Annotated in this window: 49 protein-coding genes (2 of these 49 running past the window's edge); 24 read left to right on the top strand and 25 right to left on the bottom strand. The window is 58.2% G+C overall.

What is annotated here, in order from left to right:
• Window positions 1–969: the 5' portion of an S-methylmethionine permease gene (mmuP, locus tag AFK62_RS04740; RefSeq protein WP_053531740.1), read on the bottom strand. Its footprint begins 432 nt before the window's first position; the window shows 969 of its 1,401 coding nt (coding positions 1–969); it begins with the start codon at window positions 967–969; its stop codon lies beyond the left edge, outside the window.
• 292 nt (window positions 970–1,261) lie between these two features.
• Between mmuP and fdhF the strand changes: the two genes are divergently transcribed.
• The 4 genes from fdhF to AFK62_RS04720 are packed head-to-tail and all read left to right on the top strand — an operon-like array spanning window position 1,262 to window position 7,140.
• The gene (fdhF, locus tag AFK62_RS04735) at window positions 1,262–4,234 is read left to right on the top strand and encodes a formate dehydrogenase subunit alpha (RefSeq protein ID WP_007680055.1); all 2,973 of its coding nucleotides are present in this window, start codon (window positions 1,262–1,264) and stop codon (window positions 4,232–4,234) included.
• Window positions 4,234–4,722, top strand: a complete 489-nt coding sequence (locus tag AFK62_RS04730; protein ID WP_007680058.1) for a DUF1641 domain-containing protein — start codon at window positions 4,234–4,236, stop codon at window positions 4,720–4,722. Before fdhF ends, AFK62_RS04730 begins: the two co-directional genes overlap by 1 nt.
• Window positions 4,723–4,724: 2 nt before the next feature.
• Window positions 4,725–6,140, top strand: a complete 1,416-nt coding sequence (locus AFK62_RS04725; RefSeq protein WP_007680061.1) for a cytochrome ubiquinol oxidase subunit I — start codon at window positions 4,725–4,727, stop codon at window positions 6,138–6,140.
• Window positions 6,133–7,140: a cytochrome d ubiquinol oxidase subunit II gene (locus AFK62_RS04720; protein ID WP_007680062.1), complete on the top strand. Its 1,008-nt coding sequence runs from the start codon at window positions 6,133–6,135 to the stop codon at window positions 7,138–7,140. The genes AFK62_RS04725 and AFK62_RS04720 overlap by 8 nt, the downstream gene beginning before the upstream one ends.
• A gap of 493 nt (window positions 7,141–7,633) precedes the next feature.
• Here AFK62_RS04720 and zapE read toward each other — a convergent pair whose 3' ends face one another.
• Window positions 7,634–8,662, bottom strand: a complete 1,029-nt coding sequence (gene zapE, locus AFK62_RS04715; protein ID WP_053531739.1) for a cell division protein ZapE — start codon at window positions 8,660–8,662, stop codon at window positions 7,634–7,636.
• A 205-nt stretch (window positions 8,663–8,867) separates the two neighbouring features.
• On the opposite strand from zapE, the gene eat reads away from it, so the two are divergent.
• Genes eat through eutC form a run of 3 tightly spaced genes read left to right on the top strand, consistent with a single transcriptional unit; the run spans window position 8,868 to window position 12,427 of the window.
• The gene (gene eat, locus AFK62_RS04710; protein ID WP_007680074.1) at window positions 8,868–10,247 is read left to right on the top strand and encodes an ethanolamine permease; all 1,380 of its coding nucleotides are present in this window, start codon (window positions 8,868–8,870) and stop codon (window positions 10,245–10,247) included.
• Window positions 10,248–10,256: 9 nt separating this feature from the next.
• On the top strand, window positions 10,257–11,645 hold the full coding sequence (locus AFK62_RS04705) for an ethanolamine ammonia-lyase subunit EutB (protein WP_007680077.1): 1,389 nt from the start codon (window positions 10,257–10,259) through the stop codon (window positions 11,643–11,645).
• Window positions 11,642–12,427, top strand: a complete 786-nt coding sequence (gene eutC / locus AFK62_RS04700) for an ethanolamine ammonia-lyase subunit EutC (RefSeq protein ID WP_053531738.1) — start codon at window positions 11,642–11,644, stop codon at window positions 12,425–12,427. The genes AFK62_RS04705 and eutC overlap by 4 nt, the downstream gene beginning before the upstream one ends.
• Before the next feature lie 25 nt (window positions 12,428–12,452).
• Here eutC and lpxP read toward each other — a convergent pair whose 3' ends face one another.
• The 3 genes from lpxP to AFK62_RS04685 form a co-directional block, all read right to left on the bottom strand.
• Entirely contained in the window at window positions 12,453–13,376 is a 924-nt protein-coding gene (gene lpxP, locus AFK62_RS04695; protein ID WP_007680082.1) for a kdo(2)-lipid IV(A) palmitoleoyltransferase, read from the bottom strand.
• 608 nt (window positions 13,377–13,984) lie between these two features.
• On the bottom strand, window positions 13,985–14,152 hold the full coding sequence (locus AFK62_RS22560) for a hypothetical protein (protein ID WP_162830461.1): 168 nt from the start codon (window positions 14,150–14,152) through the stop codon (window positions 13,985–13,987).
• 130 nt (window positions 14,153–14,282) lie between these two features.
• Entirely contained in the window at window positions 14,283–15,038 is a 756-nt protein-coding gene (locus AFK62_RS04685) for a DeoR/GlpR family DNA-binding transcription regulator (protein WP_007680086.1), read from the bottom strand.
• A gap of 83 nt (window positions 15,039–15,121) precedes the next feature.
• Here AFK62_RS04685 and AFK62_RS04680 point away from each other — a divergent pair, with 83 nt between their 5' ends.
• Entirely contained in the window at window positions 15,122–15,706 is a 585-nt protein-coding gene (locus tag AFK62_RS04680) for an NUDIX domain-containing protein (protein WP_007680089.1), read from the top strand.
• 10 nt (window positions 15,707–15,716) lie between these two features.
• Entirely contained in the window at window positions 15,717–16,076 is a 360-nt protein-coding gene (locus AFK62_RS04675; RefSeq protein WP_007680092.1) for a hypothetical protein, read from the top strand.
• Window positions 16,077–16,134: 58 nt separating this feature from the next.
• Here the strand turns inward: AFK62_RS04675 and AFK62_RS04670 are convergent, their stop codons facing one another.
• The gene (locus AFK62_RS04670; RefSeq protein WP_007680094.1) at window positions 16,135–17,352 is read right to left on the bottom strand and encodes an EAL and HDOD domain-containing protein; all 1,218 of its coding nucleotides are present in this window, start codon (window positions 17,350–17,352) and stop codon (window positions 16,135–16,137) included.
• Between the two features lie 334 nt (window positions 17,353–17,686).
• On the bottom strand, window positions 17,687–18,136 hold the full coding sequence (locus tag AFK62_RS04665; protein ID WP_007680097.1) for a hypothetical protein: 450 nt from the start codon (window positions 18,134–18,136) through the stop codon (window positions 17,687–17,689).
• A gap of 87 nt (window positions 18,137–18,223) precedes the next feature.
• Between AFK62_RS04665 and AFK62_RS04660 the strand changes: the two genes are divergently transcribed.
• The 4 genes from AFK62_RS04660 (at window position 18,224) to AFK62_RS04645 (ending at window position 22,197) form a co-directional block, all read left to right on the top strand.
• The gene (locus AFK62_RS04660; RefSeq protein WP_007680099.1) at window positions 18,224–18,772 is read left to right on the top strand and encodes a hypothetical protein; all 549 of its coding nucleotides are present in this window, start codon (window positions 18,224–18,226) and stop codon (window positions 18,770–18,772) included.
• A 97-nt stretch (window positions 18,773–18,869) separates the two neighbouring features.
• Window positions 18,870–19,493, top strand: a complete 624-nt coding sequence (locus AFK62_RS04655) for a carbonic anhydrase (protein WP_007680100.1) — start codon at window positions 18,870–18,872, stop codon at window positions 19,491–19,493.
• Window positions 19,494–19,495: 2 nt separating this feature from the next.
• Complete coding sequence (locus AFK62_RS04650; protein WP_085960990.1) at window positions 19,496–20,959, top strand: SulP family inorganic anion transporter; 1,464 nt, start codon at window positions 19,496–19,498, stop codon at window positions 20,957–20,959.
• Window positions 20,960–21,108: 149 nt separating this feature from the next.
• Window positions 21,109–22,197: an AI-2E family transporter gene (locus tag AFK62_RS04645; protein ID WP_007680111.1), complete on the top strand. Its 1,089-nt coding sequence runs from the start codon at window positions 21,109–21,111 to the stop codon at window positions 22,195–22,197.
• Window positions 22,198–22,251: 54 nt separating this feature from the next.
• Here the strand turns inward: AFK62_RS04645 and AFK62_RS04640 are convergent, their stop codons facing one another.
• Window positions 22,252–23,199 (bottom strand): LysR family transcriptional regulator, encoded by a 948-nt coding sequence (locus tag AFK62_RS04640; RefSeq protein WP_007680114.1) that lies wholly within the window; start codon window positions 23,197–23,199, stop codon window positions 22,252–22,254.
• Between the two features lie 99 nt (window positions 23,200–23,298).
• Between AFK62_RS04640 and AFK62_RS04635 the strand changes: the two genes are divergently transcribed.
• Together AFK62_RS04635 and AFK62_RS04630 are read left to right on the top strand one after the other, a co-directional pair.
• Window positions 23,299–23,733: a DMT family transporter gene (locus tag AFK62_RS04635; protein WP_007680116.1), complete on the top strand. Its 435-nt coding sequence runs from the start codon at window positions 23,299–23,301 to the stop codon at window positions 23,731–23,733.
• A 9-nt stretch (window positions 23,734–23,742) separates the two neighbouring features.
• Window positions 23,743–24,210, top strand: a complete 468-nt coding sequence (locus tag AFK62_RS04630) for a DMT family transporter (RefSeq protein ID WP_007680118.1) — start codon at window positions 23,743–23,745, stop codon at window positions 24,208–24,210.
• On the opposite strand, the gene AFK62_RS04625 is transcribed toward AFK62_RS04630, so the two are convergent.
• Window positions 24,188–25,060, bottom strand: a complete 873-nt coding sequence (locus tag AFK62_RS04625) for a LysR family transcriptional regulator (protein ID WP_007680121.1) — start codon at window positions 25,058–25,060, stop codon at window positions 24,188–24,190. The genes AFK62_RS04630 and AFK62_RS04625 overlap by 23 nt on opposite strands.
• Window positions 25,061–25,159: 99 nt before the next feature.
• On the opposite strand from AFK62_RS04625, the gene AFK62_RS04620 reads away from it, so the two are divergent.
• Window positions 25,160–25,666, top strand: a complete 507-nt coding sequence (locus AFK62_RS04620; protein ID WP_032984872.1) for a phenolic acid decarboxylase — start codon at window positions 25,160–25,162, stop codon at window positions 25,664–25,666.
• A gap of 175 nt (window positions 25,667–25,841) precedes the next feature.
• A complete protein-coding gene (locus AFK62_RS04615) occupies window positions 25,842–27,668 on the top strand; it encodes a glycoside hydrolase family 15 protein (RefSeq protein ID WP_007680128.1) in 1,827 nt (608 codons plus the stop codon).
• A gap of 39 nt (window positions 27,669–27,707) precedes the next feature.
• Here AFK62_RS04615 and AFK62_RS04610 read toward each other — a convergent pair whose 3' ends face one another.
• The 11 genes from AFK62_RS04610 to iolD form a co-directional block, all read right to left on the bottom strand.
• A complete protein-coding gene (locus AFK62_RS04610) occupies window positions 27,708–28,046 on the bottom strand; it encodes a putative T6SS immunity periplasmic lipoprotein (RefSeq protein ID WP_235509467.1) in 339 nt (112 codons plus the stop codon).
• Window positions 28,047–28,052: 6 nt separating this feature from the next.
• Window positions 28,053–28,445: a hypothetical protein gene (locus AFK62_RS04605; protein ID WP_007680133.1), complete on the bottom strand. Its 393-nt coding sequence runs from the start codon at window positions 28,443–28,445 to the stop codon at window positions 28,053–28,055.
• 199 nt (window positions 28,446–28,644) lie between these two features.
• Window positions 28,645–29,448 carry a MetQ/NlpA family ABC transporter substrate-binding protein gene (locus AFK62_RS04600; RefSeq protein WP_007680135.1) on the bottom strand — a complete coding sequence of 268 codons (804 nt, stop codon included), beginning with the start codon at window positions 29,446–29,448 and terminating at the stop codon, window positions 28,645–28,647.
• Between the two features lie 21 nt (window positions 29,449–29,469).
• Window positions 29,470–30,138, bottom strand: a complete 669-nt coding sequence (locus AFK62_RS04595; protein WP_007680138.1) for a methionine ABC transporter permease — start codon at window positions 30,136–30,138, stop codon at window positions 29,470–29,472.
• The gene (locus AFK62_RS04590; RefSeq protein WP_007680141.1) at window positions 30,131–31,153 is read right to left on the bottom strand and encodes a methionine ABC transporter ATP-binding protein; all 1,023 of its coding nucleotides are present in this window, start codon (window positions 31,151–31,153) and stop codon (window positions 30,131–30,133) included. The genes AFK62_RS04595 and AFK62_RS04590 overlap by 8 nt, the downstream gene beginning before the upstream one ends.
• 363 nt (window positions 31,154–31,516) lie before the next feature.
• Window positions 31,517–33,496, bottom strand: coding sequence for a PhoX family protein (locus AFK62_RS04585; protein WP_053531737.1), 1,980 nt, complete (start codon window positions 33,494–33,496; stop codon window positions 31,517–31,519).
• 142 nt (window positions 33,497–33,638) lie between these two features.
• A complete protein-coding gene (locus AFK62_RS04580) occupies window positions 33,639–35,144 on the bottom strand; it encodes a sugar porter family MFS transporter (protein WP_007680145.1) in 1,506 nt (501 codons plus the stop codon).
• Between the two features lie 437 nt (window positions 35,145–35,581).
• Window positions 35,582–36,481 carry a myo-inosose-2 dehydratase gene (gene iolE / locus AFK62_RS04575; RefSeq protein ID WP_007680146.1) on the bottom strand — a complete coding sequence of 300 codons (900 nt, stop codon included), beginning with the start codon at window positions 36,479–36,481 and terminating at the stop codon, window positions 35,582–35,584.
• A gap of 32 nt (window positions 36,482–36,513) precedes the next feature.
• On the bottom strand, window positions 36,514–37,398 hold the full coding sequence (locus AFK62_RS04570) for a sugar phosphate isomerase/epimerase family protein (RefSeq protein ID WP_007680155.1): 885 nt from the start codon (window positions 37,396–37,398) through the stop codon (window positions 36,514–36,516).
• A 34-nt stretch (window positions 37,399–37,432) separates the two neighbouring features.
• The gene (locus tag AFK62_RS04565; protein WP_007680159.1) at window positions 37,433–38,446 is read right to left on the bottom strand and encodes a Gfo/Idh/MocA family protein; all 1,014 of its coding nucleotides are present in this window, start codon (window positions 38,444–38,446) and stop codon (window positions 37,433–37,435) included.
• 59 nt (window positions 38,447–38,505) lie between these two features.
• A complete protein-coding gene (iolD, locus tag AFK62_RS04560) occupies window positions 38,506–40,446 on the bottom strand; it encodes a 3D-(3,5/4)-trihydroxycyclohexane-1,2-dione acylhydrolase (decyclizing) (protein WP_007680161.1) in 1,941 nt (646 codons plus the stop codon).
• 488 nt (window positions 40,447–40,934) lie between these two features.
• Here iolD and AFK62_RS04555 point away from each other — a divergent pair, with 488 nt between their 5' ends.
• Complete coding sequence (locus AFK62_RS04555; protein ID WP_053531736.1) at window positions 40,935–42,848, top strand: bifunctional 5-dehydro-2-deoxygluconokinase/5-dehydro-2-deoxyphosphogluconate aldolase; 1,914 nt, start codon at window positions 40,935–40,937, stop codon at window positions 42,846–42,848.
• A gap of 145 nt (window positions 42,849–42,993) precedes the next feature.
• Complete coding sequence (locus AFK62_RS04550; protein ID WP_007680167.1) at window positions 42,994–43,848, top strand: MurR/RpiR family transcriptional regulator; 855 nt, start codon at window positions 42,994–42,996, stop codon at window positions 43,846–43,848.
• A gap of 61 nt (window positions 43,849–43,909) precedes the next feature.
• Here the strand turns inward: AFK62_RS04550 and iolB are convergent, their stop codons facing one another.
• Together iolB and AFK62_RS04540 are read right to left on the bottom strand one after the other, a co-directional pair.
• Window positions 43,910–44,719: a 5-deoxy-glucuronate isomerase gene (iolB, locus tag AFK62_RS04545; RefSeq protein WP_007680175.1), complete on the bottom strand. Its 810-nt coding sequence runs from the start codon at window positions 44,717–44,719 to the stop codon at window positions 43,910–43,912.
• Window positions 44,720–44,736: 17 nt separating this feature from the next.
• Window positions 44,737–46,242, bottom strand: a complete 1,506-nt coding sequence (locus AFK62_RS04540) for a CoA-acylating methylmalonate-semialdehyde dehydrogenase (protein WP_007680178.1) — start codon at window positions 46,240–46,242, stop codon at window positions 44,737–44,739.
• Window positions 46,243–46,603: 361 nt separating this feature from the next.
• Between AFK62_RS04540 and AFK62_RS04535 the strand changes: the two genes are divergently transcribed.
• Together AFK62_RS04535 and AFK62_RS04530 are read left to right on the top strand one after the other, a co-directional pair.
• On the top strand, window positions 46,604–47,425 hold the full coding sequence (locus tag AFK62_RS04535) for a TIM barrel protein (RefSeq protein ID WP_007680179.1): 822 nt from the start codon (window positions 46,604–46,606) through the stop codon (window positions 47,423–47,425).
• A 131-nt stretch (window positions 47,426–47,556) separates the two neighbouring features.
• Complete coding sequence (locus tag AFK62_RS04530; protein WP_007680180.1) at window positions 47,557–47,829, top strand: hypothetical protein; 273 nt, start codon at window positions 47,557–47,559, stop codon at window positions 47,827–47,829.
• A 50-nt stretch (window positions 47,830–47,879) separates the two neighbouring features.
• Here AFK62_RS04530 and AFK62_RS04525 read toward each other — a convergent pair whose 3' ends face one another.
• The 3 genes from AFK62_RS04525 to AFK62_RS04515 form a co-directional block, all read right to left on the bottom strand.
• The gene (locus AFK62_RS04525) at window positions 47,880–49,580 is read right to left on the bottom strand and encodes an NAD-dependent malic enzyme (RefSeq protein ID WP_007680181.1); all 1,701 of its coding nucleotides are present in this window, start codon (window positions 49,578–49,580) and stop codon (window positions 47,880–47,882) included.
• A 212-nt stretch (window positions 49,581–49,792) separates the two neighbouring features.
• Window positions 49,793–51,058, bottom strand: a complete 1,266-nt coding sequence (locus AFK62_RS04520) for an oligosaccharide MFS transporter (RefSeq protein ID WP_007680182.1) — start codon at window positions 51,056–51,058, stop codon at window positions 49,793–49,795.
• Between the two features lie 73 nt (window positions 51,059–51,131).
• The gene (locus AFK62_RS04515; protein WP_007680183.1) at window positions 51,132–54,263 is read right to left on the bottom strand and encodes a beta-galactosidase; all 3,132 of its coding nucleotides are present in this window, start codon (window positions 54,261–54,263) and stop codon (window positions 51,132–51,134) included.
• Between the two features lie 245 nt (window positions 54,264–54,508).
• Here AFK62_RS04515 and AFK62_RS04510 point away from each other — a divergent pair, with 245 nt between their 5' ends.
• From AFK62_RS04510 to AFK62_RS04500, 3 genes are all read left to right on the top strand, one after another.
• Window positions 54,509–55,585, top strand: a complete 1,077-nt coding sequence (locus tag AFK62_RS04510; protein WP_007680189.1) for a LacI family DNA-binding transcriptional regulator — start codon at window positions 54,509–54,511, stop codon at window positions 55,583–55,585.
• 242 nt (window positions 55,586–55,827) lie between these two features.
• Window positions 55,828–56,922, top strand: coding sequence for a YncE family protein (locus AFK62_RS04505; RefSeq protein ID WP_007680198.1), 1,095 nt, complete (start codon window positions 55,828–55,830; stop codon window positions 56,920–56,922).
• Window positions 56,923–56,984: 62 nt separating this feature from the next.
• Window positions 56,985–57,671 carry the 5' portion of a TonB-dependent receptor gene (locus AFK62_RS04500; protein ID WP_007680200.1) on the top strand. It continues 1,488 nt past the right edge of the window, so 687 of the gene's 2,175 nt are visible here — the first part of the coding sequence; the start codon lies at window positions 56,985–56,987; its stop codon lies off the right edge, out of view.

The raw sequence follows: 57,671 nt of genomic DNA, 5'->3' as shown, positions 1-57,671 counted from the left end.
CCCGCGCGGCAGCGTACGCTCGTTGGCAAGCGACCAGAGCATCCGCCCGGAGGCATACAGACCCGAGTTCGCGGCAGACAAAATAGCCGTCAGGATCACAAAGTTAATAATATCGGCCGCGTACGGAATACCGATTTTCTCAAACACCAGTACGAACGGGCTTTTTACCACGCCCGCCTGATCCATCGGGATCAGCGCCGCCAGCACCAGCACGGTGCCGAGGAAGAAAATGACCAGCCGCACAATGGTGGTACGGATAGCAACCGGCACCGCCTGTTGCGGGTTTTCCGTCTCCCCCGCCGCGATACCGATAAGCTCAGTACCGGAAAACGCGAAGTTTACCGCCACCATTGTCATCAGAATCGGCAGCGTGCCGGCAGGGAACCAGCCTGCGGCGGTCAGATTCGCAAACAGCGGCGCGGGCGAGCCGTCCTTCATGGGCAGTATCCCGAACATCGCCGCCCCGCCTAATACGATAAACGCGACAATCGTCACCACTTTAATGAGCGAAAACCAGAATTCGCCCTCGGCGAAAAGCCGCGTGGAAAAAACGTTAAGCCCGAAAATCACCACGCAGAACACCAGACACCAGACCCACACCGGCACCTGCGGAAACCAGTACTGCATACAGAAACCGGCCGCGGTAAAGCTTGAGCCGAGCGCCACCGTCCAGGTCAGCCAGTAGAGCCAGGCGACGGTATGGCCGGTCGCCGGGCCTAAATAGCGCGCCGCATAGACATGAAACGCGCCCGTTTCCGGCATAGCGACGGCGAGTTCACCCAGACACTGCATTACCAGCCATACCACCAGCGCGCCGATAAGGTACGCGAGCAGCGTGCCCGCAGCCCCGGTGGTGGAAATGATATAGCCGGTATTAAAAAACAGCCCAGTCCCGATAACGCCCCCGAGCGAGAGCATAACCAGATGACGGGCTTTCATGGTGCGTTGTAACTGCTGCGATTCCTGCATAAACCCTTCTATACGTTCAGACGTCTAAACATCCATAAGTGAACGTTATACCGGGAAGCCGCGTAAATTGCAAAAGTCGTTACGTTGTCAGCACGTTAGCGGCGATGAGGCCACCTGCCCGCTCTCACCCATTCATCGCATACATACTTCGCAACACCCTCGCCTGGCGCAGCCGGAGGGGCATTACTACCTTTAAGTCACTATAACAAGAGCGCCTCCCTCACGGAGAAGCCGCTCTTATTCGCTGCGGCGCAGGTTCGTGGCACTGGCAAGGCACGTTTGAGGAAGCATTATGCAAGAGTCACTCTGTACCCTGTTTTACGACGGGAGACCGCTGACTGGCCCGGCGAACATCCCGCTTATCGATTTTCTGACGGCCTGCGAGGTGAAACTACCGCACGTCTGTTACCACCCGGCCCTTGAACCGATGCAAACCTGCGATGTCTGCTGGGTGGAATATCAGGGCGAGCTGGTGCGGGGTTGCACGCTAAAAAGCGCGCAAGGCATGGAAATCGCGAGCCGCACGCCCGAGGCCGAGGCGGCGCAGCACGAAGGGATGGACAGGCTGCTCGCTAAACACGAACTTTACTGTACCGTCTGCGAACACAACACCGGCGACTGTACGCTGCATAACGCCGTCGCGGATATGCACATTCCGATTCAGCGCTACGAATACCAGCGCAAACCCTACGTAAAAGACCACTCCAACCCGTTTTATACTTATGACCCGGACCAGTGCATCCTCTGCGGGCGCTGCGTCGAGGCGTGTCAGAACGTTGAAGTCAACGAAACGCTCAGCATTGATTACACCATGGCGCATCCGCGCGTGCTGTGGGATGGCGGCGACACCATCGCGGGTTCGAGCTGCGTCAGTTGCGGCCACTGCGTCACCGTCTGTCCCTGCAATGCGCTGCTGGAGAAGACCATGCAGCCAGACGCCGGGCCGTTTACCCGCATGAAGCCTACGCTTAAGCGCCCGATGATAGATCTGGTCAAGGCCATCGAAAACACGACGGGGGCGGAGATAATCACCGGCATTTCCGTAATGGACATGCACTGGCGACAGCCGGAAATCAAACGCACCAAAACCGTCTGCACATACTGCGGCGTGGGCTGTAGTTTTGAGATCTGGACGCGCGACCGCCATGTGCTGAAGGTACAACCCGTCGCCGACGCGCCTGCCAACAGCATTTCCACCTGCATAAAAGGCAAATTCGCCTGGGATTTCCTTAACGATAAGGCGCGTCTGACTACCCCGCTTATCCGTGAAAATGGCCGCTTTCGCACCGCCACCTGGGATGAGGCGCTGGATGTGGTGGCGCGCCGCCTGCTCAGCATCCGTGACGAACACGGCCCGCAAGGTATTGGTTTTATTGGCTCCAGCAAGGCGAGCAACGAAGAGGCGTACCTGACACAGAAAATTGCGCGGCTGATCCTTGGCACCAACAGCGTCGACAACTCCTCGCGCTACTGTCAGAACCCGGCCACCAAAGGGCTGTTTCGCACCGTCGGCTACGGCGGCGACGCGGGCACCATTGAGGATCTGCACCAGGCGTCGCTGATTGTGATCGTCGGCAGCAACACGGCTGAAAACCACCCGGTGATCGCAGCGCGGATGAAATCAGCCAAAAAACATCACGGGCAACAGTTGCTGGTGGTCGATCCGCGCCGTCACGAAATGGCCGAGCGCGCCGACCGCTACCTGCGCATCCGCCCCGGCACCGACATGGTCTGGGCATCGGCGATGGCGCGCTATATGTTTGATAACGGCTACGCCGACGAGGCGTTTCTCGCAAGCCGCGTTAACCAGGTGGATGAGTATCGCCAGTCGCTCGCGCCGTTCACGCTGGAATACGCTGCCGACATCACCGGGCTTACGGTCGAAGAACTGACCGCCGCCGCCGAGCTTATCGGCAAAGCCCCCTCGGTCTGTATCGTCTGGGCGATGGGCGTCACGCAGCACAGCCACGGCGCGGATACCAGCACCGCGCTCTCTAACCTTCTGTTGGTGACCGGAAACTATGGCCGCCCCGGCACCGGCGGCTACCCGATGCGCGGACACAATAACGTGCAGGGCGCGAGCGATTTCGGCTGCCAGAAAAACTACTACCCCGGTTATGAATCGGTCAGTGATGAAAAGGTGCGCGCCAAATGGGCGAAGGCCTGGGGCGTCGCGCCCGAGGCGCTGTCGCTGGAGCCGGGCTCTGACAACTTTGAAATGGTGGAGCACGCCCGGACGAAGCAGGTACGCGCCATGTACGTGATTGGCGAGGAGACCGCGTTTTCTGACGCCGACAGCGCCAGCGTGCATGAAAGCTTTACTGACCTGGATTTCCTTGTGGTGCAGGATCTCTTTTTTAGCCGCACCGCGCAGTTCGCCGATGTGGTGCTGCCCGCCTGCCCGAGTATCGAAAAAGACGGCACCTTTGTGAATACCGAGCGGCGCATTCAGCGCTTTTACGAGGCGATGCCGCCACTTGGCGACAGCCGACCGGACTGGCGCATTCTCACCGAGCTCGCCGCCCGCATGGGCCATGACTGGGGCTACACCCACCCGTCGCAAATCATGGCGGAGGCGGCTGGCATCGCCACGCTCTTTGCGGGCGTCAGCTATGAACGACTTGAGGGCTGGAACTCCCAGCTCTGGCCGGTGAAGCCCGATGGCGAAAGCACGCCGCTGCTCTACACCGACGGGTTTAACTTCCCGGACGGGCGCGCGGTGCTTTATCCGCTCGTCTGGCAGCCGCCCGCCGAAGCGCCAGACGACGAATACGATCTGGCGCTCAACAACGGCCGAATGCTGGAGCATTTCCAGTCCACCAATCAGAGCGGGCGCGGCGGGCGAACACTGTCTCTCTCACCAGACTGGTTTGTCGAAATCAGCCCGCAGCTTGCCGCCGAACGCCAGCTTGCAGAAGGCGACTGGGTAAAACTCACCTCCCGGCGTGGCGAACTGGAGGTGCCGGTCGCCGTCACCGACCGCGTGGCGGGCAGCACGCTGTTTATCTCCATCCATCAGGGCAAACCGGGCATCAACGCACTGACAGGCGAACATCATGACCCGGACGTTAACACGCCCGCGTATAAAGAACTGGCGGTGAAGCTTGAGAAACTCACCCGTGCGCCGCACCCCTCGCCACTGCCCCGACACAACTTCCGCTACGGCGCGCGCACGCCAATTCCGCATGTGCCGGTCGAAGCAAAATGGCAGCGCGACGATTACCGCCTTCCGCCCGAACAAGAACCCCATCCGGAGAAATTTTAATGGCCAACGCGATTGACTATCAGCCCGAGCCGCCGCAGATCGGCCCGACCGCGAATGAGGAATTGCAGCGCCTGCTGCAAACCCTGCACGAACATGGCGTCCTGCGCCTGACTAACGATCTGGTGGCATCCAATAACGACTGGATCAAAGTCATTATCGACGGCCTGAGCCGCCAGGGATCGCTGAACGTTATCCAGAATATTTCCGTATTGCTGATGGCGCTCTCCACCATTCCGCCAGAGCGGATGTATAAGCTCGCGTTTGGCGTGCGCGATTTTGCCGCCGAACTCAGCCGCGAAGAAGAACGCCCCGAGCAGGAACAGACCGACGCGCCGGGCGCGCGCGGCGCATGGAAAATGCTGCATGACGATGAGCTGTGGCGCTCGCTGACGCCCTTGCTAAACGGCCTGAAAGCCTTCTCCCGCCGGATGGAGGAGGAAGTGGACAAACCGATTTCGTCCTTTACCGGCAAACCGAGCGATGCCTGAGGATGATTAGCCCGGAAACCGCGCTGCTGCTGGCGCGCAGCCAGTTCGCTTTTACCATCGGCTTTCACATTGTGCTGGCGGCGCTGACGATTGGCCTCGCGCAGTGGCTGGTGCTGCTGGAAGGCTTGTGGCTGTGGCGCAGGCGGCCTCTTTATCTGAACCTCTATAAGTACTGGAGCAAGGTATTCGCGCTGAATGTCGCGGTCGGCGTGGTCACAGGCGTTGTGATGGAGTTTCAGTTCGGGGCCAACTGGGGCGGGCTTTCCAGCCGTGCCGGGGCGGTAATGGGGCCGCTGATGTACATGGAAGTGCTGGTGGCGTTTTTCCTTGAAGCGGGCTTTATGGGCGTGGTGCTGTTCGGTATGGGGAAAGTGCGTCCGTGGGTGCATTTTCTTGCCACCTGCGTGGTGGCCGCAGGCTCCATGTTCAGCGCCTTCTGGATCCTCTCGGCGAACTCATGGATGCAAACGCCCGCCGGGTTTATCGTCGGCAACGATGGACGCTTTCAGCCTGTCGACTGGTGGGCGGTCATTTTTAACCCGTCCTTTCCCTACCGGCTTATTCATATGTCTGTCGCCGCGCTGCTCGCCACCGCGTGTCTGGTCGCCGCGGTCGGTGCCTGGCATTTGCTAAAGCGCCCGGATCAACCTGCCGCGCGACGCATGTTCTCCTGGGGATTGTGGCTACTGCTGGTGCTCGCGCCGGTGCAGGCGGTCGTGGGCGATCTGCATGGCGAAAACACGCGCGATCACCAGCCAGTGAAACTCGCGGCGATGGAGGGCAGCTGGAACCCGCCGCCGCCGGGCGAAGGCGAGCCGCTGCGGCTCTTTGCGATCCCGGATATGGACGCGCGGCGCAACCATTTTGAAATCGCGATTCCGAATGTCGGCTCGCTCTATCTGCGCCACAACCTCACCGGCGTCATCCATAGCCTGAATCAGTATCCACACGATGAACTGCCGTGGGTGCCGGGCGTGTTTTTCGCGTTCCGCACCATGGTAGGGCTTGGCTTTTTAATGATTTTCTTCGGGGTTGCGGGGCTGGTGGTGCGCCTGCGCGGCCGGTTATGGCAGGCGCGCTGGCTGCAACGCAGCATGGTGGCGATGGCGCCTGCGGGGGTTATCGCTATGCTCGCAGGCTGGGTGGTGACAGAAACAGGCCGCCAGCCGTGGACCATCTACGGGCAACTGCTGACCCGCGAGAGCGCCTCCCCCATCGCGCCCTCACTGGTGCTCGGCTCGTTTGTCGCGGTTATCGTCGTCTATTTGCTGGTTTTCGGCCTCGGTATCGGGTTTATGCTGCGTCTGCTGGCAAGAGCGCCTGGCGATGATGAGCCTGACGCCAATCCGGCCGTGGCGGCACAGACGGGCCGCGGCGTCACCCCGCAAAGCCTTCGCAGGAGTGCCGATGATGATTGACGTTATCCTGTCGCTGCCCTTATTCACATTGCTTTGCGCCGCCGCGCTGGCGCTGGGCGTGCTGGTTTACGTGTTGCTCGACGGGGCAGATCTGGGCGTGGGGCTGCTTGCGCCGTTTCAGTCGCCGCAGGCACGTCAGCAGATGAATATTTCCCTGCTGCCGGTCTGGGACGGCAACGAGACCTGGCTTGTGCTTACCGCCGGCGCGCTACTGGCGATGTTCCCCGTGGCGTTCAGCATCCTCTATAGCGCGCTTTATCTGCCCGTCTGGCTGATGCTGCTGGCACTCATCGTGCGCGGGATGGCGATTGAATACCGCCATCTGCGCCCGGCGCTGTTCGACGCGCTCTTTATTGGCGGCTCCTGGCTTGCCGCGTTAACGCAGGGGGCAACCATGGGCGCATGGATCGAAGGAATACGACATGACGGCACACAGTTTACCGGCGGCCCAATGGACTGGCTCTCGCCCTTTTCGGTTTACTGCGCGATAGCGCTCAGCGCCGGTTATGCACTGCTCGGCGCCGGCTGGCTTATCTGGCGTTGTGAGGGCGAACTCAGCGCCTGGGCGCGGCGTCAGGCGATGTGGCTTGCGCCTTTCACCGCCGCGCTGCTGGCAGGGTTGCTGGTCTGGACGGTGCAGCTAAATGAAAGCTACCGGCTGCATCTGCAACTCTGGGCATGGAGCGGGCCGCTTGTGGCGATGGGGCTGCTGGCCTTCGCAGGGCTTGGGTTTGCGCTACGTAAACGCCGCGATTTTCTGCCGATCGCCATGACGCTGCTGCTGTTCATCGCCGCGTTCGGGGCCATGCTGCTCGCTGTGTTTCCGTTTATTCTGCCGCCGAACCTGTTGCTTACACAGGCCGCCGCGCCGCCCGCCACGCAAAAATTAATGCTTGCCGCCTTCGGCATCTTTGTGCCGATCACGCTTATCTACAACAGCTGGGGCTTTTGGATCTTTCGCGGCAAGATCCACGCCGCGCGGGAGGACGATCGTCCCTGACGATAAACGTAAAAATAAGAACAGGAATAACAAGGACCGTTTAACGCATTTAAATAAAAACAGAAAAGCAAGGCTTTTACAGCGAGAAAAGAAGCATACTATTCGCGGCGGGCGTCTGAGACTTTCTGGTTTCAGGCGCCCAAAAAGGAAGGCCTCGGGTTAATTATTTTAACCCGAGGCCGACACATGAACCCGCCCAGTTCATATTTAGCCTCTTACTCGCCTCACGGCCAAGAGAATGGCTATGAAGGGCAATGCTTTTATCGGGAGCGTTATTATTGTCTGCCTGCCGGCATTCATGTTAACCCGCCTTTCACGGGAAACGCGTTGCGCGTTGCGCTTGCAGGGTGCGGGTATAAAGGTTGTCGCTTCACTGGCTTATCAATCCAGCGAGTAAGCGTCTGCGCGGGGAGCACCCCCCGCGATTTAGCTGGCCGGTTTATGCCTCTCAGGTACCCGATGATTATTTTATGTTAAGCGCCTTCTTATTCTTTCAATCCGTAACATGTTCATCAATTAACGGTAATTGCCCAAGCCGACTGGCAGTACGCCCAATATCGTCCCGCGCCACTCCATCAATAATATCGGCAACAGAATACGCGCTCGTAATAAACACCTGACACTGTTTATCATAAAGTACATCAATAAGATTAATAAACCGCTGCTGGGCGGCCGGATTAACACGCGCCAGTAATGGCACTGCATCAATAAACCAGCATGAATACGATTCGCAAAGCGTTAAATAATCCATGACCGCCGTCGGCGCTTCGCATAATGCTGAAAAACGAAAGTGCAGCATGGTATCCGGCGGCGAGGCGGCATAAAAAGTGTGATAACCCGCCGTAACCGGAAATTCCCCCCGTGCCGTCGGGAGGTGATATGCCTCGCGCTGGGTCGCCGTCCCGGGACGCAGCCATGCGCCCTGGCTGAACAGCCCCGCGTCGCTGCCAGCCGTGAGGCGATAATCCCGCTCGCCGTTTAGCGCGAAAATTGTCATTTCACGTTCGATAAGCGCAATCGATGGCACAAACAGCTCATGATAAAGCGGATGCGATAATAGCTCGCGCGGCGAGTAGTTAGAGGTGAGGATCAGCGTGATATGCATGGCGAGCGCCACCTCTAAGAGCTTTTTCGCGAGCATCGCATCGCCCGGATCGTGCAGGTGGAATTCATCAAAGCAGAGCAGCCGCGCGTCGCCAATTTGTGCGCGCAGCGCGGCCTCCAGCGGCTGGTGCATCATGCGCTGGTGCAGCTCGCGGAAAAAATCGTGAAAGTGGGCGCGCTTTTTCGAAGCGACCGGCAATGAGGCGTAGAAATTATCCACGATAAAACTTTTACCGCGCCCCGGCCGTCCCCAGACGTAAAGCCCGGCAAAACGCGCGGGCGTTGTGAGCAGCGACGCGGCACGCGTATCCAGCGCCGCGATCAGCTGTCGCTGATCGCCATCCAGCAGCAGCGCGTTTTCCTGCGCGCGCGTCTGCATAACCTCGCAAAATGAAAACGGTGCGGCATTCCCGGCCATGAAGGCAGCTCCACATGTAAACAAAATGTTATTAACCCACACCCTGCGCGTTTTTTCAAAACCGGTCGCACGATTCACCAAAGCAGCGCACAAAAAGCACCATGCTGGCGCAGCCTCACGCCGGGTCGCTTACCAGGCGGGCCTGCGTAGCTGGTACGCCCTTTGCAATTCTCACTCGTCTATCCGGTATCTTACGAGGTGAGGTATGAGCGAACAGCAGTCAGGGTTAAAACGCACACTGGGCAGTTTCCGGTTGTGGGGCATCGCCGTTGGGCTTGTGATTTCCGGCGAATATTTCGGCTGGAGCTATGGCTGGTCTCAGGCAGGTACGATGGGGTTTCTGGTCGTCGCACTCGCTATCGCCGCCATGTATTGCGCTTTCATTTTTAGTTTTACGGAACTGACTACCGCCATTCCGCACGCGGGCGGGCCGTTCGCCTACGCCTGTCGGGCTTTCGGCCCGACGGGCGGCTTTATCGCAGGTTTCGCCACGCTCATTGAATTTGTCTTCGCCCCGCCCGCCATCGCGATGGCCATCGGCGCATATCTCAACGTGCAGTTCCCGTCGCTCGAACCGAAATGGGTGGCCTGCGGTGCGTACGTCATCTTTATGACGCTGAACATCCTTGGCGTCGGCATCGCCGCCACGTTTGAGCTTATCGTTACTTTGCTCGCGATTTTTGAACTGCTGGTCTTTATGGGCGTCGTCGCGCCGGGCTTCTCGTGGCAGCATTTTACCGCCCACGGCTGGGCGGGCGCAGAGAGCTTCAGCAGCCTCGCGCTGCCAGGCATGTTCGCCGCCATACCCTTTGCCATCTGGTTTTTTCTGGCCATTGAAGGCGCGTCCATGGCTGCCGAGGAGGCCAAAGATCCCGAGCGCACCATTCCACGCGCGCTCGGCGGCGGCATTATCACCCTGACGCTGCTCGCGGTTGGCGTGATGGTTTTCGCAGGCGGCGTCGGCGACTGGCGCACGCTCGCGAATATTAACGATCCGCTCCCTCAGGCGATGAAAATGATTGTCGGCAGCGACAGCGGCTGGCTGCATATGCTGGTGTGGCTTGGGTTGTTTGGTCTGGTGGCGTCGTTTCACGGCATTATTATGGGCTATTCCCGCCAGATCTTTTCGCTCGCGCGCGCCGGTTATTTGCCCGCGAAGCTTGCGAAAATTCACCCGCGCACCCGTACGCCGCACCGGGCTATTCTGGCAGGCGGCGTGGTCGGCATCGCCGCGATTTTTTCAGATTCTCTGGTGACCATAAACGGGACGTCGCTCACGGCGAGCATCGTCACCATGTCGGTGTTTGGGGCTATTGTTATGTATATCGTCTCGATGGCCGCGCTGTTTACGCTGCGACGCAGCGAGCCACATCTGGCGCGCCCCTTCCGCGCCCCGCTCTGGCCGCTGGCCCCCGCTTTCGCGCTGGCAATGGCCATGCTCTGCCTCGTGGCGATGGTCTGGTTTAACCTGGCACTGGCGGCGATGTTCGCCGTGATGATGCTGGCAGGCTACCTGTGGTTCCGGCTCACCGCTGGCGCGCGGGCCGCGGCCGCCGTGGACGCGCAGCTTCGCGTCGCCTCATAAGGAGCGCTTGTGTATCGCACCACGCTTACGCATTCGACATACTGTTTCGACAGCCTGAAAACGCTGCTGGCCAAAGCCACCCCGGCACGCTCCGGGGATGTGCTGGCGGGCGTGGCGGCAGAAAGCGCCGCCGAACGCATGGCGGCCAAAATGGCGCTCGCCGACGTGCCGCTGCGCGATATTCTCGCGAGTCCCGTCATCCCCTATGAAGACGACGAGGTGACGCGGCTGATTATCGACACCCATGACCGCGACGCGTTCGCGCCGATCAGTCACCTGACGGTCGGCGATTTTCGTGACTGGCTGCTTGATGAGTCCACCACCAGCGAGACGCTATCATGCGTGGCGCCGGGCATCACGCCCGAAATGGCGGCGGCGGTGAGCAAACTGATGCGCAATCAGGATTTAATCCTGGCGGCCAGCAAATGCCGTGTGGTGACGCGTTTTCGCAATACCATCGGCCTGCCAGGCCATCTCAGCGTGCGCTTGCAGCCAAACCATCCGACAGACGATCTGCGCGGTATCGCGGCCAGTATGCTCGACGGGTTGTTTTACGGCAGCGGCGATGCGGTCGTCGGCATTAATCCGGCAAGTGACAGCCTGCCGGTGCTGGAGCGGCTCAACCATATGCTTGACGAGGTTATCAGCCGCTTTGAAATTCCCACGCAATCGTGCGTGCTGACGCATGTCACCAATACGCTGCAACTCATTGAGCGCGGCGCGCCGGTGGATTTGGTGTTTCAGTCGGTCGCGGGCACCGAGGCGGCCAACAGCGGCTTTGGCATTCATTTATCGCTGCTTGAGGAAGCCCGCGAGGCGGCGCTGAGTCTCGGGCGCGGTACGCTTGGCGACAACGTGATGTATTTCGAAACCGGCCAGGGGAGTTGCCTCTCCGCCAACGCCCATCACGGGGTGGATCAGCAAACCTGTGAGGCCCGGGCGTATGCCGTGGCGCGCCACTTTAAGCCGTTGCTGGTTAACACGGTGGTCGGGTTTATCGGCCCGGAATATCTTTATGACGGCAAACAGATAATCCGCGCGGGGCTTGAAGATCACTTCTGCGGCAAGCTGATGGGGCTGCCGCTCGGCTGCGATGTCTGCTACACCAATCACGCCGAAGCGGACCAGGACGATATGGACACGCTGCTGACGCTGCTCGGCACCGCTGGCTTGACCTTTCTGATTGGCGTGCCGGGCGCAGATGACATCATGCTGAACTACCAGAGCACCTCGTTTCATGACGCGCTCTATATTCGCCGCCTGCTGGGGCTTAAGCACGCCCCGGAGTTCGCCGCCTGGCTTGAGAAAATGCAGATCATTAATGCCCACGGCGACCTGCGTCTGACCGGCGCGAACCATCCGTTGCTGACGGCCCTACCGTCGGGAGAAAAAGTATGAGCATTCACGACAGCTGGGCGCTGCTGCGCCAGTTTACCGATGCCCGCATCGCGCTCGGGCGCAGCGGGGCAAGTCTGCCCACCGGCGAAGTGCTGAAGTTCGGGCTGGCGCATGCGCAGGCGCGCGACGCCATTCACCAGCCGTTTGACAGCGACGCGTTGCGCCCCGCGCTTGAGGCGCTCGGCCTTGAAACGCTAACCGTCCATAGCGCCGCGCCAGACCGCGCCACCTACCTGCACCGCCCGGATCTGGGCCGCCGCCTGGATGACGAGAGCCGCGCGATGCTGACGCGCCGCAAAAGCGACGCCGACCTGCTGCTGGTGATTGGCGACGGGCTGTCCTCACACGCGGTACACCGCCAGTCGGTCGGCCTGATTACCGCGCTGTTGCCGTATCTGGACACGCTCGGGCTGTCGCTTGCGCCGGTAGTCCTTGCGCACCAGTCGCGGGTGGCGCTGGGCGATGATATTGGCGAGGCGCTGGGTGTACGGGCGGTGGCTATTCTGATTGGTGAGCGCCCTGGGCTTTCTTCACCAGACAGCCTCGGGGTTTATCTCACCTGGTACCCGCTTCGCTCGCGGATTGAATCGGAGCGCAACTGTATTTCGAATATTCGCCCGGAAGGTCTGCCGTGGGACGCGGCGGCGTTTAAACTTGCCTGGCTTCTGGAACAGGCGTTTTTACGCAGGCTTACCGGCGTGAAGCTTAAAGATGAGAGCGATAATCCGGCGCTGCATGGCGTGGTCAAACCCAAAATCAACCCAAAAAAAGCCCCGCACTGAGCGGGGCGTTTTAGTCATAGCCTGATTAGGTGTAGAGCGACGCTTCGCCCGCCGGGCGGGTTTTGAAGCGGCGGTGGATCCAGAGGTATTGCTCCGGCGCGCGCAAAATTTCGCGCTCAATCACCTTGTTCATATAACAGGCCGCCGCCGCCTCGTCCTCACGCGGATACCCCTGCAATTCCGGCTGAATAATCAGCTTATAGCCGCTGGCATCGGGGTTGCGGATCATCACGATGGTCAGCATAGCCGCATTGCTCAGGCGCGACAGCACATAGGTACCGCGCGTGGTCGCTGCATTGTTAACCGCAAACAGCGGCGCGAACGTACTACCGCGCGGGCCGTAGTCCTGATCCGGTGCAAACCAGACCGCTTCGCCCTGCTTGAGCGCATTGACCATGCCTTTGAGATCTTTACGGTCGATCATCGCTTTGTTAGAACGCATGCGACCTTTGGTCTGCGCCCATTCCATCGCTTTGTTGTTATGCGGGCGGTACATCGCCATCATCGGCTTGCACAGGCCCATCACGCGCCCGCCGAGCTCCAGCGACATAAAATGTACGCCTATCACGATAACGCCGCGCTGCTGCGCGCTCGCTTGATGGAGATGTTGCAGCCCTTCGACGTTAAACCATTTTTTGATACGCGCATCTGACCAGAACCAGGCCATGCCGGTTTCCAGCAGCGCCATACCAAGCGACAGGAAGTTTTCCTGAATCAGCTGCTCTTTTTGCGCCTCGCTGAAATTCGGAAAGCAAAGCTCCAGGTTGCGACGCAGGATTTTTTCACGACGCTTGAGAAAGCGGCGCGAGTTACGGCCAAGGAACGCGCCTAAGCGCATTAACAGCGGATGCGGCATCTGTACCAGCAGCCACAACAGGCCAAGGCCAAGCCAGGTAAAAAAGTAGCGCGGATGCAGCAACGCCTGAGAAAAAGGAGTGGCTTTGTTCATAAAGCACCATTATGCAGGCAGATGTATCGCATAAAGAAACCGTTCCGTAAGCGGTACAAACCAGACAGAAAATCATTAAGCAGGGTCAATTCCTTCCTGCTTCGCAATAAAAATGTTGGAGTAAAAGTAGCGGGAGCGCCGTGACGGTGCCCGGTTTGAATTAATTTGATGTCAGAATATGAATAAAAAGTGGTCTTTTCATGAATTCTGAAACATTTTGGCGTAATAATACGTAATGTCATGCACTGACTGCAGCAAAACGCCACAGTTAAAAATATTAACCAGCTAATGATAACGACCTTAATTAACAGAAACAGGCTCCGGCTTGTCGCGTGTCCCGCTTCCGGAATCTCTCATCACGTTGTAATTGAAACGATTTTTTCACGATTTACGAATGTTCTTAACGTGTTTTCAACCACAGTGATGACGCTAAGCGTCAGAGTGAGCCTTTTGCGCGCGGAAAGATAGCGTAATTTTGTAAAGAATGCGATGGAATTATGGAGGACGCGTAAAAATAAACATTTTAAGAGGAATACCCTCGCCATTTACTTTTTAAGCGAAATAATGCTCTTCGCCGGTTATTATTTTCCGGCGAGCTATTCTGTTGATTAAAAATAATGTCTTAAACCATAAATCGCCCAGTAAACCGCCGACGCGCCCAGGTAAATCCAGCAGCCCCACCAGGCGATCGGCTCACGATCGCTTTTCGCTCTTGGCAAAAAAGCAAACAGATAACAGGCTGATGCAATTAACGAAACAAAATAAAAAAACTTCATGCCGTCTCTCCCGAAATTATCCGCATAACCGTTTTTAAGCGTCATTATTTACAGGATAGACAGCCCTGGCGAATCATGCGCCGTTTTCGTCCGGTGAACCGGTGTGTCGCGCCCTCGATTCTTTGGCACGCTAAGCCTTGACCACCGTCACGCCCTGCGCTGTAAACGGCGTGAGCAGGCTGTCGGCGGTGTCATCCTCCACCACCAGCGTATGGATAAGCGAGACGTCGCCGATGCGAAAGGCGGAGGCGGCGTTGATTTTTTCCCGAGAGGCCATGACGACAGTCTCCGCAGCCCGCGAGGCCAGCGCGCGCTTCACGCATGCCTCTTCATAATCGCCGGTGCTGAGCCCTGCTTCTGCGTGGATGCCGGTGACGCCCATAAAAAAGAGATCCGCCCGCAGATGGCTCATCGCCTCGATAGCCGCTGCCCCCACTGACACGATGGAGTGTTTAAACAGCCGACCGCCGATCAGGATCACCTCAATACGTGGGTGCTCCACCAGCAGCAGCGCGATGCCCGGGCTGTGGGTGATAACGGTGATCGCGAGATCCGCCGGCAGGCATTTCACCAGTTCGCTGGTGGTCGTGCCGCCATCGAGCATCACAATCTGTCCCGGCGCAATCAGTGCCGCGGCGCGACGCGCCACTGCCCGTTTGGAGTCCAGCGAAAGCTGGCTGCGCCCGGCGAAATCCACGACGGCCGCCGAGGCCGGCAGCGCCCCGCCATGCACGCGTTGCAGACGCCCCTCGGCAGAGAGCTCGCGCAGATCGCGCCGTATCGTATCTTCCGAGACGTTGAACCATTCGCTGAGCGCGCGGGACTGCACCTGCCCCTCTGCCGCCAGTTTTTCCAGGATGAGCTTTTTACGTTGTGACGTCAGCATGCGGGTTTCCTGTTGCACGATACTTCTTGACCATGCACGAATATGCACGTTATGTTGCCGATTCTACCTGTGGAGACGCCATCATGCCATCTGTTCGTGAAAAAGTACGCATTCTTGAGACGCAAACCCTGTCAGACGACTGGTATGTACTGAAAAAATATACCTTTGATTATCAACGGCGTGACGGCGAATGGCAGCGCCAGAGACGCGAAGCCTATGACCGCGGCAACGGCGCGACCATTCTGCTTTACAGCCGCGCCGAACGCAGCGTTATTCTCACGCGCCAGTTCCGCCTGCCGGTCTTTTTAAACGGTTATGACGACCTGCTGACCGAAACGGCGGCGGGCCTGCTCGATGACGCTGAGCCCGAAGTGCGCATCCGGGCCGAAGCCGAAGAAGAGACCGGTTACGTGGTTGAGAATGTCGAGAAAGTGTTTGAGGCCTATATGAGCCCCGGCTCGGTCACAGAAAAGCTTTATTTCTTTATCGGCGAATATGACCCGGCGCAACAGCACGGCGCAGGCGGTGGCGTCGCGCAAGAAGGCGAAGATATCGACGTCGTGAAAATGCCCATCGAAGAGGCGCTGCGCGCGGTTCGTGACGGCGAGATTGTCGATGCCAAAACGATCATGCTGCTGCAATACGCGGCGCTGAATGCACTTATGTAAGGGGAAGAATATGCGCAAGCTAATCCTGGTGGCAGGCCCGTGGCGCAGCGGCACGAACGGCGATGAAAGGTTAATGCGACAAAACCTGGCGCGTCTTGAGCAGGCGGCGCTTTCGCTCTTTGCACGCGGTCACGTGCCGGTAATTGGCGAATGGCTCGCCTTGCCACTCGCCCAGGCGGCGGGCAGTGAAAAGCCGGGCGATGCGATAAGCGAGCAGTTCCTCTACCCGGTCGCGCACCGCCTGGTGACGAAATGCGATGCAGTATTACGCCTGGCAGGGCTCTCGACTGGCGCGGATCGTGACGTTGAGATTGCCCGTGAACACGGGCTGAAGGTGTATTTTTCGCTGGAGGATGTGCCGCAAGTCTAATGCACGAAGTTGCACGTTTAGTGCCGCAACCGGGCAGGTTCGTGTTGCGGCACGCGTTTCAGATAATCCTGTCGCCCCACTCCACGGCCTCAAGGAACAGCTGCGTCACCTGTTGTTCACTCATATTGAGCTGTTTCATACCCTGCGTGACGCCCTGCCACTGGTTCTGCTCATAGCCTTCATACAGATTCAGGAGCGCGCCGAGGGTACCGCTACGGTTCAGGAGCGCCTCGCGCACGATAGCCGGTACGGTGATTTGCTCAAGCAACACGGCCATCGGCACGCTAAGAATAATATCCAGGCGTGAGAAAAGCCCCGCGATAAAGGCGTCGTTTTCGTCAATGTCTGCGCCCGTTTGCACGACCGCCATTTCACAGAAGCGCCCGCAGGCGAGGCTGTAGTTAAAAAGCTCCGTCACCGCAGGCTCGCTGCTGTGGGTAACCGCCAGTATGGCGATAAACCGACGCAATTCGCTTAACCCCAGGAAATAGAGGATATTGCGGAACGGAAGCACATCCGCATTGGCGTGGTGGTTGATTTTATATTTAATATTATTGACATAGCGCATCAGCTTATAGGTTATCGCCACATCGCGGCTGATGAGCTCTTCTATTTTGCGCATATCCGGGTTTGCCGAGACCACTTCATTGAGCAATTGCAGAATAAACATCTGCTGCTCTGGCAGTTTACGGGTCTTGATCATTTCCGGCTCGCCATAAAAATAGCCCTGGAAACGCTGGAATCCCATCTCTTTGTAGAGGATAAACTGCTCACGGGTTTCAACTTTTTCGGCCAGTAATTTCCGCTGGCTGATATTATTGTCGCGAATATAGTGTGAAATTTGGTCCGGGGTTAATGCCTGAATATCGAATTTAATGATGGTGACATACGGTAAAAAATTCGCCCATGCCTCGCTCAAACGAAAGTTATCGAGGGCGAAACGAAACCCTTTGTAGTACATCTCGCGCACCATTTGTAAAAGCTCAGGCTCCGGCGCGGCATTCTGATGAATTTCAATCACGACTTTTTCCGCAGGCAGCGTTTGCGCCAGACCGTTGACGATCATCTCATGCGGAAAATTGATATACGAAGTATGGTGCCCTACCAGACGCTGTAGCGGCGTGACAAGGAATTGTTCCGCAAGCAGATGATTAGTGGCATATTCTTCCGTCACCAGCGGAAACGTATTGGTTAATCCATTGCGATAAAGCAGCTCATACGCGACGGTATTTAGCGCAGCGTCAAAGATTGGCTGCCTGGCGATAAAGGAATACATATTCACCTCCAGTCTGGTATTTACGTAGCATCCATGGCGAAAACGCAGTTTACGCTGAAGCTCGCGGCCCGCAGACATTTTTAACGCGGATTTTATGAAAAATTATGATGATGGTTAAGTTTTATCTTATAGGGTGATTCTGATCGGTGCAGTCCGCCGCGCGCATCGTCGTTTTTTTAGACGATTCGCCAAAATAATCGATTACTTTTGCTACGATATTTTTTAGCAGGATTAAACTTTCCCTTTGCGTTTACAAAACCACTCGCCTGAACAACGGCTAACGTTCCGGGCGAGGCAGGCCACCTCGCACCCGCCGCATGGCGATATGTATCGCTTAAAGTTCCATCCGGAAGTAAAGCGCCCAGAGCATATAAATACCGCCTGCAATAAAACAGAACTGATATCCCCGGACAAGTGTTAACTGATGGCGAAGATAAAAACGCAGCGGCTGACGATGCAGGTTGGCAGCGTTATGTTTTTCATGAAATGCCGTCATCTTCTCAGCGCCTTTCATGGAAAGTGCAGCAAAGAAATTCACCATAAAAAGGCAAACCACCGCCATATAAGTTTTTATAAACATCAGTCCGGCTGCGCGATATTCGCCGCTAAGCGAATAACCGGCTTTTTTCAGTTCGATCGCGGCGATACTGAGCGCCAGATGCACACCCAGCAGAATAAGAAAGTGCTTACCGACCGTTTTAAACGGTTTTCTTAGCGTCACATATCGGAAATAGGTCAGCAGTAGCGCCGACGATATTAACCACATCAGAATATTCCCTGCCATTACGGTGTCCCTGTTATTGCAAAGGCGCCTACCATCCCACAACCCACGGCCTGTGTCACGGCGCAGGCGTGGAAAAGTAAACGCAAAATGGCCACCGCCGCAGCAAAACCGCTACGCCAGCGCTCGCTGACCAGCATGCCGCAAACTCCCCAGACCATCTACGGCCCTGCCGCAGCAGGCGCCAGCGTTGTGCCGAGCAACGTTACTCGCAATCACTTCACCGTTGAGGAAATGCACCCGATGATGCCCGCCATCTCTCTTCCTTATTCATTTGCCGCCTGTAAGCGCGTTGACTCGTGGGGATTCATGCCTGGCAGAGAAATAGCAGATTACCATTTTAAACGCACCGGCAATGCCAGCGGCATGCAAAAGCGGCAGTATAAAATACAGGTGTTGTTCTGTTGTTATTACCCTTCGTTGATCATCAATAAAACCCGGGCATTATACCCACAGCGCAATAATGGTTTATTATCATTGATTATCACCTTGCTCATCATTTCTTTAATTATTACTTTTCTGTCTCTATTATCGCTACTCGCATTTACTTACCGGTTATTTTTAAAACTTTACAAAGCTGATAAACCTTTAAAGTTTAATTTTCCTTATAGGATTTTCCTGAGGAATAAATATCACTGAAGAGTGCTACTTATTAATTTCGCCGTAACGAGTCCACGGAGAATGCCTTAAGGGCAGTCGATATTCGGCTCGTTGAATCCCTCATGGAGATAGCATTTTGACCACTTTAAAACCTCTTCTGGCCAAAAACCGTAGCTGGGCGCAGCAGCGTCTTCAACGGGACCCGGATTACTTTGGCAAACTCCTCGACCAACAGCAGCCGCACTCACTGTGGATAGGCTGCTCTGACAGTCGCGTCCCGGCAGAGGTGTTGACCGGCTCGCACCCCGGCGAACTGTTTGTGCATCGCAACATCGCCAATATGGTCGATCCGGATGACGATAATTTTATGAGCGTGCTGCAATACGCCCTGCACTACCTGAAGGTGAAACGCATCGTCGTCTGCGGCCACTACGGCTGCGGGGGCGTGCAGGCGGCGCTGACGCTGCCGCACATATCGCTTGCGCATGAATCTTCATCGCTTGCGCGCCGCATTAGCCACCTGCGCGAGGCGCTGTCGCCGCATATCGCCGGGCGCGACGCCTCGCCGCCGGATACGCACACCCTCAACCAACTGGTAGAGGCGAACGTTATCGCGCAGTTTAACCGTCTGGTGCAGACCCGTACGGTGCGCAATATCTGGCGCAGCGGCCAGGAGCTGAACGTCTACGGCTGCGTGTATTGTCTCGCGACCGGGCATCTTGAAATGCTCACCGGGCAAACCGGGGAGGAAGCAGCATGAATATGAATACGCTACGCCAGGATAGCCTGGCGGGGGTGGTCGTCTTTCTGGTGGCCCTGCCGCTTTGTCTTGGCATTGCCCAGGCAAGCGGCTTGCCGCCGTTCGTCGGCCTGCTGACCGGGATCATCGGCGGGCTGGTCGTCACGGCGCTCAGCCCGTCGCGCTTCGCGGTGAGCGGCCCGGCGGCGGGCCTGGTGACCATTGTGGTGGCGTCCATAGAAACTCTGGGCTCGTTTTCTGCGTTTCTGCTGGCGCTGCTGCTGGCAGGCGTGCTGCAAATCGCGCTTGGGCTTATCCGCGCCGGGCGATTTATCTCGCTGGTGCCCGGCAGCGTCATCAAAGGCATGCTGGCGGCGATCGGCCTTCTGCTGATTATGCAGCAGATCCCAGTGGCGCTCGGCGCGGCGGATGAAAACAATCTGCTTGCGGTATTTAGCAGCGACTTTACCTTCTCGCCCGCCTCTGTTGCCGTAGCCGCCGCCGGGCTGGTACTGATGGGGCTCTGGGGCTCGTCAGTTATCCGGCGCGTAAAAAGCCTCGCCTGGATCCCAGGCCCGCTGATAGCAGTCCTGGTGGGCTGCGTGACAACGCTCGTCTTAAACCAGCGTTCGCCTGCACTCCTCGACCGCCTGCCGCGCATTACGCTACCAGAGTTCGCAAGCGTAGGTGCGCTCGTGTCCGGGCTGGAAACGCCCGCCTGGCAGGCGTTCACCAATCCCTCAGTCTACGTGGTGGCGGTAACGCTCGCGCTGGTGGCAAGCCTTGAGACGCTCTTAAGCCAGGAAGCGCTTAAAAAATTGCGCCCGCAGAACCCACCGCCTTCGCCCAACCGCGAGATGCTGGCGCAGGGCGCGGGGAATTTGCTCTCAGGTCTGGTGGGCGCAATGCCCATTACGGCGGTGATCGTGCGCAGTTCTGTCAACGTCAGTACCGGTGCGCAAACCAAACTGTCGATTTTCATTCACGGCGCGCTGCTGCTCATTTGCGTGTTGTGGTTTCGCGACGTCTTAATGACCATTCCGCTTGCGAGCCTCGCGGCGGTTCTGCTCTACACCGGTTATAAGCTTGCGACGCCGCGCCTCTTCGTGGAACAGTTCCGCGCAGGCGCGCAACAGTACGTGCCGTTTCTCGCGACCATCATCGGCATCATCGCCTTTGGGATGCTCGCGGGCATCGGGATTGGTCTTGCCGCCCAGATAGCGCTGAGCCTCTGGCACAGCCATCGCAACGCGATGCAGCTGGCGCGCTATGACGATCACTATGTGCTGCGCATTCATCAGAACCTGACGTTTATGCACAACCCGCGTTTACAGGCGCTACTGGATAAAATTCCGGAGAAAAGCGTGGTGATTGTCGAGCATGACAACGCTGACTATTTCGACCCGGATGTGAAAGCGGTACTGAGCGATTTCGCACAGAACGCGCCAAAGCGGGGTATCCGCCTCACGCAGTGGCCCGTGACCTGATCCCGCCGGGGGCCTTACACCAGGCCCCCTTACAAGCCGCTTCGACAAAACGCCCTGAATTCAGCTACGTTTGTAAGACCCCTTTGGAATAAGCGGGTGCCGCGCCGTTGTGGTATCCGGCCGCTATTGACTTACGATAAGGATGCATCATGAATTCGAAAGATATCTCCAGGGCGTTTTTTATCCTGATCCTGTTTATCGTTTCGATCCTGTTTTTCAATCTCATTAAACCCTATCTCTCCGCCGTACTGTGGGCGGTTATCCTCGCCGTCATCTTCTACCCTATCAAACGGCGGCTCTGCCACATGATGAACGGGCGCGCCAATATCGCCTCGTTGTTGACGGTGGTGCTTATCTGCCTGCTGGTCTTCGCGCCGCTGGCGGTGATCGCCTCCTCGCTGGTGCGGGAGTTCAACGTCGTGTACAGCGATTTGCAGGCCAATAACACAACCGTGTCTGTCCTGCTGGCGGATGTGGTGCGCGTATTGCCGGACTGGGCACAGCAAATGCTTGCAGAAAATCAGCTCGACAGCGCCACCGCCATTCAGGAGAAAATCTCCGGCGTCGCGCTAAAAGGCAGCCAGTACGTGGCGGGCAGCCTTTTTCTTATCAGCCGGAACACCTTCAGCGTGGTGATAGGCTTTGGCATCATGCTGTATCTGCTTTTTTTCCTGCTCAAAGACGGCCCTCGGCTGGTATCGGTGGTGCTGAACGCGCTGCCGCTGTCGGACAAAGTGAAACAGCGGCTGTTCCGCCGCTTCGCTGCCGTGGCGCGCGCTACGGTAAAAGGCACGGTGGTCGTTGCAGTCGTGCAGGGGGCGCTCGGCGGCGTGGCGTTTTACTTCGCGGGTATTGGAGCAAGCATTCTGTGGGGCGCGCTGATGGCGTTTCTCTCGCTGATACCGGCGGTGGGCACCGCGCTTATCTGGGTGCCTGCGGTTATCTATCTCTTTACCACAGGCGCGATTATCAAAGCCGTACTGCTGACGGCATTTTTTGTCGTGGTGGTGGGACTTGCCGATAACATTCTGCGCCCGCTGCTGGTGGGCAAAGATATCCGCATGCCTGACTGGCTGATTCTGCTTGCCACACTGGGCGGGCTTGAAGTGTACGGCATTAACGGCTTCGTGGTCGGCCCGCTTATCGCGGCACTGTTCGTGACCTGCTGGAATACCTTTTCCGCCGGCCCCGGACGCTCCTCCGTCGCGGTTGAGAAAAAAGACGATCTGCCTTCCTGACCAGGCGTTCACACCATCACCAAAAGAGAAAGGGCCGCGCCGCGCGGCCCTTTTTTACGGGGACGGTGAGTCGCGCTGCCAGTACACTGGCGTGCCGAACACCTCGATAAAATAATCAATCGCCGCACGCACATTCAGCGGCGGATGCCGTGCGTTCGGGTAAATGGCCGCGATATGCTGCGCCTCCGTGTTGATTGCCGCTTCATAGCCCGGCAATACCTTCACCAGCTTGCCTTGCGCCATCCACTCCCCCATCAGCCAGTCCGGGAATAGCACCAGCCCCATGCCGTCAAGCGCGGCCGTCAGCAGCGAGCTGGCGTTATTGGAAGAGAGCCGCGCGCTCACCGGGTAGTGAACCCACGGCTCGCCGGGTTTGCGCGCAAGCCAGCGGTTTGGCCCTGACGAGCCGCTGTAGATCAAACACTGATGCTGGCGAAAATCCTCAGGCGTCGCGGGCGCGCCGTAACGCGCCAGATAGCCCGGCGCGGCGGCGAAATAATAGCGCTGCTCGCAAAAGACGCGCGCATGAAAGCTGGAATCCGTGAGCGTGCCGATACGCACGATAAGATCGGTGGCGTCGCGGTGCGGGTCGACATAATCGTCGGTCTGGGTCAGCTCAAGCTGTAAGCGCGGGTAGCGCTCCGCAAGCCCGGTGAGCCACGGCGCGATATGCCGCTGGCCAAAAAAGACCGGCGCGTTTATGCGCAATAGTCCGGACGGCTCAAGCGCCCTGTCCTGTAGCTCCCGGCGCGCCTCGCTGAACTGCTCGGCGATGCCGCGGGCATATTCAGCGAACAGTCGCCCGGCTTCGGTTGGGATCACCGCCCGCGTGTTGCGGTAGAACAGCTGCTGGCCGAGCGCCGCTTCAAGCTGGCGAATCACCCGCGAGACACTGGATGCCGACACGCCCTCCCGGCGCGCCACGGCAGAAAAGCTCTGCCCGTCAAACACGCTGATGAAAAGCTGCAACGCGCGGATATTCACCGACCCGGAATCCATCATTTGTGCGAATCCTGCAAAAGTGTTTCATGCATCGTATCGTTTTTCAGCGCACTGCGCTGCACTACACTTCGCCGCCTTCGCGTTTTATTAAGGATAACCATGCAGCTTTTACTGATAGCGCTCGTGATTGCGGGCGGAATGGGGCTTTCCGTCGAGGCGGGCCTGCTGGGGCCGCTCGGCGGCGAAGTGGGCGATTTCTGGGCGGCGTTTAGCATTTTCGGCGTCGGCGCGGCGCTCACCTTTTTGCTGATGCTGTTTTACAGCCCGCGCAACAGCCCGTCGTTTTTCGCCCAGCCCGGCTGGCAGCTGACCGGCGGCCTGCTTGGCGCGGGTTATGTCGTTATCTTAACCGTCGCGACGCCGGTTATTGGCATCGCCATGACCATGATAGGGATTCTGGCAGGACAGGTGTTTAAGAGCCTGATTATCGACCACTTCGGCCTGTTTGGCGTTGAGCGTCGACCGATAGACACGCTGCGCCTGCTGGCGCTGGGGTTCATTCTCGCCGCGCTGGCACTCGTCGCGCAGGGCTAAGGAGACGTGATGACAATAATAATGATCCTTCTCGCCATCGTGGGCGGTGCGCTGCTCAGCATTCAGGCCGCGATTAACGGTCAGCTTGGCGGCAAAGTGGGCGTGTTTCGCTGTGCGTTTTTAACGTTCTCAGTGGGCGCGCTGGTCTGTGCGCTGCTGATTTTCTTCTTTGAGCCAGCGCACGCCACCTCGCTGCTGGATGTGCCGAAATGGCAGCTCACCGGCGCGCTTTGCGGCGTGCCTTATATCGTGATTATGGTGCTCGCCGTGCAGCGTATCGGCACGGCAGTCGCGACCGTCGCGGTGATTTTCGGACAGCTTGCGATGAGTATGCTGATTGATAATTTCGGCTGGCTCGGTAATGCGACTATTGCGTTCTCGTTAAGCCGTCTTGGGGCGGTGGGGTGCCTTGCCGTCGCGCTGGCGCTGATTTATCTCGGCAACCGCCGCGCCGTTACGCCTCACGCAGACGATTAAAAAGCGTAATCAGGGTGCTGACGGCGGCGTCCGGCGGCACCAGATCTTTTTTCACAATCAGATGCAGCGGCGTGGCGCGCCTTGCCCCGTGGCCAAGCGCGAGCGGGCGTAATATCCCTTGCGCAAGCGGACCGACAATGCGCGCCTCCGGCAGCCAGCCATACCCCACCTGATGCATCACCGCCTCGATGGCCGCATCGACCGTCGAAAAAACCCACTGCTCCGGCGCGCCGCCGGGGCTTTGCGCCTCTCCGCCTGCAAGGCGAATACGCGCGAAACGCCCGAGCGCCTCTTCGCCAATCGGCCCGGGCATCTGCGCAAGCGGGTGGTCGCGGTGCGCCACCGCCACAAAATTCACGTTCATTAGCCATTCGCCGCGCCCTACGCTGTCCTCACGGCGCGATAACACCAGCAGATCCGCGCTGGAGTGCACGGCGGTGACGTCGCTCTGGCTCTCCAGCACTTCGGTCAGTTGTACCTGCGTCGACGGATGCTGGCGCTGAAAGTCCCGCAAAATGGCAAACAGCGCCTCGCGCGGGAAAATGTTATCCACCACCAGCTCAAGGCGCGTGCGGGTGCCGTCGCGAAGCGTCGCGGCATGAGCCTCAACCCAGGTAAACGCGCTTAAAAGCGGGCGCACCTGCGCCAGTAACAGCTCACCTGCGGGCGTCAGCACCGCGCGACGGCCCTGCGTTTCCAGAAGCGCCACGCCAAGCCGCTCCTGCAAGAGCGCCAGGTTATAACTTACCGAGGACTGGCTGCGGTGCGTCACGTGTGCCGCGCGGGCAAAACTGCCCTCCTCTACCACTTTGTCCAGCAAAGCCCACTGTTCCAGCGTCGTTTTATGCATAAATCATCGGATTTTTGAATCAATTTTATGCAAAATTAGCGTTATTCATTAAAAAAATAAAGGATTAAGATGCCTTCAACAACACAAAGGAGGCCAATGATGAAAAGCTTCGATAAACATGATTTGAGCGGTTTTGTGGGTAAACATCTGGTGTATACCTATGACAATGGCTGGAACTATGAAATCTATGTGAAAAACGAAAACACCATCGACTACCGTATCCACAGCGGGATCGTGGGCAACCGTTGGGTGAAAGATCAGCGCGTGTATATCGTTCGCGTCGGCGAAAGTATTTATAAAGTGTCCTGGACTGAGCCGACCGGTACTGACGTGAGTCTGATAGCCAACCTCGGCGATCGATTATTCCACGGCACCATTTTCTTCCCGCGCTGGGTGATGAACGATCCGCAGAAAACCGTCTGCTTCCAGAATGAGCACATCGAACAGATGGAAGCGTACCGTGAAGCCGGCCCGGCTTACCCGACCGAGGTGATTGACGAGTTCGCCACTATCACCTTCGTGCGCGACTGCGGCCCGAACGACGATACCGTGATTGCCTGCGCCGCCAGCGAACTGCCGGCAAACTTCCCTGAAAATTTGCGTTAATGCGTTGCTTTTTCCTGCATGGCTCGCCTTATGGCGGGCCTTTTTTTGCCTTTCTTCCGTCACTTACGCCAGACTGTGACCGCGCTCTCATGGTCTACGCTTAATGGATTACCGTTTCGTCGACGGTTGGCGGCGGTTACGCCAGTGTTGACTCAAAGAAAGGATTATCCCGCCTGTGAAAAATAAGACCTACCGCTCTCCCGCGCGGCAGCAAGGCTACGCGGGTCTTGGCGACTACGCCGCGATTGGCGAAGGCCGCTCAGTGGCGCTCATCGCCCCCGACGGCGCCATCGACTGGTGGTGCGTGCCGAACCTCGATTCGCCGCCGCTCTTTGACCGTATTCTCGACGCGCCCGAAGGCGGCTATTTCGCGCTGACGCCGGAAGAAGAATGGGAGATGTCGCGCAGCTATCGTGAAAACAGCAACGTGCTGGAGACGCGCTATAAAACTGCCTCCGGCGAAGTGCTGATTACCGAATCGATTAACAGCACCTTTGCCGGACGCCTGCCGTGGAGCGAAATGGCAAGGCGTGTCGAGGGCATTAAAGGACACGTGCGCCTGAAGGTGCAGTTTAAGCCCGGCACGCGCGCCCGCACCTGTTCGCCGTGGCTGGATCACGTCCAGGAGAAAACAATTTTCCATCTTGATGACCTGATGATTGCCCTGCGGCTCTCTGAGGATGTGGAGACCACGCGCTGTGACGACGAAGGAGTGGAAGGCTCGTTAACCACCGCGCCCGGCTCGCACTCGCTGGTGGCCCTGGTCGCGACGGAAAAAGAGCCGCTGGCCATGCCGCCGCTTGAAAAAATCGATCAGCGTATTGAAACCAGCCATCTCGCCTGGCGTGACTGGGCAGAAAACCTCTGCTGGAATGGCCCGTTTGAGCATCATGTGAAACGTTCGGCGCTGGCGCTGAAATTCCTCTGGTACGCACCGACCGGCGCGCTCGCGGCATCGGCCACAACCTCACTGCCGGAAGGGCTCGGCAAAGAAAAAAATTATGACTATCGCTACGCCTGGGTACGCGACGCCTGCCTGATTATCAAATCGTTCGTCTACATGGGGGCGATTGAAGATTGTAAGGCAGCGTTTTCGTGGCTTACGTCGACGATCATCCGCCACGACGGCAGACTGCGGGCCTGTTATACGCTTGAAAGCGGGCGGGTGCCGGAGGAGCGTTATCCGCAGCTTGAGGGGTATCAGGGCACCCAGCCGGTGCGGGTCGGCAACAATGCCCGCGATCAGTTTCAGCCCAGCATGTATGGCGATTTGCTGGCGACCGCGCGGCTGTTCGTTGAAGTGGGGCATGTGCTTGATCTCGCCACGTCGCGCCTGCTCGGACATCTCGCCAACCGCTGCGCCGATGGCTGGCGTCAGCCTGACTCAGGCATCTGGGAGTTGCCTGAGGAGCGTCACTACACGCATTCGAAAATGGCCTGCTGGCTGGCGCTCGATCAGGCAGTAGCGCTCGCCGAAATAGGACATATCGAGCCTACATGGAAAGGCCGCTGGGCGCGCGAGCGCGACCGGATAAGCGAATGGATTGAGGCGAATTGCTGGAGTGAAAGCCGCCAGGCCTACACCTTTTTTGCGGGCAGCGATGCGCTCGATGCGGCTATCAGCCTCACCCACTATTACGGCAGTAAGGTAAATCGCAAGCGGATGCTCTCAACGCTTGAGGCTATCTATCAGGAGCTTGGCCATAACAGCCCGATGCTTTATCGCTACTCGGGTGTAGAGGTGGAAGAGAGCACGTTCGTGGCGTGCGCTTTCTGGCGCGTCGAGGCGCTGGCGGAGCTTAAAAAGCGCGATCAGGCGCAAAAAGATATGAAAGAAATCCTGGATACCCTGTGCCAGAGCGGCAATGTGCAAATTTTCAACGAGATGTACGACACTCGCACCGGCGGCTGGCGCGGCAATATGCCGCTCGGGCTAAGCCATCTTTCGCTGATTTGCGCCGCCAACGCGCTGTCCGAGGAGAACCCCGGGCACAGGATTTGAAAAAGCAGGCGGCTTGTCGCCTGCTGGCGCGCTCTGGTTTTATGGGGCGGTAAACTCCGCCGCATATTTCCGTAATGCCCACGATGTCGTCCTGAGCGTTATTCTGACTTCGTAGCGCTCGCCGCGCTTGTAAGCGATATTCGGCAGGCAGGTTTTCCAGGCAGGGAGCATTTTATGGGTTTCAGTAAACAGGCCATTACCATCTGAAAACGCGTAATAAGTGATGACGTCATGCTTTGCCGCGTCAGGGAGCGAGATACAAATATGGTTGCCCTGTATCGTCACGCTGGCCGCCTCAGAAAATACTGGCCGATCGGCGCCTGACCACACGCAGCCCGCCAAAAGGCTACTCAGCGAAACTGTCAATAACGGTTTCATATAAGCTCAGCAATCCGCGACGATGCACGCCTGCTGTTCCATCGCGTATGTCTTCAGAGGACGGTTTCTCTCAGGCGTATAAAAATAGCTTACCGCCCAGGAGAACAGGCCCCGTAATTTGACCTGATAGCCATGCTGATATTGCCAGACATGCATCATTTCATGCATGAATAAGTGCTGTAAACGCAGCGGGCTGCTGGCGAAATTGTCACTGTACTCTGTGGGTAAAAACCAGATATCGCCATCAGGGGATACTGCGGTATGCGCGCTCTGAAATCCGAACGGAAACCAGGGCGCGTTGTGAATATAAGTTTTTTGATAATCCAGCGGGTTTTTATAAAGCAGTTTCGCTACTCTGATTTTGCCAGAGGTTAAATGGCGGGCGCTCTCCATTTCCATATACTGCCTCCATAATGACGTATTGCTATGATTTTGTGGTCAAAATCATAGCATCCACCCGCCACCGACACGGGCTGAACCCTGTCCATATATACACATACCGGGCATACAAACGCCCAGGTAAAGATTATTACGCGGTTCAGCGCTCAAAATAAAACGGGGCTGCACGCTGGCAGCCCCTGAGGATATTTATCGCGAATCAGTTATTTACCGGAATGACCGCGCCTTTATATTTGGTGCGGATCCAGTCCTGAATCTGTTTAGAGTGCAGCACGTTCACCAGTGCGACGATATCTTTTTTCTTCTCGTCGCCTTTATGGACGGTGATGATGTTGGCGTACGGGTTGTTTTCACCGCTTTCTACCGCGATCGGATCTTTCACCGGGTCCAGACCGGCGTCGATGGCGTAGTTGGCGTTAATCACCACCGCGTCGCCTTCGTCGTTGTTATACATCTGCGGCAGCAGAGAGCCTTCAACGTTCGGCAGGAACTTCAGCTTTTTCGGGTTCTCAACGATATCGCTGATGCGCGCGTCCACTTTGCTCACGCCCGGTTTCAGCTTGATAACGCCTTCGCGCTCGAAGATAGAGAGGATACGGCCTTCTTCCGCCACGGCGTCACGCATGATGACTTTGCCGCCTTCCGGCAGATCTTTCAGAGATTTGTATTTTTTTGAGTAGATGCCGATAGGCTCAATATGAATAGCGCCCGCGCTGACGAAATCATACGTTTTGTCGTCGGCGTGGTCTTTCAGCACACTGTTCAGATACGGAATGTGCTGGAAGTAGTTCGCGTCGATATCTCGGCTCGCCAGGGCCGTGTTAGGCAGGATGTAATCCTGGAACGGGCGGATTTCCAGGTCGATGCCCTGCTTTGCCAGAATCGGCTTCGCCTGTTCCAGAATTTCCGCGTGCGGCACGTTGGATGCGCCCACGGTCAGGGTGTCGGCCCAGGCGGAAACGCTCAGGGTGGCGGCAGCAATCAGCGTCAGTACTCTTTTCATGATGTGTGTTCTCTGTTGTTGTTAGCGTTTATCTAAATAAGAGGTTAAGGCGTCACCGATGAACTGAATGATGAAGACAATCACCAGTATAGCGACCGTCGCCACCAGCGTGACGTCATTGTGGTTACGCTGGAATCCTTCCAGATAAGCAAGATTTCCCAGACCGCCTGCACCGATAACCCCCGCCATCGCGCTGTAGCTCACCAGCGCAATGAGCGTCACGGTGATGCCCGACACCAGCGCGGGTGATGACTCCGGTATCAGGACGCGGAAAATAAGCGTGCTCATGCGCGCGCCCATCGAGCGGGTGGCTTCAATCACGCCTTTGTCCACTTCACGCAGGCCGATTTCCACCAGACGCGCGTAGAACGGCGCAGCCCCGACAATCAGCGCGGGCAGTGCAGCGTTCGCGCCGAGGATGGTGCCGATAATCGTTTTGGTAAACGGAATCAGCAGGACTATCAAAATGATGAACGGGATGGAACGGAACACGTTCACCACAATGGAGATGACGCTGTAGACCAGGCGGTTTTCAAACATGCCGCCGCGCGCCGTTAAGAAGAGTGCCAGTCCCAGCACGATACCGAGCACAAAGGTCGCGACGCCGGAAAGTGCGGTCATATAAAGCGTCTCCTGGGTGGCAGCCAGGAGCTGGTCGAGCTTCAGATGGGGAAATAATGACTCAAGCATGTTTGATAACCTCGCAGTGGATCTCATGCAGGCGTAAATCGGCGAGGATATTCTCAAGCTGTTCCGGCGTCGCCACCACGTGCAGCCAGAGCTGACCAAAGACGCCGTGAGCCATCTGGGTCATTTTGCCGTGCAGAATATTAAATGGCAGGCCGTAACGCAGCGTCAGCTCGCCGACAACCGGCTTATGCGTGCTGTGCCCGACGAACGTTAATTTGATAACCGCGCCGGTGAGCTCGCCCGCAAGCGCCGGGTCGAACGCCTCATCGCCCTCTTCCTGGCTAATCTGGCGCACAAACTGGCGGGTGATCGGCTGTTGCGGATGGGTGAAGACCTGCAATACATCGCCCTCTTCCACCACGCGGCCATTCTCCATGACCGCCACGCGGTCGCAGATTTTACGCACCACGTGCATCTCGTGCGTGATGAGCACAATTGTCAGCCCAAAACGGCGGTTGATATCCTGCAACAGATCGAGAATTTGATCGGTGGTTTGCGGGTCGAGCGCTGAGGTCGCTTCGTCGCACAGCAACACGTCGGGGCGATTGGCGAGCGCGCGGGCGATGCCGACGCGCTGTTTCTGCCCGCCGGAAAGGCGTGACGGATAGGCATTTTCGCGGCCCTTCAGGCCGACCAGGTCGATAAGCTCCGCCACGCGGGTTTTAATTTCCGCTTTGGGCACGCCCGCGATTTGCATCGAAAAGGCGATGTTTTCACTGACGGTACGCGACCACAGCAAATTAAAGTGCTGGAACACCATGCTGATTTTAAGGCGTGCCTGGCGCAGCGATTCGCCGCGGGCGGCGGAGATGTCTTTACCCGCCACCGTCACGCTGCCGGAGGTCGGTTTTTCGAGGCCGTTTAACAGCCGGATCAGGGTACTTTTCCCCGCGCCGCTGTACCCGATAATGCCGTAGATTTGTCCCCGCTCGACTTCCAGGTTGACGTCATCCACAGCCGTAATGGTGTCCTTACCCTGATGAAACAGCTTTGAGATGTTCCTTAAAACTATCATAAGGTTTTACTTTCCTTCAGCGGCGCGCAGGCGCACGAAACAGGGTGCGCGAGGCGCAGACTTTCTGACTTTAGGTCTTATCCTGGAGGAATATACCGAAAGGCCTGAATGTGAACATGAATAAAAGAGAATGTTATATAACAGATGATTCTAAATCGCACTAGTCTGCGCCCGGTGCTGAAAATAAAGGCTCAGGCGCGGCTGGCGGCCGCCGAAATCCTGGGCTGCTGTCTTAGAAGGGCAGATAAAGGCGTGAGAAAAAAAGAGCGCAGAGCGCAGGCATGGCTGCCTGTGTCATTGCGCCTTTCATAAAAAAACGCAGGCCACTGCGCCTGCGTTTTTCTTCGGGTTACGAGCGGTTTATCAGGTACCGATCATGCCGCCGTCGGCCTTCACGATAACCACTGTCGAGGAGCGCGGTCGGCCCGCTTTGTCGCCGTCAGGCCAGGTAGAAACGGCCGTCGGGTTTTGCGGATCGCTAAGCCCCTCGCCCGGCTCGCCGGGGTGCTGGATGTTAATAAACAGCGTCCGGTTGTCCGGCGTAAAGGCAATACCCGTGATTTCACAGCCGCGCGGGCCGGTCAGGAAACGGCGGAACTCGTTGGTGCCGGGGATCGTCGCCACCATCTGGTTGTTGCCCATCCCTTCATAATCTTTGCGGTTGATGGTCGAGGATGACACATCGGTCTGGATCCAGAGCACGCCGCGGTGATCGAAGCTCAGGCCATCGGCGCTGCCGAATTCCGCGCCCTTCATGCTGCCCTTGGCTTCCGGTTTATCGGTATCGGTGCGACCGCCCATCACCAGAATATCCCAGGCGAACTGCTGCGCGGTCGGGTCGCCGTTCTGCTCCAGCCAGTGCATGATATGGCCGTAAACGTTTTTCGCACGCGGGTTCGCCGCATCCACCGGCGCTTTGCCTTCCTTGCCGCGATCGCTGTTATTGGTAAGCGTGCAGTAGACGCTGCCGGTCTGGTACGGATCGACCGCAATCCACTCCGGGCGGTCCATTTTGGTGGCGCCGACCGCATCAGCCGCAAGGCGAGTCTTGACCAGCAGGTCGCCCTGGTTTTCAAAACCTTTGCTGGCATCCAGCCCGTTCTGGCCGAACACCAGCGGCAGCCACTCGCCTTTACCGTCGTCGTGGAATTTCGCCACGTAGAGCGTGCCTTTCTCCAGCAGCCCCATATTGGCGGTGCGATCCTGCGGGTTATATTTGCCTTCCGAGACAAATTTATAGATGTATTCGAATTTCTGATCGTCGCCCATATAGACCACGACGCGGTTATCCGGCGCGAGGGTGACCGCCGCCCCTTCGTGTTTAATACGCCCAAGCGCGGTGTGCTTACGCGGCACAGATTTCGGATCGTACGGGTCGATTTCCACCACCCAGCCGAAGCGGTTCGGTTCATTCGGCGTGGCATCGACGCTAAAGCGTTTATCCACTTCGTTCCAGCGGTAGGAGTCGTCGCTGTCGCTGATGCCGTAGCGCTTCTCAAGCGGATTCATCTCCGCTTTTTTAACGAAAATATCAGACCAGTTCTCTTCACATGTCAGATAGGTGCCCCACGGCGTAAAGCCGTTCGCGCAGTTCTGCATGGTGCCGAGAATGGTTTCGCCCTGCGGGTCGGCGGCAGTCTGCATCAGGGGATTGTGCAGCGCGGGGCCGGTGATTTTCATCGGCGTGTTAACGGTAATGCGGCGTGCGAAGGTTGACGGACGCACCACTTCCCAGCCCTGCTGGCCTTTTTTCACTTCAATGACCGACACGCCCATCGCGTTCTGGCCCTTGAGCGCTTTGTCAGCGTTCCAGTTGGCTTCACCATCTTTGAACAGCAGGCCGTTATCGATGTATTCGTGGTTCATGGCGAGCAGGCCGTGGTCAGCGCTGTGGCCGCCTTTTGGCAGGCTAAACCACGCCATACCGTCATGATGCATCCCGGCCTGTGCCGCCTGCTCTTCGGTGGTGTTGCTGCCGTCGGTTTTAAACGCGGGCAGATGACCGGCAATCCCCGTCGTATCGCCCCATTTGTAGAACGGTTTTGCGATGTAGCCTTCCGGCACAATGACGGTATCTTCCGTGGAGACAGGCAGACTGGTGAAGCCCAGCGCGGATGCCTTGCCGAGGTTGCCGCTCGCCTGCGACACCGCTTTGGCCAGCGCGCTTTCCGGCTTCAGCAGAAACGGGAACGCCGCCGCGGCGCCTGCGACTGCCCCCGCCTGTAACAGGCGACGGCGCGACAAAAAGACCTCAGCGACCTGCGAAAACGCGCGGTTATCGCTGGGGTTGCTGATCTCTTCACTATGCTCACGTTTGAATAAAGTTTTTAACGGTCTGCCCATCGCGGTTTCCTTTCGGGATGTCATTTTGTGGTGGGAAATAGTCGTAATGAACGTGAGGCTACGGAAAATTTGTTACAGAAATATAACAATAAGCGGCGAAAAAAAGGGAAGCCAGGCGGCTTCCCTTCGTGGCGTCCCGGCGTTACGAGCGCGCTTTATTCATCTCGGCCCGGTACGCCTTACGCTCGCGGGCGCGGCGCTGGCCTTCCGGGCTGTTATCCAGCCAGTCGTGCAGATAATGCTCAATCTGCTCAAGACTGCGATTGCGGGTTTCTGGCACGCATTTCACCACAAACGTCGCCCCCACAATCCCGACCGCCGCGAAGATAAAGAAGGTGCCGGAAAGCCCGACCCACGCGAGCAAAATCGGGAAGAAGAGCGAGATCAGAAAGTTCGCTATCCACATCGCAAAAACCGCACCGCCCATAAAGATGCCGCGCAGGCGGGTCGGGAAAATCTCTGAGAGCAGCAGCCACGTTACCGGCGAGAGCGCGCCTTGCTGGAAGCACAGGAACATCAGCATCCCCAGCAGCACCATATAACCGCGCAGCGCATCCGGCTGGCCGTTAACGGTTTCCGGCAGCAGATAACTGATAGCGCCGATAAACACCAGGCAGGCGGTACAGCCGAACTGGCCTATCATGGTCATCGTGCGGCGGCCAATTTTACCGAGCAGCCAGATACCGACAAAGGTCATCAGCACCGAGACCACGCCGTTGGCGACGGTCGCCACCAGCGCGCCGTTATCCGACATCCCGACCGCGGTCAGCACCGTGGGCGCGTAATACATAATGGTGTTCACGCCCGTCATCTGCTGGATAACCGCGATGCCGATACCAATCATGAACAGTTTGAACAGCCACGGGGTGAGCAGTTCGCGCAGGCGCGGTTTGCCCTGCGCACGCTGCGCCTCCAGCGTCTCTTCAATTTCCATCATTTCCCAGTCCACATCCTCCGGGCGACGGGTGCGATCCAGCACGCGGCGCGCTTCGGCGAGACGGCCTTTCATGGCGTACCAGCGCGGCGTATCAGGCATAAACATCATGCCAAACCACAGCAGTACAGCGGGCAGCGTCGCAACCGCCAGCATCCAGCGCCAGGTGGATTCGCCGCCCCACAGCTCATGGAACGTGGCGTTGGAGATATACGCCAGCAACTGGCCGGAGACGATCATCAGCTCCTGCAACGTCACCAGCTGGCCACGCTTGTTAGCGGGCGCTATCTCTGCGATGTAGACCGGCACCGTTGCTGCCGCGCCGCCCACTGCCACGCCGAGCACCAGACGAAAGAAAATCATCCACGACACGTCCGGCGCCATCGCCGTGCCAACGGCACCGATAGCAAAAATGACCGCCAGATAAATGATGATTTTCTTTCGTCCCGCAGCGTTCGCCATATGGCCCGCCAGCAGCGCGCCAAAGGCTGCGCCAAACAGCAGCGAGCTGGTAACAAGCCCGGTGGTAAGCGGCGTGAGGTGTAGTTCGCTGCCCATAAACAGCAGCGCGCCGGAGATAACGCCCGTGTCGTAACCAAAAAGCAGACCGCCGAGCGTGGCGATAAGCGCAATCACTTTGACAAACGGCGACGTCGGCGCGTCGCTGTTAGGCCCTGATGCTCTGTTAAGGGTGAGATATTGTTCTTTAGTCATAAAAGACTCCAGTAACCTGCCGTTCAGGGGAAAAACGAGGCGGCCTTGCCGGGCGCCGTTCTCGGTTGATGATATATTCACCACCTTCAATTTAGATCGAATGTTTCATTTATATAAACAATGGAATTTTAATTTTGAGTTGTCGGTCATGTTTTGTTATTAATTTGTGATAATCAGCACGCACCCGCCCCCGCAGACACAGAAAAACCTGCGATCTCGCTGGCAGAAAATCCAATCAATTAGTTGAAATTAAAGCAGTAAAATGTCGAAGGGAGGCCAGTCGATGCCATATGACGCACCGCGAGGCGCGCCGGGGTCGCCGTAAAGACAGTACCAGCCAAAATGAAACATTGTTTTCAAAAATGAGCGTTGCGAACAGATTCGCCCGTCGCCGGTGCGGCGAGACCGCCGGTGATGCCGTCTCGCCGCACACGTTTTTAGATCCCGGCGGTTTCCCGAATGTAGCGCCGCGCTTTAACGGCGTATTCAAAGGGGTTTGCGAGCGCCGGGTCCTGCTCGGCTTCCACCACCATCCAGCCCCGATAGCCATACTCATCCAGCAGCCGGAAGACCGGACGAAAATCGATGGCGCCGTCGCCAGGCACGGTAAAGGTGCCCTTTCTGACGCCCGCGAGGAACGACAGCCCGTCGCGCTTCACCTCATCAATCACCGTCGGACGCACATCTTTCAGGTGAACGTGGTTAATACGCGGCAGATGCTTTTCAAGAATAGCGAGCATCGCCGCTTCGCTGCCTTCGGAATACCAGGCGTGTCCGGTGTCATACAGCAGATAAACCGAGTCATCCACTCGTGACATAAAGGTGTCTATCTCCTGCGCGGTCTGAATACCGGTGCCCATATGATGGTGCAGACAGACCTGCATGCCCTTTTCGGCGGCGAGCCGGCCGAGCGTGTTGTAGCCCTCCGCCACGCGCGCCCACTCCCCCTCGCTAAAACACGGTTTATCCGGCCCCATGACCGGCAGCGTGGTGCACTGAATGCTGCCGCTCTGCTCAGAGCAGCCAATCACTTTCGCCCCCATCGCATGCAGGAAGTTCATGTGATTGACAAAATCGTCGAGCGTTTTCTCGCGCTCGCCCGCCGCAAAAAAGGTGCTAAACCAGGCGTTACAGATTTCCATACCGCGGATCTCAAGCATCGGCTTGAGCAGGGCCGGATCGCGCGGGTATTTGCTGCCCACTTCGCTGCCGGTGAAGCCCGCCAGCGCCATTTCGCTGACCGTCTGCTGGAAGGTATTTTCAGCCCCCAGTTCCGGCATGTCGTCGTTGGTCCAGCCTATCGGGGCGATGGCCAGCTTCACATGTTGCTTATTCATAATGCGCCTCTCAGGTCGCGACCGGCTGCGCCTTAACGGCCCAGCAGTTCGCGCTCAATCAGTTCACGGGTTTCCACCGCCTGGTATTTCATTTTCTCCGGGTAACCGAAGAGCGACGCGGCGACAATCGGCTCGCCGCCCACCTTAAAGCTCTGGCGGGCGAACCCCATATCACGCAGCGTGCTGAACAGCGCCTGAAAATCCACCTCGCCCTCGCCCACGCCCACATGCTGATGGACCGCGGCGTCGACGCCCGGCGGGTTGACGATGTAGCGGCAATGGCGGGTGTGGTTCATGGTGTCGGCAATCAGGACATGCGAGAGATCGTCCCCGGCATAGCGCAGCATTTTCTCCACCTCCCCTTTGCCTTTGTCATAAAAGAAGGTATGCGGCACGCTGTAGACATACTTCACGTTGTCGCTGCGAAACGACTTCACGATATCCACGGTTTCGTTATTTTCTTCGCAGAAATCCCACGGGTGCGCCTGGATCTCCACACGAAGCCCTTCGCGCTCGAAAATGGGCAGCAACTCTTCCATGGAGCGGTAGAACATCTCTTCGCAAATTTCAGGCTGGTTCGGGTCGCCGGAAAGCTCGGTGTTAATCACCTGCACATCCATCTCGATAGCGATTTCGATTAGCCGCTTCCAGTTTTTCACTGCCGCCTGGCGGCGCAGCTCATCCGGGCCAGACCAGCGGTAGACGCAAATAAATGACGAAAGCTCAACGCCGGTGTCGCGCAGCGCCTTTTTATACTCGGCGATAATCTCGCGGCCCGCTTTCGGGTGCTTATAAAACGGATTGATTTGCGGGTGCGGCGACTGCTCGATGTATTTATAACCCCACTCCGCGACCTGCTGGACCATGCGGGTTATCCCGAGGTCTTTAATGACGTCCACGTCAAATGCGATTTTCATATAACCCTCGTCGGATTCGTGGTCAGGCTGCGGCTTAGCGCAGGTAAAACGCCGGGCGTTCCGGCAGACGGATGGTTTCCAGCGCACCGCTCTCCTGCGCCTTCAGGCATGCATCCGCCGCAACAGACGCCGCAAAGCCATCCCAGGCGGACGGGCCGCGCAACTCCCCGGCTTTCACGTCATTGATAAACGCCTGTAGCTCAACGTCATACGCTTTAATAAAGCGGTCTTTCCAGTCGGTCAGAATAGTGGTGGCAAGCTTCGCCGCTTTACGCATCTGCACCGATGACGGCTCCGGCAGGCGAGCGATACCGCTTTCACCGACCACTTCGCACTGGATGTCGTAGCCGTAACGGCAGTTAACAAAAATCTCAACGTCGATAAGCGTCCCTTTCCGGGTTTCCAGCATGACGATTTGCGGGTCTTTAAGCTTCGCGTGGGTGTGTGACGTGGCGCGCGGGAAACGCACCTGCACCGAGGCGTAATCGTCGTTCAACAGCCAGCGCAGCACATCGAGTTCATGGATAAGCGTGCTGGTGATGGCCATATCGGTGGTGTAGTTGTCGCCCACTTCCGGGTTGCGGTGCGCGCAGTGCAGCATCAGCGGTGCGCCAATCTCGCCGCTGTCGATAACGCTCTTGAGCGCCTGGTAGCCTTCATCATAAGGACGCATAAAGCCCACCTGTACCAGACGGCGGCCCGCTTTCATTTCTGCCTCTACAATCCGGCGGCAGCCGTCCGCGGTCATGGCGAGCGGTTTTTCACAAAAGACCGGTTTGCCGGCTTCAATCGCCGCGAGCGTAAACCCTTCGTGCGTCGGATCCCAGGAGGTGACAATCAGCGCGTCTACGTCCTGGGCGTTAATCACATCGTTGCCGTCGGCGTAAACTTCCGCCTGCAGGCCAAGCGCCTTAACGGTCTCGCGCGCATTTTCCAGATTGATGTCCGAGACCGCGACGACGGTCGCGCCCTGCAGCACCTGAGTGCAGCGACGGATATGTTCTTTGCCAATGGCGCCTGCGCCAATTACGCCTAATCTGAGCGACATAAGGTTATCTCCGGAATAATCAGGGTTGAGGTAAGTTGTCTTTTTTTGGGTAACAGGGTTCAGTAATCCCGCGCCTGGGCGCGTTTTTCATTAATCTGCTGCGCGACACGCTGGATACGTTCAGAGAGCGCCTGCTGCGCCACGCCGACGTTCCACCAGCTGCCATATTTGTGCACCATGGTTTTGGGCAGCACTTTGATATCAATGAGTGTGCTTACGGTCTCGCGCTGCGCCGCCGCCAGCGCGTGCCGGAGTTGTTCAAGCGTGGTGACGCGCCACGTCTTGCAGCCGTAGCCTGCCGCAATCGCCGCGAAATCCACCGGCACCAGTCCGCCGCTCAAGTGGCCATTTTCCGGCGAGCGGAAGCGGAATTCGGTGCCGAAGCTGTCCATGCCGTGTTCCATTTGCAAATTATTGATACAGCCGTTCGCCATGTTGTCGAACAGCAGCACGTTAACCTTCGCGCCCTCCTGCAAAGAGGTCACCAGTTCGGAATGGAGCATCATGAACGCGCCATCACCCACCATCGCGTAGACCTCGCGCTGCGGTTCGGCGAGCTTCACGCCGAGCGCCGCGTTCACTTCATACCCCATGCAGGAATAGCCGTACTCGACGTGATAAGCATTGGGCGCACGGGTGCGCCAGACGCGTTGCAGATCGCCCGGCAGGCTGCCCGCCGCCGCGACAATCACCGCCGATTCAGGCAGCGTCTCGTTAAGCAGGCCGAGCACGCTGCTCTGGGTCAGCGTCGAGTCGGTCAGCTGGCGAAACTCCCGATAGACCGACTCGCGATCGAGATGGTCGTCTATTTCCGGAACGAAGGCCGTTTCTGAAAAGGTGGCCTGCCAGACGCGGTGCGTCTCTTTCAGCTGGCGGCTCTGTACGGCGGCTATCTGCTCGCCCCAGCCTGCCTGCCATGCGGTATCGCCAAGGGCCGTGTGAAGCGCCGTCAGCGCCTCACGGGCGTCGGCCAGCAGCGCAATACCGTCAAGTTTCCAGGCATCGAAGTTACTGACGTTAATGTTGAGAAAACGCACGTCCGGATGCTGAAAAATCCATTTTGAGGCGGTCGTGAAATCGGTGAAACGCGTGCCGACGCCAATCACCAGATCCGCCTCTTTGGCGAGCAGATTCGCTGCAAGACAGCCGGTTTCGCCAACGCCACCGACGTTATACGGGTGTGAGGAGATGAGCGTGCCTTTTCCGGCCTGGGTTTCCGCAAACGGGATCTGGTAGCGTTCGGCGAACTTTGCGAGCGCGTCGCCTGCGCCTGAATATTTCACCCCACCGCCGCAGACAATCAGCGGTTTGCGGCTCGCCAGAATCGCATTCACCGCGTCGTTTAGCTGCGCGGCGCTTGCCGGGCGACGGTCGAGGCGATGCACGCGACGGGCGAAAAATGCCTGCGGGTAATCCCACGCCTCGCCCTGAACATCCTGCGGCAGCGCCAGCGTCACCGCGCCGGTTTCCGCCGGGTCGGTCAGGACGCGCATCGCGTTAATGCAGGCGCTCATCAGTTGTTCCGGGCGCGTGATGCGATCCCAGTATTTGCTGACGGCCCGGAAGGCATCGTTGGTGCTGATGCTCAGGTCATAACTCTGTTCAATCTGCTGTAATACCGGGTCGGGCTGGCGGGTGGCGAAAACATCGCCTGGCAGTAGCAGGAGTGGAATACGGTTGGCGGTGGCCGTCGCGGCGGCAGTTATCATATTGGCAGCGCCAGGGCCTACCGACGAGGTGCAGGCGAGGATCTGACGGCGCAGGGATTGTCTTGCGAAACCGGTCGCCGCGTGGGCCATGCCCTGCTCGTTGCGCCCCTGATACAGACGCAGCTCGCCGCTGTCCTGCTCCAGCGCCTGGCCCAGCCCCAGCACGTTACCGTGGCCGAAAATGGCGAAAATGCCTTTTACGAATTTGACGGTTTCGCCATCCACTTCCAGGTATTGGTTATCAAGAAACTTCACCAGCGCCTGCGCCATTGTCAGTCTCTGTTTGCCCATTTTCGCCTTCCTTTTTATGCCAGTGTCATGCAGGCTCGCTTTAGGCTGTGTAAAAGCGAACTGCCTGCCGGAATCTGTCTGGATTATAGGCAAACATATTTTCCATAAAACCAAAATACAGATGAAATGTTTCATTTTGAGAGAAAGATCAAACTCTGTTTCGCCATGCGTGTTTTTCTGTGGCGGGGATCGCGAAATGCCGCAAACCGAAACGGCAACGCCACGCGTATAACCCCGTAAAGGCTATGCGTTTCTCGTTATCAGGTATGTTGGCGTCACGGGCGGCGCGCAGGCATAACGACTCTGGCCTGACGCCGCGCAGAGTGGAATAGCCCTCACATTTCTGGATTTTTAGTTTCAAAGTAATTTGTAAATGAAATATTTATTTCTCATACTACGTTCAACCGTTAACCCTCAGGCTGCTTGCGGGCGCGCCGCCGGCTCTCCGGCCCTCTCGTGAAGCAGGCATGCAAAAGGAAACCGTAGCTATGAATGCAGCAGTTAAGCGGCTCGATGTCATTTGTATTGGTCGGGTTGCCGTGGATCTCTACGCGCAGCAGATCGGCGCCCGGCTTGAAGATGTGACAAGCTTTGCCAAATATCTCGGCGGCTCATCCGGGAACGTCGCCTTCGGCACCGCGATCCAGGGGCTGAAATCAGCGATGCTGGCCCGCGTGGGGGATGAACATAACGGACGCTTCCTGCGTGAAACGCTCAGCCGCGCGGGCGTCAATACCGACTATCTCATTACTGATAAACAGCGACTGACGGCGCTGGTGATGCTCGGCATTAAAGATCAGGAGACGTTCCCGCTGATTTTTTATCGCGACAACTGCGCCGACATGGCGCTGACGCCGCAGGATATCAACGAGGATTACATCGCCTGCGCCCGCGCACTGGCGGTGACCGGCACGCACCTCTCGCACCCGGACACCCGCGCGGCGGTGCTAAAAGCGCTGGAGTACGCGCGCCGTCACGGGCTGCGCACGGCGCTGGATATCGACTACCGCCCGGTTCTGTGGGGGCTGACTTCACCAGGCGATGGCGAAACACGTTATGTCGAGTCAGAGCCCGTGACGCGCCAGCTTCAGGAAGTGCTGCACCTGTTTGATCTCGTCGTCGGCACCGAAGAGGAGTTTCATATCGCAGGCGGCAGCACCGACACGCTGACGGCGCTGAAAAACGTGCGCCACGCCACCCAGGCGACGCTGGTCTGCAAACGCGGGCCGATGGGCTGCGTGGTGCTGGAAGGCGCAGTGCCGGACAGCTGGGACACTATCCCGCTCTATCAGGGCGTGCGCGTCGATGTGCTGAACGTGCTGGGCGCGGGCGATGCGTTCATGTCCGGGCTGCTACGCGGCTGGCTGAATGATGAAGGCTGGGAACAGGCCTGCCGCTACGCCAACGCCTGCGGCGCGCTGGTGGTGTCGCGCCACGGCTGCGCGCCGGCGATGCCGACCCGTGCTGAACTTGATGACTATCTGGCGCGTGCCGATGCGGTGCCGCGCCCGGATCTCGACGATCGCTTAAACCATCTGCATCGCGTGACCGCCCGCCGTCAGGCCTGGCCGGAACTGTGCATCTTCGCCTTCGACCACCGTAAACAGCTCGCCGATCTGGCCCGCGATACCGGCTGCGACGACGCGCGTATCCCGGCCCTCAAACAGCTGCTGTTACAGGCGGCGATGGCCGCCTCGCAAGAGGCGGGGCTTGAAGGGCGCAGCGGCATTCTGGCGGACAGCACCTACGGTCAGCGCGCTCTGAACGCCATTACCGGCCAGGGCTGGTGGATTGGCCGCCCGATTGAACTGCCAGGTTCCCGCCCGCTGCGCCTTGAACATGGCGATATCGGCTCACAGCTGGTGAGCTGGCCTGCCGAACATGTCGTGAAATGCCTGGTGTTCTACCATCCGCACGATCCACAGGCGCTTCGCGACGCGCAGGACGCGCTGCTGCTGGAGGTGTGGCGCGCCTGTAATCAGTCGGGCCATGAGCTGCTACTGGAAGTTATCCTGCCGGAGAACGGGCCGGATAAAGATCCAGCGCACTATCACGCCATGCTGGCGCATTTCTACCAGCTCGGCATCAAACCGGACTGGTGGAAACTGCCGCCGCTGGCAAGCGAACAGTGGCAGGCTATTAGCGGGCTGATTGAGCGCGAAGATCCTGACTGCCGCGGCATCCTGCTGCTGGGTCTCGATGCGCCGCAGGAGCAGTTGCGTGAAGGGTTCGCGGAGGCGGCGACACACCCTGTCATTAAAGGCTTCGCGGTCGGACGAACGATTTTCGGCCATCCGTCGCGCCGCTGGATGCAGGGCGAGCTGAGCGATGACGCACTCATCCGCGAGGTGAAAAACAATTACCTTACCCTTATCGGCTTCTGGCGCGAGGCCCGCCGTTAATCTTCACGCGGAGCGGCCCTGCCGCTCCGCGCCTTCCTGCTTCGTGAAATGAATCGCGTATTTCATCCGGGAAAATGAAAAATTCGCTTCATTTGATACACTGACACAAGCTTTCCTTCTTTTTCCCCTTTTTCAGGCACGATACATGGCAAATAACCCGACCCAGCTCTCCATCCTTCAGGATGAAATTCGTCGCCGGTATGACGAGCTCAGCAAACGACTAAAACAGGTGGCGCGCTACATTCTCGATAACAGCAATAGCGTGGCGTTTGATACCGTTGCCTCTATCGCCCAGCAGGCGGACGTGCCGCCGTCAACGCTTATCCGTTTCGCCAATGCCTTTGGTTTCAGCGGCTTTAATGAAATGAAACAGATGTTCAGACAGCATCTGATGGAAGAGACCGCCAACTATACCGAACGCGCGCGTCTGTTCCGCCAGACGGCGAGCGAAGAGACCAGCGCGCCGGAAACGCCAGGCGAAATCCTCAGCATGTTTACGATGGTTAACACCCAGGCGCTCCAGCAGCTGGCGATGCAGATGGCGCCGGAAGAGCTGGAAAAAGCCGTTAACCTGCTGGCCGGGGCGGAAAATATTTACGTCATTGGCCTGCGCCGTTCGTTCAGCGTCGCCTCTTACCTCACCTACGCGCTGCGCCACCTCGACCGCAAAGCGTTTCTGATTGACGGGCTGGGCGGCATGTTTACCGAGCAACTAAGCCTCGTGGGGCCAAAAGATGTGGTGGTGGCGGTCAGTTTCTCGCCGTATTCCCGCGAAGTGGTGGAACTGGTAGAGCTGGGTGCCCAGCGCAAAGCACGCCAGATTGCGATTACCGACAGCCAGGTCAGCCCGCTCGCCGCCTTCAGCGACGTCTGTTTTGTGGTGCGCGAAGCCCAGGTCGATGGGTTCCGTTCACAGGTAGCCTCGCTCTGTCTCGCCCAGACGCTGGCCGTGTCGCTTGCGCTCAATAACAGCAAATCCGCGCAGCAGCAGACGGCCTGACGTTTTAGTTTGAAGCCTCATAAAAAACGGCCCCTCAGGGCCGTTTTTGTTTTTCATACTGTCATCGATGTGGATAGTCGTCGCTGTTAATCCAGGCGTGGTCTTCCTCCCAGGTAAACAGCCATTTGCGCTCTGGCCCTGCCATCACGTTCAGGTAATAGCTGTCATAACCTGCCACTGCCGCCACCGGATGATAGCCGCGCGGCACCATCACCACGTCGTGATTGTAAGGCGCCATGCAGGCGTCCAGGCTGCGGTCGTCGGTGTAGACGCGCTGAAACGCGAACCCCTGCGGCGGGTCGAAGCGGTGATAGTAGGTCTCTTCAAGCTGCGTCTCTTTGCCCGGCACCGGGGTGTCGTGCTTGTGCGCCGGCCACGAACTGGTCGCGCCCTCCTCGGTATAAACTTCCACCACCAGCAGGCAATCCGCCTCGCCGGTGTCCGGCAGAATGTTATGCACCAGACGCTGATTACGCCCTTTTCCACGGTGCTCGACCCCGACATCCTCAGGGGCGATGACCCGCGCAACCCGCCCGCTTTTGCCCGGCGCGCTGCACACAGCCAGCTCCAGATCTGAATCGGCGGTTACTTCAATGCGCTCCTGCACCGGGGCATAGACCGACCACGGCGGCGTGCGTTCAAACGGCGACATCCGCCCGCCGAGACCCGAAAAATCCGCCGTCTGGGTTTTCACCGAGGCGAGCCCTGCCACCAGCACCAGGCAAAGCTCCCGGTCGCCGCTTTCAAGCGTTAACGTCTCGCCCTGTTTCAACATCCAGACATCAAAGCCGATATAGCGCCAGCCGGCGCGCTCCGGCGTGATGTGCTGAAGATGGCGCGCGTCGCGCTGCGCCTTTGCAAGTAATGACATGGCTCCTCCTGGAAATATTAACCCAGCGTCGGCATGCTGAATTCAGAGACGGTCTGTTGCCCCTGCGGCCAGCGCACCGTGGCGGTTTTCATGCGAGTGTAGAAACGTACGCCGTCCGGCCCGTGGACATTGAGCGCGCCGAAGACCGAGCGTTTCCAGCCGCCGAAGCTGTGGAAGGCCATCGGTACCGGCACCGGCACATTGACGCCCACCATACCCGCCTGCACGTCATGCACGAATTCGCGCGCCGTGTGGCCGTTGCTGGTAAAAATCGCGCTGCCGTTGCCGAACTCATGGCTGTTAATCAGCGCCAGCGCGCTGTCGTAATCGGGCGCTCGCACAATGCCGAGCACCGGTCCGAAGATCTCTTCACGCCAGATAACCATCTCCGGGGTCACGTTATCAAACAGCGTGCCGCCGACGTAATAGCCCGCTTCATACCCCGGCAGGCGGAAACGGCGACCATCGACCACCAGCTTCGCGCCTTCATTGACGCCTTTCTCAATATAGCCCAGCACTTTTTTCTGGTGAGCATCTGAGACGACCGGCCCCATTTCGTTTTCTTCAGGCCCGCGCATACAGCCTGGCCCTACTTTCAGCGCCTCCACCAGCGGCGTCAGGCGCGCGATAAGTTTATCCGCCGTTTCATCGCCCACCGCGACGACGACCGGCAGCGCCATGCAGCGCTCGCCCGCCGAGCCAAACGCACCGCCCATGATGGCGTTGACCGTCGCATCAAGGTCGGCATCCGGCATCACGATGGCGTGGTTTTTCGCCGCGCCAAACGCCTGTACACGTTTACCGTACGCGCTGGCGGTTTTGTAGATATGCTCCGCCACGCCCGATGAACCAACGAAACTGACCGCCGCGATACGCGGATCGGTGTAAAGCTGCTCCGCATCTTCATTGCTGCAATGCACGACGTTAAACACGCCGTCCGGCAACCCGGCCTCTTTCAGCAGCTCCGCCATGCGCACCGCGGCAGTCGGCGCCAGCGCGGGCGGCTTGAGCACAAAACTGTTGCCGCAGGCAAGCGCTATCGGGAACATCCACATCGGCACCATCGCCGGGAAGTTAAACGGGGTGATCCCGGCAACCATGCCGAGCGGCTGCATCAGCGAGTAGCTATCAACGCGCGTGCCGACATCCGAGGAGTACTCACCTTTAATAAGGTGCGGAATGCCGCAGGCGAACTCCACCACTTCCATTCCGCGGGTCAGTTCGCCCATCGCATCCGACCATACCTTGCCGTGTTCACTGACGATAATCGCCGCCAGTTCTTCAGCGTGTTGTTCCAGCAGCATTTTGAAATGAAACAGCACTCTGGCGCGGCGCAGCGGCGTGGTGTTTGACCAGCTGGCGAACGCCTCATGCGCGACCTGAATCGCCCCCGCGACCTCCTGCGCCGTGGATTGCGTCAGTTCGCGCACCGGTTTACCCGTGGCAGGATCAAAGATAGGTACCGTCTGGTTGCTGCTGCTGTGACAGATTTTCCCGCCGATAAAGTTTCCTGTGATATTCATGCTTAGCCTCGTCGTCTGGAGGGGGTCAATGCCGGAGCCGCGGCGGCTCGCGGTGAAAACATCTGCCTTTATCCTGGTCAAATGAAATGAATATTTCAATAAAACATACAAATGAAATTTAATTTTGGTGACTCTGGTCGCATTTTCATCTTCTCCGCCCGCAAGGCTCGTTCCACACCCTGGCTTTACCCTCTGAAATACGGCGGATTACTGGCCCATTTACTTGCTCAGCTGCCACGGCTCCACTATTTTTTGCGAAGTCGATCAAAGAAGCAGATTTTCAAACATTGCCAATTATGAAATAAATGTTTTGATTAAAGGCAGGCTGACTATTTCATTCTGTTGCTTTCAGGAGAGTAAGATGACCGTTGCACTGCACCGCTTCTGTGTGAATCGCAAAATCGCCCCCGCGCTGGATATCCCGTCTTTTTTTAAACTGGTGAAACGCCTGGGGCTGAATAAAGTGGAACTGCGTAATGATATGCCGAGCGGGAGCGTCACCGACGATCTGAGCGCGGCGCAGGTGCGCGAGCTGGCGGCGCGTGACGGGATTGAGATTGTGACCATCAATGCCGTCTACCCGTTTAACCAGCGCACGCCCGCCGTACAAGAGCTGACGGAGTCGCTGCTAAAAGAGGCGCAGGCTGTGGGCGCGGCGGGGCTGGTGCTCTGCCCGCTTAACGACGGTCGCCATATTGACCCAGCACAAACCCTGGCGGCTTTACAGGATCTCGCCCCGCGGTTTACACGCTATGGCATTCAGGGGCTGGTCGAGCCGCTCGGTTTTCCGCAAAGCTCGCTGCGTTCGGCCGCACAGGCGCAGACGCTAATCCGCGACGCCAGCGTGCCCTTTAAGCTTCTCATCGACACCTTCCATCACGCGCTCTACCCACAGGCGGCGCAGGAGTTTTCACAGGTGGAGGTTTCCATGATTGGGCTGGTGCATCTCTCCGGCGTGGAAGATACGCGTCCGTTTGACGCGCTGACGGACGATGAGCGCATTATGCTGACGCCAGGCGATCGCCTGAAATCGGTCGAGCAGGTCAAAGCGCTTGAGGCGCGCGGCTATCAGGGCATTTACGCTTTTGAGCCGTTCTCCTCCGATCTCGCCACCTGGAGCGAGGCTGACATTGAACGAGAGATAATGAACAGCATTGAACTCGTGCGCCAGCACGCCGCCTGAGGCGACGTCGCGTCCGTAAACCGGCGATAAAATCACCTGTTGTCGGACGCGGTTTCAGGTATGATGCGAGGCCAGACCCCGCGGCCCCAGGCGTCGGCGGGGTTGTCCTTTATTCAGAACCGAGCGCGTCAATGAGAGTCACCCGGGCTAACACCATTGAATCCATTATCTTTTGCCTGCTGTTTATTTTCTTCTTTTTGAATATTCCGCATGCGCTATTCGCCCTGCTGCACGCAAGCGAGTTGCGCGACGTAGCCGCTGTGGTGAACGTGGTGCCTTACCTGGATGACTTTAACGCCTATTTTATTGAGCTCGCGGTAGCGTCGGTTATCTGTTCGCTGATAACGACCGTGGCGGGCAAATGCCTGTGGATGCACTGGCGCGAATGGAACCGCGAAGAATAACGCAAGAAAATCCCGCTGACGCATCGCGCCAGCGGGGAGCCGACCTCACATCAGATAGAGGTGCGGCGGTAGCTGCGATACTCCGGCAGCCAGAAGTTGTCTTCAATCGCCTGCAACAGCGCCTCAGCAGACGTTTTCACCGCTACGCCCTGCTGCTGCGCCATTTTACCGACCGCAAACGCAATATCCTTCGAAACCTTCTGAATATCAGTCAGCGGCGGCAGCACCAGCCCGCTGCCGGTATTCACCAGCGGTGAATGGGCAGCCAGCGCTTCACTTGCCGCCATCATCATCTCATCCGTCACGCGCAGCGCCCCGGACGAAATAATCCCAAGCCCGATGCCCGGGAAGATATAGGCGTTATTGCACTGGGCGATAGGGTACGTTTTCTCTTTGATGGTTACCGGCTGGAACGGGCTGCCCGTTGCAACCAGCGCCGCGCCGTCAGTCCAGTTCAGGATATCGTGCGGCGTAGCTTCAACGCGCGACGTTGGGTTAGAAAGCGGCATAACGATAGGACGCGCGCAATGCTTGTGCATCTCGCGGATGATCTCTTCGCTGAAAAGCCCCGTCTGGCCAGAGACGCCAATCAGGATATCCGGCTTGACGTTACGCACCACATCCAGCAGCGACAGCGAATCGCTTTGCGTGTCCCAGCTCTGGAGGCTGTCGCGTTTTTGCACCAGCTTCGCCTGGAAGGAGAGCAGGTTCGGCATGTTGTCTGTCAGCAGGCCGAAGCGGTCAACCATGTAAACTCGGGCACGCGCCTGCTCATCGCTTAAGCCGCCTTCGGTGCGCATCCAGGCAATGATCTGCTCGGCGATACCGCAACCGGCGGAGCCTGCGCCCAGGAAGACGATTTTCTGCTCGCTAAGCTGGCTGCCTGCTGCGCGGCTTGCGGCAATCAGCGTGCCGAGCGTGACCGCCGCGGTGCCCTGAATGTCATCGTTAAAGCAGCAGATCTCATCGCGGTAGCGCTCAAGCAGCGGCATCGCATTCTTCTGCGCGAAATCTTCAAATTGCAGCAGCACGTTCGGCCAGCGCTGTTTCACCGCCTGGATAAAATCATCCACAAACGCGTAATACTCGTCGTCGGTGATGCGCGGGTGACGCCAGCCCATGTAGAGCGGGTCGTTCAGCAGTTGCTGATTATTTGTCCCGGCATCCAGCACGATAGGCAGCGTATAGGCCGGGCTGATGCCGCCGCAGGCGGTATAGAGCGACAGCTTGCCGATAGGAATGCCCATGCCGCCGATGCCCTGGTCGCCGAGGCCGAGAATGCGTTCACCGTCGGTCACCACGATCACTTTAATGTTATGGATGGGCACGTTTTGCAGGATGTCATCCATGTTATGGCGGTTCGGCCAGGAGATAAACACCCCGCGGGCGCGGCGGTAGATTTCAGAAAAACGTTCGCAGGCGGAGCCCACCGTCGGGGTGTAAATGATGGGCATCATTACATCGAGATGGTTTTCCAGCAGGCGGTAAAACAGGGTTTCGTTGGTATCCTGGATGTTGCGCAGATAAATGTGCTTATCAATATCCGTTTTGAAATCTTCAAACTGCCGCCATGCGCGTTCCGCCTGCTCTTCAATGGTTTCCACCACTTCCGGCAAAAGCCCCAGCAGGTTGAAATTGCTGCGCTCCTCCATGCTAAAGGCGCTGCCTTTGTTCAGCAGCGGAAACTCCAGGAGAACAGGGCCTGCGTAGGGAATGTAAAGCGAACGGTTTTTTTTGTGTTTGATTTCCATCTGTCTCACTCTTTTTTGCGCGGCAGAAGCCTCACCATTGGCTTTCTGGAGGCCGCGTCGGAACGGGCGGATTACCATAGCGGCACATAGTGTATAAGAAAGCGGCCCGCCGCTCTTCCATAAATGGACAGATTTCTGACATCAATGTCATGCAATTTATTCATTGAAGGGAGTTTCGGGGGAGCGGCTCTCCCCCGTGAATGGCGCGGGCGTCAGGCGAGTGAGGAATTCGGCGATTTCTCAAGCGCCGGGCGCGGACGGCCCTGTAGCGTGAAGAAAGAGATAACGGTAAAGCTAAGGGTAATCAGCCCCAGCACCAGATAGGTTTGCTGGAAGCCGACGGTGTCGTACATCCGGCCCGCCCAGGTGGAGAGCACCACGCCGGAAAGCTGCTTGGAGAGGTTAAAGCCCACCAGGAACAGCGTGGCAGAAAGGCGCGGGTCAAACACCGCAGAGATATATTTAAACGTGCCCACCAGCAGGAACGGCAGTTCAAACATATGCAGCGTTTTCAGCACGATCACCTGCCAGTCGGCGGTGGCGAATGACGAGCCGATAATGCGCATCGACATAATGGCGCCTGCAATCAACAGCGCGTTTTTACTGCCGATGCGGTTAATGATAAACGGCGTAAAGAACATGACCGTGGCGTTGAGCAACTCACCGCCCGTGGTGACAAAGCCGAAAATCTGGGTGCCGCGTTCCGGACTTGAGAAAAAGCCTTTAAAGAAGTTCGCGAACTGCTGGTCGAAGACGTCATAGACGCTCGCCACGCCCACCACATAGATAATAAATGCCCAGAAACTGCGCATTCTGAACAGTTCACTCACCAGTTTCATTGAAAAGGCCTGGCTGGTTTCTTTGGTGCCGGAGATCAGATTGCCGCTCTCCCCTGCCGGGCGCGAGAACCACAGCACGCCCGCCAGCACCAGCGCAAACGCCGAGGCGACCCAGAAGATGATATTGGGATTAACGCCAAACAACATACCGGTCATGGAGGCGCACAACGCCCAGCCCACGCAGCCGGAGACGCGCACTTTGCCATATTCAAAGTTGTTCGCCCGGCTCACGCGCTCAATATAGGCTTCCACCGCGCCGGAGCCGCTGGAGAAAACCACGCCAAGATAACACCCGCCGACAAACGCCCCGACCCAGATGTTAAACGCCAGTAGCGGCTTGAGAACAAAAATAAAGAACGGCGCGAACAGCACCAGCAGGCCGGTGATGGTCCACAACAGATGTTTGCGCAGCCCCAGCTTATCGGAGACCAGGCCAAATACCGGCTGGAAGATAATCGCGAACAGCGAGATGCACGAAAAGACGATCCCGGTATCCGTTTTACTCAGGTGGGCGACATCCGCAAGCCACACCGGAAAGAACGGAAAGTAGGCCGACATAATGAAATAGTAGAAAAAGAAGAACAGCAAAAAGTATATGAAGTTCTGTTTTTCAACCGGGGTCAGGGCAGGCTTATTCATCTTTCACCTTCAGTGTTAATGATGCTGTTTTTTTTAGTAAAACCGGGGGCGAGCCCCCGGCAGTCGCGCCCTGTCAGCCTTGCCGTCTGCGCAGGGTAAAGCGGTAGCGGTAGTCCCGCGCGTTAAGCAGATATTCCGGGTGCACGCTCGGCGTCCACGAGTCATCGCCGCCAATGCCCATATGGAAACCGTCAATCGTGAGCCATATACCCGCCTCCGGCTGCAGTTTGTGCCAGTGGCTGGTCTCCATTAACTGGCGGGTGCCGTACGGGCTTAAGGAGAAGTGGAAATCGCCCTGCGCCTGCCAGCCGTTCCAGTCCAGTTCGCGCGTCTGGCAGCGCAGGCCGTTTTCGCTCGGGAAGATATACGGCGTGGAAAGCGCCTCAAGCGGCAGCGTCCAGCGTGAGAAACAGGCGCTGCTCAGGCGATCCGGGTAGTTCTCATGTGGGCCGAGGCCGAGCCAGCTTGCGGTCGTCTCGCCGCCGCGCAACTGACACACAACCCCCACACGCGGCAGAGGCGGCAGGCGCGTGCTACGCTCGACGTCAATCTCGCAGTGCAGCGCGCCCTGGTTATCCACCCACATACGCCAGTGGCTGAGAATGGCCGGGCCATCCGGCAGGCCGTTTGCGAAATAGGCATGCTGCGCACGCACTTCCACGCCGTCGCGGGTGGTTTGCGCTTCACAGACCAGGCAGCGGTGTTCCGTGTCATAAAGGCCCGCGGCTTTCCAGCGCTCTACCCAGGCGTTCGGATCGATGCGCTCGACTTCACTCACGCCGATGTCGTTATCCAGCGGCGCGCGGATGAACTGATCGGCAAGTGGCGTCAGCATTTGATCCACGCCGTCGTCGCACCACTGGGTCAGCAGCCCGCTGGCGCGGCTGACATGCCATGTCTGGCGCCCGTGGCGAATAACGAATTCCTCGTCGGTAATATCAAGCTGCGGCGCGTCGCCTGCGACTGGCGGCTGCGGCAGTGCAAGCGGTGCGGCAAGCGGCCACTGCGCCCAGGCGCTGAGATGCCCTTCCGGCGACCAGGCGGTCGCCTGCGGCTGTTCTACGCGCACATGCAGCCAGACAGCGTCATCGCCCGCAGCGACGGTGAAGCCTTCTTCGCTGAGCGTCAGCACGCGCGTCTCCTGCGGGCCTAAATTCAGCGTGATTTCGCCGCTCATGCGCGCTTCGCCACGCACTTCCACGCTCCATAACAGGCGCTCGTTATCGCTTTCGCGGAACAAGTATTCGCTGGTCACCTCGATTTGCAGCGGGCTTTCGCCGACCAGACGGAACTGGAAGAACTGCTGCTGATGCTTCGCTTCATACAGCGACGGGTGTGGCGTGCGATCCGGGAAGACCAGCCCGTTCATGCAGAACTGGCGATCGTTCGGCGTATCACCAAAATCACCGCCGTAGGCCCACCAGCGGCTGCCATCCGGCTCTACGCGCGTGATGGCCTGGTCGGCCCAGTCCCAGATAAAACCGCCCTGCAGCCGCGGATACTGGCGGAACGCGTCCCAGTAGTCGGCAAAATTACCGAGGCTGTTGCCCATCGCATGTGCGTATTCGCACAGGATAAGCGGCCGGGTTTCGCCAGGCATGGAGATCCATTTTTTAATCGACCATTTCGGCACCGCCGGGATCGGCTGGTCCGTTTCTACCCGGGCATACATCGGACAGATAATGTCGGTCGCACGCGTATCCGCGCCGCCGCCTTCATACTGCACCGGGCGCGTCGGGTCCTGATGTTTGATCCAGTTATAGAGCGCCGTGTGGGTGGCGCCATGACCGGACTCATTGCCGAGCGACCAGATAATAATGCTCGGGTGGTTACGGTTGCATTTCACCATCCGGGTAACGCGCTCGCTGTAGGCGCCAAGCCAGACCGGATCGTCTGAAAGACGGCTCATCGGCTCCATGCCGTGGGTTTCAATGTTGGCCTCATCCACCACATACAGCCCGTAGCGGCTGCACAGCTCATACCAGCGCGGCTGATTAGGGTAGTGGGAGCAGCGCACGGCGTTAAAGTTGTTCTGCTTCATCAGCAGGATGTCCTGCACCATCGCCGCTTCATCCACCGCCTGGCCTTTCTCCGGGTGGTGTTCGTGGCGGTTAACGCCGCGGATCAGCAACGGCTGCCCGTTGAGGGTCAGCAGGCCATTTGTTATTTCCACACGACGAAAACCGACGTCATGAGCCTCTGACACCAGCGGGATGCCGTCAGCATCGAGCAGCGTGACGACCGCGCGATAGAGGTGCGGCGCTTCGGCGCTCCAGAGCAGCGGGTTGTCGATATCAAGACTCAGCGTGGCGCGCTCCGGGTAGTTGCCGCGCTCGTCAATCGGGGCCGAGCCGAGCGGCTGCGTCTGGCTTGCCAGGCACTGTTCGCCCTGCCACAGCGCCAGGCTGACACTCAGCCCACGCGCGGCAGGCGTCACTTCTACTTCACTCAGCAGCGTGCCGTGACGCAGTGAAGCGGCGAGTTCCGTTTGTACGCGCACATCCGCAAACGCCTGTTCCGGAAGATGCAGCAGGCTGACCGGGCGGAAAATCCCGCTCATGCGCCACATATCCTGATCTTCCAGATAGCTGCCGTCAGACCAGCGCAACACCAGCACGCACAGGCGGTTGCGGCCCGCGTGTAGCACACCAGTGAGATCGAACTCCGCCGGCAGGCGGCTATCCTGCGAGTAACCTATCCACTGACCGTTACACCAGAGATAAAACGCGGAATTCACGCCGCCGAAAATAATGCGCGTGCGGCCTGCCTCCAGCCACGCCTGCGGCACGTCGATATCGCGCGAATAACAGCCGGTCGGGTTTTCTTCCGGCACAAATGGCGGGTTGACCGGGATCGGGTAGCGCACGTTGGTGTAAATGGGGGTGTCGTAGCCTTCCATCTGCCAGTTAGACGGCACCGTTGTGGCACGGGCATCCGTGAGATCGGCCGCCAGCCAGACATCCGGCACCTGCTGTGGGCTTGAGAAAAAACTGAACTGCCAGTCGCCGTCGAGCGACAGCACGCCTTCGGAAGCCTCGCCGCGGCGCGCGCGTTCGGCGTCACGCCAGCCGTGCAGCGGCGTATGAGAAGGCAGGCGATTCACGCTGGTAATGGCCGGATTTTGCCAGTCGTTACGGGCAAGAATGGTCGCCAGCGGGCGCGTCTGCAGCTCGTTAAAAGCAGTCGTGGTGGGGTTTTCTGTCATGATAGTTCCCTGGAAATCGAAAAATGTCGTGCGCTAACATTAACAATCAGCATGGCGGGAAACGACAGGGATAGCGAATGGCGGCATTGCAGAATGCGAACGTGGATCACATCACAGCCATGAATGGATCAAGAAATGAGATCTGTATCACGCGTTGAATGTTAGCGCATGACATTTCACGCCAGAAATTGACTTTGTCTTCTGCCCTGCCGATCATTCAGTCTGTCAAACGCAGAGGAAAGGCGATGAAAAAACGACTCAGCACGCTGGATGACGTGGCGCAAAAGGCCGGGGTGTCACACCAGACGGTCTCACGCGTGCTTAATAAACCGGGGCTGGTATCGCCTGCGACGCGTCAGCGGGTGCTGGAGGCCATGGAGGCGTTACAGTTTGTGCCAAACCGCAGCGCGCAACTGCTCGCCGGCAAAGCCACCCGGACGCTCGGTTTTATCACTGTTTCTCTCGCCCTTCACGCGCCGTCACAGATTGCAGCCGCGATCAAAAGCCATGCCGCGCGGGCGGGCTACAGCGTCGTCATCGCCACGCTTGAAACCGGGACGCTGGAGGAGCTGCAGCGCTCGCTCAACGAGATGCGCGCGCAAAAAGTCGACGGGGTTATCATCAACCTGCCGCTCACGGCCGACGCCGCCGCCCGTCTTGTGGACGATAACAACGACCTGTTATGTCAGTTTCTCGATGTACCTGCCGACAGCGACGTCTTTCATGTGAGCTTCGACCCGCGCGACGGCTCACGCCAGAGCGTTGAATATCTGCTTCATGCCGGGCATGAACACTTCGCGCTGCTGGCCGGGCCGGAACATTCGGTGGCTTCCACCATGCGTCTCGCCTGCTGGCAAGACGTGCTGAACGAACACGGGCGACACGCCTGCGCGGTGCTGCACGGCAACTGGAGCTCGAAAGATGCCTGGCAGCAGACGCTGAGCCTGTTTCGCACGCGCCGCGACATCACCGCGCTACTGGTTGCCAATGATCAGATGGCGTTTGGCGCGATGAGCGCGCTGGACGAGCTGGGCCTGCGCGTACCGCAGGATGTCTCGGTCGTCGGCTATGACGACACGCCAGACAGCGCCTATTTCATCCCGGCGCTCACGACCGTTGAGCAGGATTTCAACCGGCTCGGCGCGGAATCGGTAAGCCGCATGGTGGCGCGCCTGACCCACAGCGGCGCGGGTGAGTCGACGCTATTGCCCACGCGCTTTATCGAACGCCGCTCCACCGCGCCGCGCCGCGCAACTCATCGCGATCGCGAACGGTTGCTTGATGAAATGGCCCGCCTTGTAAAAGCGCTACGCGAAGACTAACCCCACGCCGGATAACCGCTCCGGCCTAACGCTTTTTACCTGCCCGTTACCTGCTTTTCACCACCTTTTAACGGCGTTTTCGCGCCGATGATTTTCGCTTTCATTTGCAAATGATTATTAGTACCATTCTCAACTTCTGTGAAAGGGTGTTTCAATTTATGGCAGGAACCGCTGGCGCAGGCGCCAGGCACACTCCCCTTTTGCCTTGTATGACAATACGTTAAATAAAATGGAGTTGGCTGATGAATTACAAGACTCGCGCGCTTGCGCTGCTGGTCGCGCTCGCCCTTGGCGGCTGCGCGGCACACACCACGTCTGCCCCTGCAACCGCTTCCGCTTCCGCTTCCGCTCCCGCACAGGCCCAACCGGCCCCGTCTGAAAATCTTGTTAAGCGCGAGCTCGCTTACGGCGTGTATGAAATGGCGCTAAGCCCGGCTGACGGCGCGCTTTACGTCGCGACTGCCCAGTCGTTTAAAGATGTGCAGGGCGGCGTTATCTATAAACTCGACCCGAAAACGCTGCAAACACGCGGCGAAACCCATACCGACCTGAAAAACTTCGGCATGACGACGGACACGGAAGGCAAAACCGTGTGGGTGACGAACTCCCTTGACGGCGGCATCAGCGCGCTTGATACCGCCACCGGTAAAATCACCGGTCACCTGCTGTTTGGTGAGCGTAACGAACAAGGCTTCCCGACCGGCGCGCGTGAAATTCTCTGGCACGACGGGCTGCTGTATGTCGGCGCCGTCGCCGATCCGGCGGTCATTTGGGTCGTTGATGCGAAAACGCTGAAGCTGAAAAAACGCATTAAAAACGCGGGCAAGTGGGTCACCGGCCTGCACTACTCCCCGGCCACGAAGCGCCTTTATGCCGCCAACGGCGGCGGCGAAATCCTGGTGATTAACCCCGCCACACAGCGTATTGAAAAACGCTGGAAACCGCTTGGCGACAAACCGGCCCTGCTGCTGAACATGGCGGAAGATCCGGCCACGGGCCGTCTGTTTGTGACGGACAATTCCAAAGCCAAAACCACGCTGGTGCTGGATATCCGCAGCGGTGAGGTTATCAAACAGCTCGAGGTGGGCGATTCGCTGGCGGTGAAATTCAACCCGCAGCGTCAGGAGATTTACATCACCCGGCGCGACGGTGGAAAACTGCTGAGCCTCGACGCGGCCACCTACAAGGTGAAACAGCAATGGGATTTGCCACCCAATCCGAACAGCCTGCTGCTCTCGCAGGATGGCCAGACGCTGTGGGTGACCGTCAAACAGCCGTTTAACAAAGACCATTCAACCAAAGGGCCGGAGCACATTGTGCGCATCGACCTGAAATAACGCCGTCCGGGCCCCATGAGGGCCCTTTTTATTTTAAAAATCACGACAGGACGACCACGGGGATGAAACACGTTACGTTACGCAAAACGCTGCTGGCGTTAACCGCAGGCTGCGCCGCGTCTTACGCCCACGCCGCCAGCAATGCAGCACCGGCGCAGGACACAATAGTGGTGCAGGCGAGCGAGCAGGCGTTTACGCCGGGCGGCGACACGCCACCGCCCGCTTATCTTGACGGCCAGGTGGCGCACGGCGGGCGGCTCGGGATGCTCGGCGAGCAGCGCGCGATGGACGTGCCGTTTAACGTCATCAGCTTTACTGCAAAACTGGTGGAAGATCAGCAGGCGCGTACGGTCGCCGATGTGGTGCGTAACGATGCGGGCGTGCAGAACGTCCAGGGCTTCGGCAATTTCCAGGAAACTTACCGCATCCGCGGCTTCGCGCTGGAAGGCGACGACATGACGTTCGGCGGCCTCGGCGGCGTTATGCCACGCCAGGTGGTCGATATGGCAATGGTGGACCGCGTGGAGATTTTCAAAGGCGCCAACGCGCTGGTCAACGGCGCCTCCACCACCGGCGTGGGCGGCGTTATTAACCTTGAGCCTAAACATGCTGAGGCGTTGCCATTGACGCGCCTCGGTGTCGATTACACGTCATCACGCCAGGCGGGCGTCACGCTGGATGCCGGACGACGCTTTGGCGAGACGGACCAGTTCGGCGTGCGCGTAAACCTGGTGCAACGCGAGGGCGAG

Source organism: Cronobacter condimenti 1330, assembly GCF_001277255.1.
GTDB lineage: Bacteria > Pseudomonadota > Gammaproteobacteria > Enterobacterales > Enterobacteriaceae > Cronobacter > Cronobacter condimenti.
This window is presented reverse-complemented; position numbering and strand designations above follow the sequence as displayed.

Coding starts and splice junctions, on each gene's coding strand:
- AFK62_RS04665 (WP_007680097.1), bottom strand. CDS start 18,136: ATGGCAGGGAATATTCTGATGTGGTTAATATCGTCGGCGCTACTGCTG.
- AFK62_RS04535 (WP_007680179.1), top strand. CDS start 46,604: ATGACCGTTGCACTGCACCGCTTCTGTGTGAATCGCAAAATCGCCCCC.
- AFK62_RS22560 (WP_162830461.1), bottom strand. CDS start 14,152: ATGAAGTTTTTTTATTTTGTTTCGTTAATTGCATCAGCCTGTTATCTG.
- lpxP (WP_007680082.1), bottom strand. CDS start 13,376: ATGAACAAAGCCACTCCTTTTTCTCAGGCGTTGCTGCATCCGCGCTAC.
- AFK62_RS04645 (WP_007680111.1), top strand. CDS start 21,109: ATGAATTCGAAAGATATCTCCAGGGCGTTTTTTATCCTGATCCTGTTT.
- AFK62_RS04540 (WP_007680178.1), bottom strand. CDS start 46,242: ATGAATATCACAGGAAACTTTATCGGCGGGAAAATCTGTCACAGCAGC.
- AFK62_RS04620 (WP_032984872.1), top strand. CDS start 25,160: ATGAAAAGCTTCGATAAACATGATTTGAGCGGTTTTGTGGGTAAACAT.
- iolB (WP_007680175.1), bottom strand. CDS start 44,719: ATGTCATTACTTGCAAAGGCGCAGCGCGACGCGCGCCATCTTCAGCAC.
- AFK62_RS04570 (WP_007680155.1), bottom strand. CDS start 37,398: ATGAAAATCGCATTTGACGTGGACGTCATTAAAGACCTCGGGATAACC.
- AFK62_RS04670 (WP_007680094.1), bottom strand. CDS start 17,352: ATGTATTCCTTTATCGCCAGGCAGCCAATCTTTGACGCTGCGCTAAAT.
- AFK62_RS04605 (WP_007680133.1), bottom strand. CDS start 28,445: ATGGAAATGGAGAGCGCCCGCCATTTAACCTCTGGCAAAATCAGAGTA.
- AFK62_RS04635 (WP_007680116.1), top strand. CDS start 23,299: ATGCAGCTTTTACTGATAGCGCTCGTGATTGCGGGCGGAATGGGGCTT.
- AFK62_RS04730 (WP_007680058.1), top strand. CDS start 4,234: ATGGCCAACGCGATTGACTATCAGCCCGAGCCGCCGCAGATCGGCCCG.
- AFK62_RS04505 (WP_007680198.1), top strand. CDS start 55,828: ATGAATTACAAGACTCGCGCGCTTGCGCTGCTGGTCGCGCTCGCCCTT.
- AFK62_RS04510 (WP_007680189.1), top strand. CDS start 54,509: ATGAAAAAACGACTCAGCACGCTGGATGACGTGGCGCAAAAGGCCGGG.
- AFK62_RS04600 (WP_007680135.1), bottom strand. CDS start 29,448: ATGAAAAGAGTACTGACGCTGATTGCTGCCGCCACCCTGAGCGTTTCC.
- zapE (WP_053531739.1), bottom strand. CDS start 8,662: ATGGCCGGGAATGCCGCACCGTTTTCATTTTGCGAGGTTATGCAGACG.
- AFK62_RS04675 (WP_007680092.1), top strand. CDS start 15,717: ATGCGCAAGCTAATCCTGGTGGCAGGCCCGTGGCGCAGCGGCACGAAC.
- AFK62_RS04720 (WP_007680062.1), top strand. CDS start 6,133: ATGATTGACGTTATCCTGTCGCTGCCCTTATTCACATTGCTTTGCGCC.
- AFK62_RS04630 (WP_007680118.1), top strand. CDS start 23,743: ATGACAATAATAATGATCCTTCTCGCCATCGTGGGCGGTGCGCTGCTC.
- AFK62_RS04625 (WP_007680121.1), bottom strand. CDS start 25,060: ATGCATAAAACGACGCTGGAACAGTGGGCTTTGCTGGACAAAGTGGTA.
- AFK62_RS04660 (WP_007680099.1), top strand. CDS start 18,224: ATGGCCACCGCCGCAGCAAAACCGCTACGCCAGCGCTCGCTGACCAGC.
- eutC (WP_053531738.1), top strand. CDS start 11,642: ATGAGCATTCACGACAGCTGGGCGCTGCTGCGCCAGTTTACCGATGCC.
- fdhF (WP_007680055.1), top strand. CDS start 1,262: ATGCAAGAGTCACTCTGTACCCTGTTTTACGACGGGAGACCGCTGACT.
- AFK62_RS04585 (WP_053531737.1), bottom strand. CDS start 33,496: ATGGGCAGACCGTTAAAAACTTTATTCAAACGTGAGCATAGTGAAGAG.
- AFK62_RS04530 (WP_007680180.1), top strand. CDS start 47,557: ATGAGAGTCACCCGGGCTAACACCATTGAATCCATTATCTTTTGCCTG.
- AFK62_RS04610 (WP_235509467.1), bottom strand. CDS start 28,046: ATGAAACCGTTATTGACAGTTTCGCTGAGTAGCCTTTTGGCGGGCTGC.
- eat (WP_007680074.1), top strand. CDS start 8,868: ATGAGCGAACAGCAGTCAGGGTTAAAACGCACACTGGGCAGTTTCCGG.
- AFK62_RS04565 (WP_007680159.1), bottom strand. CDS start 38,446: ATGTCGCTCAGATTAGGCGTAATTGGCGCAGGCGCCATTGGCAAAGAA.
- AFK62_RS04520 (WP_007680182.1), bottom strand. CDS start 51,058: ATGAATAAGCCTGCCCTGACCCCGGTTGAAAAACAGAACTTCATATAC.
- AFK62_RS04555 (WP_053531736.1), top strand. CDS start 40,935: ATGAATGCAGCAGTTAAGCGGCTCGATGTCATTTGTATTGGTCGGGTT.
- AFK62_RS04595 (WP_007680138.1), bottom strand. CDS start 30,138: ATGCTTGAGTCATTATTTCCCCATCTGAAGCTCGACCAGCTCCTGGCT.
- AFK62_RS04525 (WP_007680181.1), bottom strand. CDS start 49,580: ATGGAAATCAAACACAAAAAAAACCGTTCGCTTTACATTCCCTACGCA.
- AFK62_RS04550 (WP_007680167.1), top strand. CDS start 42,994: ATGGCAAATAACCCGACCCAGCTCTCCATCCTTCAGGATGAAATTCGT.
- AFK62_RS04680 (WP_007680089.1), top strand. CDS start 15,122: ATGCCATCTGTTCGTGAAAAAGTACGCATTCTTGAGACGCAAACCCTG.
- AFK62_RS04640 (WP_007680114.1), bottom strand. CDS start 23,199: ATGATGGATTCCGGGTCGGTGAATATCCGCGCGTTGCAGCTTTTCATC.
- AFK62_RS04725 (WP_007680061.1), top strand. CDS start 4,725: ATGATTAGCCCGGAAACCGCGCTGCTGCTGGCGCGCAGCCAGTTCGCT.
- AFK62_RS04685 (WP_007680086.1), bottom strand. CDS start 15,038: ATGCTGACGTCACAACGTAAAAAGCTCATCCTGGAAAAACTGGCGGCA.
- AFK62_RS04650 (WP_085960990.1), top strand. CDS start 19,496: ATGAATACGCTACGCCAGGATAGCCTGGCGGGGGTGGTCGTCTTTCTG.
- iolD (WP_007680161.1), bottom strand. CDS start 40,446: ATGGGCAAACAGAGACTGACAATGGCGCAGGCGCTGGTGAAGTTTCTT.
- AFK62_RS04590 (WP_007680141.1), bottom strand. CDS start 31,153: ATGATAGTTTTAAGGAACATCTCAAAGCTGTTTCATCAGGGTAAGGAC.
- AFK62_RS04515 (WP_007680183.1), bottom strand. CDS start 54,263: ATGACAGAAAACCCCACCACGACTGCTTTTAACGAGCTGCAGACGCGC.
- AFK62_RS04580 (WP_007680145.1), bottom strand. CDS start 35,144: ATGACTAAAGAACAATATCTCACCCTTAACAGAGCATCAGGGCCTAAC.
- iolE (WP_007680146.1), bottom strand. CDS start 36,481: ATGAATAAGCAACATGTGAAGCTGGCCATCGCCCCGATAGGCTGGACC.